Raw genomic sequence first — 57,671 nt, 5'->3', positions numbered from 1 at the left:
CGAAAAGCTTGACAAATTCACTGTAAAAGTTGGATATCCAGACAAATGGAAGGATTATTCAGACATGCAAATAAAAGAAGGCAATACTTATTACGACAATATGCTTGCTGTACAAGCTTGGGGATTAAAAGATAATCTTTCTAAAATTGACGAGCCTGTAGATCGTACCGAATGGGGAATGAGCCCACAAACTGTAAATGCGTATTTCAATCCATTCAACAACGAAATCGTTTTTCCAGCTGCAATCCTTCAGCCACCTTTCTACGATTACAAGGCAGACGAAGCTGTTAATTACGGTGGCATTGGTGCTGTAATTGGACACGAAATTTCACACGCTTTTGACGATAGCGGATCGCGATTTGATGCTAATGGAAACTTAGCAAACTGGTGGACAGAATCAGATCTTAAAAACTTTACCGAGCGCGGCGATAAACTTGCTGAGCAGTACAGTAAAATTGAAGTTCTTGACAGTGTATTCATCAACGGAAAATTTACTTTAGGCGAAAACATTGGAGATCTAGGAGGTGTGTTAGGCGCTTACGACGGATTACAGCGTTTCTTTAAAGAAAATGGACGCCCTGATAATATAGACGGATTTACTCCAGAACAACGTTTCTTTATGAGTTGGGCTACTGTTTGGCGCACCATGTCTCGAGACGAGGCGCTACGCAACCAAGTAAAAACAGATCCACACTCTCCAGGAATGGTAAGAGCTACACAACCCTTATTAAATATCGATGCTTTTTACGAAGCTTTTGATATTAAAGAAGGAGATGGAATGTACCTTGCACCAGAAGATAGAGTGCGTATTTGGTAGTTAATCAACTTTTTCAAAAAGCGCAGTCGAAATATTTTGAATTGAAAAAAGGAGCCGTTTTTGGCTCCTTTTTTTATTATATAGAAGTTTTAAAAGAATACTTTAAAACAGACTCCAAATTATCAGAATCAACCTGTTTAAACTTTTCATCCCCATGGTTTTCGGCAAAAGTAGGCGGCACTAGATTTAGCTCTTTTGCTTTCTGTATATAATACTTAGATTTTTTGGGATGGTATGGATTTACAGCGTTAAAAACAGTTCCAAAAGCATCTTGCTTAATAATCTTTACTAAAATATTAATACAGTCGTCACGATGAATTAAATTAACCGGAGCATCTCCATCATTCAAATCTTTACGACCTGCCAGATATTTTGCGGGCTGTCTACTACCACCTATCAAACCACCAAAACGAACTATAGTAGTTTTTAACCCCTTAGAATTTGCAAATAATTGCTCCACCTGTCTTAATTGCTTGCCCGATATAGTTTCTGGTAGTGGCTCGTCCTTTTCAGTTACTTTTCCTTGGCTATCATCATAAACCGAAGTACTACTCACCAAGATTACTTTTTCAACCTCAGTTTGTTTTATCGCTTCTAGAAAATGCACCATTTTAAGTACATAGTCGGCACCAGTGTTGCGTCTTAACCCAGGAGGAATCATAATTATTAAATAATCGGAATTCTTCAGTAATGCTTTAACCGACCCCTGCACACCTCTATCTGTAATTTCAACAGGATAGGCCTCTACTCCGTTCTTCTGTAACAAAGTAGCTTTTTCCATGGTGGTAACAGAGCCTTTCACCTTATAGCCTAATAAGTTTAAACGATAAGCTAAAGGCTGACCTAACCAACCAAGACCCGCTATGGTAATTGTTTTACTCATTATTTAAAATAATTTCAGGATTTATAGAAAGCGAATCTACAGTTTTCTTTTTTAATGAATCTACATTAAAAGTTCGCTTTACCACAACTGCATCTGTAATCACGAAAGGTTTAGGCATAGCATATTCGGGACGTTTGATTATGTCGAATTCTGGGTTATCCATTAAATCGAATGAATATTCCATTACTTTAAAACTAATAGAGGCATCTTTTTCAACAGAAAATTCAACTTTTAATGAATCCTTTGGAGAAACATAGTAATTGATAAGGGCAGGGTTTTTGGTTCCTCTATAGTCTTTTGATAAACTCGAAATTGGCATTTCTTTTCCATTAAATTTAAGTGAATTAAATGAAGTATTTTTTTCACTATATAAATCTATTTTATTGACATTTCGTTTAGGGACAATTATAAGCGTTACATTTCTAAGATTATTTATTAAAGTGTCATTTTCTATAACAACCTCAAAATCTGGAATATTTTTTTTTGGAGCTTCAGCTGCGTAACTGTAATTAAAACCATATTTACTATAGGGAACCTCAGCTAAATCTAAAGTATTGTTACTAGGGCTTTTACCAAGATATTGTTCAGTCCATTCATCAATTTCTTTGTCGTAAGTAAGCCAGAAAGATTTTTCACTATCTGCATCCTTATAGTAAACAAGACTGGTTGGCTTTCTCCTTTCTTCAGTAAAGTCACTTTTTGAATGAGCAACGATAAAGAAAGAAATGGCAAGTATAAAGCATAGTGCCGATACTATATTCTTCCATTTGTAATACGCAAAAACTGGAAGCATTAATCCGAAGAGTAATACGGTGAACACACAACTAATAACAAGCATTTTTAAGCCTAAACCTACTGGAAAAAATTGTATAAGGGGTGCGAAAATAAAGATTGAAGGCACCGCAAGAAATGTCATTGCTAAAAGATTCGGTCGTTCTTGACGTATCATTACAAAAAATGAAAGAAGTCCGAAAAAAACAGGAATAATAAAAAATGCGGCTCCCTTTAAAATAATAAATACCGCCAAATTAATCAAGAGCCAGAAAAATAACGGAGCCACATAAATGGAAGGTTCATTAAACTTTGTAATGAACTTCTTATAGACTGAAAATACGATTGCCAATGACAGCAATACAAAAAATGCAATATACCAATGCCCGTTATATGTAAATCCTTGTTGAATTTCGGCATATTGCGGATAAAGCGCTAGTATTAATTTCCATCCAAAAAACCCAATCAGGCCACAACTAATTAATGATACTGAAAAGGGAATGAAACCTTTGGCAATTGCTCTTCCTGAAATTCTTCCTTTTTTAACACCATAAAAAATTAAGAATATAAATATAAAAGAAGCTAGAATAAGCATCGGTAATATCCATGAAAATGGATAACTAATCATTTTTAACAAAGGGAAATTTAAATAAACATCATCCGTTTCAGACTTTATGTTTGAAAGATCGGCATTGGCGAAATAATGGATTAACGGCAGCAAATAACTACCTTGATGCATCAAACTATTCCAATCTAGGTGATACATACTATCGTTTGCCGTGTGATAATTAAAGTGGCTGTCTATAAAAGCAAAAAAGAAACTATCAATATCCCCATCTTCCCTAAAAATGGTAGAGTCGGTATCATTTGGCAACATTTTATAAACGCTATACATTAAGGAAGAAGCAACAGGAAACTCTGGATTCGCTTTGATAAATTCTTTCACGAGTTGTGAATTTCCTCCATTTGTTTCCAAAATCATATTACTCGGGCCACTTGTGCCACGCGCTTCAAAGTTCAATATTAAACCTACATTTTTAGCCCAGGGATGTTCGTTTACAAAGAGTTTGGCACCGTCCAATCCAATTTCTTCAGCATCTGTAAAAAGAATAATTATATCGTTTTTTGGTTTTTTTCCAGATGCAAGGTAAGCGCGTACGCTCTCTAAGATAGCAACTACACCCGTACCAGCATCGCTAGCACCAAATGAAGGCACAAGCGCGCTGTCGTAATGCGAAAGCAGTAGAAGTGTCTTTCCGTCTTCAGTACCTTTAATGCGAGCAGCAATATTGGTAGGCTTGTTAAGCGTTTTCGATTGTGGATTTAAACTAAACCCTTCTTGAATATGTGGTTCCAACCCTAACTTTCGCAATTCAGACAATAAAAACTTTCGAACGTCTGCGTGACCTTGTGAACCTAAATAATGAGGGGTTTTAGCAATTTTTTCAAGAGGTATCAGCGCTCTATCTACTGAAAATTCGGTAGCCAGTTTTACTTCATCCTCATCATACTTCGGCATTAATCCATAAAAACTGTAATAAACCAATGCTATGATAAGAAGCAAGGATAGAAAAGCATTGAAGTGTTTCATAAATGTAGTTTTTGGAATTTAATCAGTGATGCCCGATATTACTTGGGAAATGAGGTGCTGAAAATTCTAATTAAATATTAAATTTACTTACCGTAGATAAATTTAATACTAACAAAAATAAGAACTTTAGTGAATTAACAACTTACCTAATAACCAATAAACCACAACCCAACTAAGTAATACCGGCCACCCGCTGACTAAAAGTAACTACTAAACCCCATATACCATGTGGCAGCTCTTTCGGCAGGATTGTTGATAATATCCTTTTGCCACTCATAACGATAGTTTATTCTAAAAACTGTTTTTGGCGTTGGTCTAAAGCTAATTCCTGGAGTTACAGCTAAAAGTTGATCTCCAATATTAGTGTCTGACTCTTTAAATTTACCAACATTCCAATCTACATAATCAAATCTCGCAGCAATATTAAATGTGGCGTCTTCCCACTCAAATATTTTATTCTTATAAACTGGTTGGACTACATCCATAAAAAAACCATGCTGTTTATTGCCATATTGTGGCGTATAAGATTCTGGAGTTTCAACTTTTACGAAAGCTGCTTCTCCAACTATATACGTATTGGTAGCTTGAATTGTCGTATTCCAATCTATCGCAAAAACATTTACCCGAGCTTTGTCTTCTACTGATAAACCATCTTCTTCAAATTTGTTGTATGCTCCGCCCATATACGAGAGACCAAGTTCTCCAATCTTTCTGTTTTTAAAAGCCAGTTTTCCTGAAAACATTGCCTTTCCGCTAAAATTTTCTTCAAATAAATTATCGCCATCTTTATAGGCGGGCAAATAAGTTTTATCTTCCTCATTGGAAATAATTTTACTGTTAAATCCATTAGTGAGGTAAGCTTCGTAACCAAAAATCCAATTTCCAGAATACGTTTTACCATAAACTCCAAATCCTGCGTTAGATTGGGTGGCAGCGAGCATATTTACTGCTACATCAGGGCGTTCAACAAACTCCCATTTAGGACCATCGTGATTTTCATTAAATGCGCCTATTGGGTTCATAACAATTCCACCTCTTAAGTTAAACATTGGGTGAAAGGCTACATCGAGTGCGGCAAATTCAATGGCTATTTCCTTCCCGCCGTTTTCAAATTCTATTTCAGTTAAAAATTTAATTCTTTCTGAAATTGAAGCCGCCATAAAAATTGTCAACCTTCTGGCTTGAAAAGACAGTCCGTCGGTAATTCCTTCTTCAATTCGATGCATTGTATTGGCTTCTAAATATCCTCCTAAAGCTACCGGAACCTTCTCGAAGCTAAGCGATGGCCTACTAAAAACGGCATCCATATTTAATTGGTTTTCCTTTACCGATTGCTCGATATCTGATTGTTCTTCTTGAGCTAATGCAGTTTCCATATAGAAAAAACTTAGTAAGTATAGCCCTATTTTAAAATAGTTCGATGTAAATATTTTCATCATCAATTGTTGTTTTAAATGTTTTTAGATCTTGATCTGCCGGTCCTTCTAATACCTTTCCTTTTGTATCAAATTCACTACCGTGACAAGGGCAGCTATACATACCTCCGCCAACGTTTAATTCGCACCCTCGATGCGTACATTTCATTAATGAGGCGATATAATTACTCCCTTCTGTTCTATATAAACAAATTGGAAAATCTTGTAAAGCAGTGTTCACCATAACGAAATCTCTATAGGTTGTACTTGTTTTTTTTACAATTTCAAATTCAGAAAGAGGTACAACTATTTTGTTTTTTATAGTTTTAAAAGAAGCGTAGTAAATACTCTGACAAGAAGTTAAAATGGCAGAAGCAAAAGGTAAGCCCACCAAAGCGACCCCACAGGTTTTTAAAAATTGTTTTCTATTCATTTTTACAGGGATTCTATAAATTTTATAAGTTGACTTTTTTCTTGTTGACTCAAGTTTTGATATTTATTTTTAGCGTTTTCTGCTTCGCCTCCATGCAGTAAAATCGCATCTTCAATGCTTCTAGCTCTCCCATCGTGCATTAAATAATATTCACCTCCTTGTGAATCTTTGGAAAGTCCAATTCCCCACAGAGGTGCAGTTCTCCATTCGGAAGAAAGTGCATAACCTTCGGTATAACCGTCATCTAGCTCGGGACCCATATCGTGCAAAAGCATATCGGTGTAAGGGTGAAATTCTTGATATGAAATAGCTGTAATTGGCGAATAAGAAGTTCGTAGCGTGGGTTTATGGCAAGCAGTACATTGTGTGTTTTCAAATAGTGCTTTTCCAGCTACCACCTCTGGGTTATCCTGATTCCGAGGAATAGGCGCTTTCAGCGTTTTTAAATAAAACACTACATCGTTAATCGTTTTTCTATCAATCTCGGGTTGAACCTTATCCCCACTATAAGTATCATAGGGTTCGTAATAAGAATTTATTCCTATATCTTGATTATAGGCATCGGCAGTTTGGTGAAGCAAGTCGTAAACATTTGCTTTTTTCCCGAAACGGGTAATATATTTTCCATTTTTAGAGATAGTTCCAGGTCGGTCCTTAACATAATCAGGTCTATCGTTCCAATGAACTCTACCACTTATACCATCGCCATCTAAATCGTCGGGATCTGCCATAGCTAATAAATCTTCATCAGATACAGCATCGAGAAATCCAAGACCTGTAACAATGGGTGCTAATAATTCGGCGTGTGGGGCCCCTGAAGGTAAGGTTTCAGGTTCGTAGCCTGGAATCGCCCTATTTTGCAATTGGGGAGCTCCTTGATCTAAAAAATTTTTTATCCCAGGCAAATCTTGCCCAAAACGAGTAAACGATACAAATGGATGCCCCTTTCCATCCCCGGCATGACAACTTACACAGCTAGTACCAGTAAAAATAGGTCCCAGTCCTGTTTCTTTAGTAAATATTTGATCGTTAAATGCTTTATCTCCCTCTATAAATCGTATAGATTCAGCTTGATTTAAGTTCTCAACTGGACCATCGAGCAGTTCATACTCTTCAGGTTCCTGTGGAGCTAAGGCTTCACACGAAAACAATATAGGAATACAAATTAGAGAAATAACAAAAAGATTTTTAGCCTTCATAATTAATATTTTTAGGCAAAGCTAAAGTTATTTTTAATAAATAAAAATAATTTTATTGTTTTAAACTAAATAATATCCCCGTTTATCCTAAACTTGTCTGTAATATCAACATGAGAACACCCTAAATGACTTTTAGTTGATCTTATTTTGAAACGTGAATTATTTAAAATTCCTTAGATATTTTAAAAAATTGCTTATATTACAAAGTCGCAAAAAACTGATATTATGGGAATTAAAAGCTTTACAGGGAAAAGAGCAAAGCCTCAGAGCTCTTCCGGAAAAATTAAAGTGTCCGATTATATGACACGAAACCTAATAACTTTCAAACCTGAGCAATCGATAGTAGAAGTAGTTGAAGTACTTGTAAAAAAAGGAATTTCAGGTGGTCCTGTTATTAACCACAACAATGAATTGGTAGGAATTATATCTGAAGGTGACTGTTTAAAAGAACTTAGTGATGCTAGGTATCACAACCACCCTATGGAAGACGTGAAAGTAGAACTTCATATGATTAAAAATGTAGAAACTATTGACGGTGAGATGAATGTTTTTGATGCTGCCAATAAATTTTTGGAATCAAAACACCGCAGATTTCCAATTTTAGAAAATGGAAAACTAGCTGGCCAAATAAGTCAAAGCGATATTCTAAGAGCTGCATTGGAACTCAAAGGGCAAACTTGGTAAACTCTTTATAGCAATTTAAATAAGAAAGCCATTCTCGATTGAGAATGGCTTTCTTTTTAACATTAAACAATCGATTTACTGCTTAATTATCTTTTGTGTATTCACTTGTCCTTCAATAGTGGTTTGTAGGATATAAGTTCCAACTTGAAGATTTGAAATATTTAATTCTGCGGATGTATTGTTTACAGTTCTAGACAATAATTTCTGTCCTAATAGATTAAACAAGGTAACAGATTCAATATTCTGAGCAGATTCTAGGTTTAGAATATTGTTAGCAGGGTTTGGATAAACACTAAATTTAGTAAGTTCATTATCATCAACGCCTAATACAGGGCCACAGTCACCATACCAAGTATAAAGTCCATCGTAATCATTGTTCCAGATTCCCCAAACGCCATTATTATTTTGAGCTGCTGGATTGCCAACCGAATTACCTGAAGTTATACCCCAGTAAACATCAGTATTATTCGAACTTTTTGCCGATAATCCAATCCAATACTTTTTAGAGCTATTAACATCACCAATAAAGTCAAATGCATCAACGGTCATATCAACTTTATAGACATTGTGAATAGACACATGAGAAGATCCTACTGCGTTCACATGGTTAAGAGTTACTGCGTTTTCCGAACCAATTACACTTCCCGGCATTCCATTATCGTCTTCATAATAAGTGACATCTACTTCACTAATAGGCCACTCTGAAAACATATATGCAGTTATGTTTTCAAGTGAAAAGCTTTCATTGGGTTGTAAGGTTAAGTCATTGGCAACAGTGAATGAACCTCCTGTGGTTATGGTTAAAGCCTCTTCAAACAACCAATCGTATGGTGGATTTAACTCTGCACAACTTCCTTGAAGATTTATAGTACCATAAATCTGAATTGGCATTCCTTGTGGTTCATTAACTCCGGCATCTATAACCGCTTGCCATCCAGAAGATGTTTTCTGAAGTGCATCTCCTGTAATAGTTTCTCCCAACACGGAAATTGGAGGTGCCCATGGTCCAGAACTACCTGATCCTTCTAAGCTGTATTCAACCCAATATGTTCCGGCTGATAAGTTTAAACCGCTAGTATTAGCGGTTACCTTTTGGATTCTTCTATCAGTATTCGATAGATCATCTTCTAATACTCTATAAATACCAGAATCTTCAACATTTTCTAAAACATTTGTAGTTAAATCTCCCCAAACTACAGAACCTCCACCACTTGGGTCTCCATTCCAAATTTGTACATACATTGCTGTGATAGACGGAGGTAAAGTTCCCGTTTGATATGCATAAACATCAATTTTGGAAATATTAAAAGAATCGTATAACACAAAATTTTCTGCTAAACTTTGGCTATTGTTATAATTAACTCCAAATCCAAATAAGTCCATGCCATTTGTGACATTCTCTAAAACACTTAAATCCGGGGTGTAGTTAATATAAGGACCACTATTATAAATAAGATTTTCACCAAATTCCTCAGTCCCATCTGGTCTAGCGGCTGGACCATAAGAATCAAAATTTTTGATTTTGGTATTTTGTAAGTCAATAGAAATACTAGAATTTTCAACTCCTCTTGGGGATTCACCGATTGGAGAAGTAGAGGTTTCATAATAAGCAGCTGGCAACACTGCAGATTGCTGTGTTTGATTCGTCTCTAAAGTCGAACTTTTTAGATTGGTTTGTGCATTCATCATACCGAAACTGGCAATGAAACACATCGTTAATGGTAAAATAATTTTTCTCATAATTGTTAATTTTGGTTTAATTAATGCCGAAAAGTAGAGGTTAAATCGCTAGCAACCAATGACAAATGAGTATTCTGCTGTTCTCAATGAGAATTCTGCAAATTAACCTTTGCAAAGGTCATGAAGTAGTCTCAAGTAAAAGATTCTAAAATCAAAACCTTAAAATGCTCGATTAGAAAATTTTATTTTTTTGCAAAACAAGAGAATTGTAAACTTTAATGAAATTAGGATTATTCACGTATTTACTTAATTCCAAAGCAGAATTTATTCATTTACAAACGCTTGTAAACAACTATAAACGATAGTAAGTGCGTAAGTACCGATTAGAACTTGGTAGTCGCCCTATGTTTGTACTGTCGAATTAAATGATATTCGATAGTATCAATTGTTTAACTCGCCTGTAATTTACCTCAGGCAAAAAATTTAGAAATCATGAACGCACTTAGAAACAAAGTACAGTTGATTGGAAGATTGGGGCAAGACCCAGAAATTGTAACATTTGCCGATGGCAATAAAATGGCTAAATTTTCAATGGCCACAGATGACAGTTACAAAGACAAAGATGGTAACAAGGTGGAACGTGCTTATTGGCATAACATCGTGGTAAGAGGAGGACTCGTTAACGTAGTTGAGAATTATGTAACAAAAGGCCAAGAAATCGCTATAGAAGGTAAACTCACCAATCGATCTTGGGATGACAAAGAAGGTAACAAACATTATATTACAGAAGTTATGTGTAATGAATTGTTAATGTTGAGTAAGTAATAAGTAAATCCTCGGCTCCGCTCGGACACCAGAATATATTCACTGTGGACGAGCGGAGCCGAGGATTGTTTTAATTTATAATTTCAAATTATTTATACCCATGCCAATTGGATATATGTATATACTCAAATGTAGTGATGATACCTACTACACAGGTAGTACAGTCAATCTGAAGAAAAGAATTTTAGAGCATCAAGCAGGTCTTGGAGCAAATTATACCCTTAAAAGACTACCAATAGAATTATATTATTTTGAAAAGTTTACCAGAATTGATTTGGCATTTCAACGAGAGAAACAAATACAAAATTGGAGTCGTAAAAAGAAAGAAGCTCTATTAATGAAAAATTATGAGAAGCTGCATAGATTAGCTATTTGTCAAAATAATTCTCACCATTCTTTCTACAAAAATCGGTCCCCGAGCGGAGCCGAGGGGAAAGATGGTTAAATTTAGTGTTTTCTTTTCAAAACTAATTTCAAAAAAGAGGTTCCTGAGTGATTTCAATAAAATACTTTTAAGCATTATATTGGGATTGTAACAAAGAGCCGGAATTAACACAAAATTATTATTAGTTTTACCATCATGTATTCCACTACAGATTCCCAACAGACCCACATATTATCTTTACTAAAATCTAATTTTGGATACGATGAATTTCTTCCCAATCAGGAAAAAATCATCAATAGTGTTTTAAACCAAAATGATACTATTGCTATTATGCCTACTGGGGGAGGTAAATCATTATGTTATCAACTTCCAGCATTAGCAATTGAAGGAACTGCAATTGTAATTTCGCCTTTAATCGCTTTAATGAAAGATCAGGTTGATTCTCTAACAGCGAATGGAATTTCAGCTAATGTCTTTAATAGCTCTCAGCCTCAGGAGGAGCAGCAGGAGGTTTTAAAAGATTTAAAAAACGGAGCATTAAAGCTATTATACGTAGCACCAGAAAGTTTACCCTTACTTAACGATATGTTGAGTTCAATAAAAATTAGTCTTTTTGCTGTAGATGAAGCGCATTGTATTTCAAGTTGGGGCCACGATTTCCGACCTGCGTATACCCGACTAAAAACTTTAAAACAACAGTTTCCAGAGGTTCCTCTCATTGCGCTAACGGCAACAGCCGATAGACCTACCCAAGTAGATATTGCAACACAACTCGCTATTCCTAATGCCAAGAAATTTATAGCGTCTTTTGACAGACCTAATCTTTATATTGACGTACGTCCAGGGCAAAACAGAAATAAGCAGATTTTTAATTTTCTTGCCAAAAGAGGAAAGCAGAGTGGTATAATTTATTGTTTAAGTAGAAAAAGTACAGAAAAACTTGCAGCAACGCTTAAAGCAAAGGGTTATAAAGCTGAAGCTTACCATGCAGGACTCACTCCGGAAGAACGCAATAACATTCAAGACAACTTTTTAAATGATCGCTCCCCTATTATTGTTGCCACTATAGCTTTTGGAATGGGAATAGATAAAAGTAATGTACGTTGGGTTATTCACTATAATATGCCTAAAAACATTGAAGGCTATTACCAGGAGATAGGACGAAGTGGTCGCGACGGGTTAGCAGCACATACCCTTCTTTTTTACAGTTTTGCCGATGTTATTATGCTTCGAAAATTTGCTGAAGGCACCGAAACCGAAGCTTATCAATTAGCAAAATTAGAGCGAATGCAGCAATTTGCCGAAGCTTTAAGTTGCAGAAGAAAAGCACTTCTAGGGTATTTTGGAGAGCATATCATTGAAGATTGTGGAAATTGCGATATCTGTAAAACACCACCAAAGTACTTTGACGGAACCTTAATTGCACAAAAAATATGCTCTGCAGTAGCACGTTTAAGAGAACAAGAAGCTATGGGAATGGTTCTAGATGTACTGCGTGGCGCACAAAATGCTCAAGTTTATGATAAAGGGTATCAAAACATCAAAACTTTTGGTGTTGCAAAAGATATCGCTTGGAGAGACTTGCAACAATATACCATACAACTATTAAATCAAGGAATACTACAAATTCACTTTCATGAAAACGGCAGACTGTTGCTAACTCCGCTTGCTAAGCAAGTTCTTTTTGAAGGGAAACAGGTACAATTAGCAAATGTTGTTAAAGAAGTAGAAAAAGTAAAAGCAGAAAAAACAACCAGAATAAGAGCCGATCTTTTTGAGAAACTGAGAACTCTTCGTTCTAAATTGGCACAAGAAGCCAAGATGCCTGCATATATAATTTTTAGCGATGCCAGTTTAGAAGATATGGAGTATAAGAAACCGAGAAATCGAGAAGAATTTGCCGAGGTATCAGGTGTTGGAGAAGCTAAACTTGAGAAATATGCAGATGAATTTCTAAAAGTTATTAATCGACATTTAGATAGTATAGAAAGTAAATTACCAACTCACGAACGTAGCTATAAAATGTTTATAGAAGAGAATCTTTCTCCTTCAGAAATCGCGAGTAGACGTGGACTTTCTGAAGAGTCCGTTTATGGTCACTTTATTAAATCACACGAATCTGGTAGAAACATTGACCTTTTTCAATTCATTTCTTCAGAAGAAATCCAGAAAATTAAAAAAGCAAAAGATGAACTTGAAAACCCTGATGCTTTAAAGTCTTATTTCGAATACTTCGAAGAGAAAATACCGTATTGGAAAATTAAAATGGCCTTGTATTTATAATGTATTCACGTTAGATATAAATTTCTCGTGCTAATCTAAAAGTATTTGCGTGGGCTTCAATTATCGTCCTTATATCAGGTGAATAACCTCCTCCCATACTAACTTGTAAAGGTATTTTTAAATCTTTGCACATCTGTAAAACATACCGATCTCTTTCTTTACAACCTTTCATTGTGCAATTTAACCTTCCTAATTTATCCGATTCTAAAATATCTACACCACTTAAATAAAAGATAAAATCAGGACGTTGTTCATCAATCAATCTAGGTAAAGTATTTTTTAAAATTCTAAGATAAACCTCATCACCACTTCCATCTGCCACGGCGATATCTAAATCACTTTTCTCCTTTTTAAATGGATAATTCCCGGCTCCGTGCATAGAAAAAGTAAATACCGACTCATCATGCTGAAAAATTTCAGCAGTTCCATTGCCCTGATGAACATCCAAATCTACAATCAAGACCTTTTTTGTCAATCCTTTTTTCTGAAGATATCTAGCTGCAATAGCTTGATCGTGCAGTATACAAAAGCCTTCCCCGTGATCGGTATAAGCATGATGGGTTCCTCCAGCAATATTTAAGGAAATTCCGTACTTTAAAGCGTATTCACTGCCATCGATAGTTCCTTGCGCTATTAGTTGCTCTCGTTCGATAAACTCATCAGACAAAGGAAAACCTATTTTTCTCGCAGCCTTTCTGTCGATGGATAGGTTTATCAAGCTATTATAATATTCTTCAGTATGAACGGCAAGTATATCCTCTTTAGAAGGCATTGATGGCTTAAAAAAGTCTTCGGCTTTACATGTTCCTTCATGAAGTAATTGCTTCGGTAGAAGCTCATATTTTTCCATCGGAAATCGATGCCCTTGTGGTAAGGGATAGCTAAATAAGGGATGAAATGCGATTTTTAACATTAAATAATTTTCTAGCTAATTTGGTATTTTAGATAGTTTCTGGGTTTTTTATTTCTTTCCCTATAATAGGAATCTTCTTAGTATAGAATGTTATACGTATTCCGAAAAGAAGAATTATTCCTCCAACAATCATTTGAAAAGTAATTTCTTCATTAATAAATATCCAAGCAAAAAGTGTCGTTAATACAGCCTGACCTAATAAACTTACAGATACTCTTGTTGCACGCATGTGTTTGGTGGCATATCCCAAAAGCAACCACGCTGCTAATTGACAAACTAGACCTTGAACTAAAAGCGATAACCAACCCATTTCGGTAAATCCAATAAAAGGTTCATTCATTATAAAACTTAACACCCCTAAAAACACGGCAGAGCTAAGTGTGCTTATAGAAATAAATGGAACAACTTCTACTTCATAAAGCACAAATTTACTCACCAACATATATACTGCGTAAAAAACACCTGAGAGTATTGCAAATACAAATGCCAGATCAAAGTCTAAATTCACAAAGAAGTGAAACCCTACTAAGGTTATCATCCCCAAAATGGCAATTAAAGTACCTATCCAGAAATTCCGAGTCGGCTTATTTTTTAAAAAGAAGAACGCACCTATCCCTACCCAAACTGGTGAGAGATTTGTAAGCAATGTTGCTTGAGTAGCCGTGGATTCCTGAATAGCAATATTCCAAACAGTTACATCAAGTGCAAATATAAATCCGCAAAGCACGGTTAATAAAAGCATTTTTACCGAAGGAACTTTTAACTTTCCTGAAAATATTGCAAATGGAACTAATACAGATGCCGCAATTGCCATTCTATAAAAAGCAGAGATTATAGGAGGCGACAATTTAAGCTTCACCAAAATTGGGAAAATAGAAATACAAATGATTCCTATGACAAGGGCAATTCTAGGCTTTGTCATAAAAGTAAAGTTGAAGGTATTAATAAAGCCGGCAAAATTAGTCTATATAAACCGATAAAAGTCTGTTTATAAGTTGAAGAATTTAAAATTTAACGTAAAATTAATTACTTGTGAAGTTTAAGCTGAATTCGCTTTCTTTCAACATCTACATCAAGCACTTTTACGATAATTTGTTGATGTAAATGAACATACTCACTAACGTCGGATACAAATTTATCTGCCAAGTTTGAAACGTGAATTAAACCACTTTCCTTAATTCCTATATCTACAAAACAACCAAAATTTGTAATATTATTTACGATTCCCGGCAACAGCTGCCCTTCTTGCAAATCAGTGATGGACTTTATATTTTGATTAAAAGTAAACACTTTCGCTTCTTCGCGAATGTCTAATCCCGGTTTTTCTAATTCTTTAATAATATCTTTTAAAGTAGGAAGACCAACTTTATCGGTGACATATTTTTCTAGTTTTATTTTCTGAAGGAGGGTTTTATTCCCTATCAAATTGGATATATTTATTCCTTCATCCTTAGCCATTTTTGAAACTACCGAGTAACTTTCCGGATGCACAGAAGAATCGTCTAATGGATTGTTACCATTTTTAATTCGAAGAAACCCCGCTGCTTGTTCAAAAGCTTTTCCTCCCAGCCGAGCGACATTCATTATTTCTTTTCGAGATGCAAAAGCACCGTTTTCTTCGCGATAATTCACAACATTCTCAGCCAATTTCTGACCGATTCCCGAAACGTAGCTCAGTAAAGGAACACTAGCAGTATTTATATTGACACCTACCGCATTTACACATAATTCCACAGTTGTATCCAATGATCTTTTCAGTTTCGTTTGATCTACATCGTGCTGATACTGGCCTACTCCGATAGATTTTGCATCAATCTTTACAAGTTCAGCAAGTGGATCTTGCAGGCGTCGCCCGATAGAAACCGCGCCACGAACGGTTACATCGTAATTAGGAAATTCATCACGAGCTATTTTGGAAGCTGAATAAATAGAAGCTCCTGCTTCACTCACTACAAAAACCTGCATTGGATTTTTAAACTGAATGCGCTTAATAAATCGCTCTGTCTCTCGCGAAGCGGTTCCGTTTCCAATCGCAATGGCTTCAACTTTATAGGCATCGGCAAGCGAGCTAATTTTTTTTATTGCTCCTTTGGTGTCGTTTTTTGGTGCGTGCGGATAAATAGTCTCGTTATGTTGAAGACCGCCTTGAGCATCGAGACACACAACTTTACAGCCCGTCCTAAATCCAGGATCAATAGCTAAAACACGTTTTTCACCCAAAGGCGAACCAAGTAATAATTGCTTTAAATTTTTAGCGAAAACATTAATTGCAGTTTCATCAGCTTTTTCTTTTGCAGCAGCTAGTGCTTCCTTAGAAAGCGCTGGAAACAATAGGCGTTTATAACTATCTTCAATCGCCAATTTTATTTGTTTTGAAGCCGCATCATTCGATTTTACTATTCGACTTTCAATTTTTGAAAGCGCAATTTCATCGTCGATTTCAACTCTATTTCTAATAAACCCTTCAGAAGTTGCGCGTAGAATTGCTAGTAATCTATGCGATGGTATCCGATTTAAAGGTTCGTTCCAATCAAAGTAATCACGGAATTTCTGCGCCTTTTCATCATCTTCAAACTTTTTCACAACTTTAGTTGATATCGCCGCGAAGCGCTCCAATTGATTACGAAGTATATTCCGGATATCGGTTCGTTCGTTAACCCATTCGGCTATAATGTGTCGTGCACCTTCTAGTGCATCGTCTTCAGACTTTATTTCGCCTTTTCCATATCTTGCAGCGAGCGAAGAAATTTCAGAGCTTGATATACTCCGAGTTTGCGCCATTATTATTTTTGCCAACGGCTCTAAACCATTTTCGCGAGCTGTGTCTGCTTTGGTTTTTCGCTTCTTTTTGTAAGGCAAATACAAATCTTCTAAAGCAATTAAATCTGTAGCCTCTTCAATTTTTTTCTGAAGTTCAGCCGTAAGAACGTCCTGCTCTTCCAAAGTTTTTAGGATAGCAGATTTTCGTTTTTCAAGGGCCTCAAATTGTTCTTTAAACCTTACAATATCACCAATCTGAACCTCATCAAGATTACCCGTCAATTCTTTTCGGTAACGCGAAATGAAGGGAATAGTACAGTCTTCATTCAAAAGCTTGATGGTGTTCTCTACGCTCTTACGAGGAAGTTGGGTTTGGGAGGTAATTGCGCTTATCAAGTTCACTTAGTTTTGCTTTTCGTATTTTCACCAAAAATAAAGAATCTGCAAGCAATATTAGGCTTCTAACTTTCTAATATTATTTAATACTACAAGTGATTTTCTGAATTTAGATATCACCCCTCCGGGGCTTTAGACCTTTCTGGCTCTTTGTATTGATGGGCTATGCCACATCATTTTGGTATTAAGCCCTTTCAGGGCTGAGTCAATTCCAATTAAATATTCAAAACATAAAAAGGACAAGTTTCCTCATTTTGGAGCGCATTCCGGCTAAGCCCTATAGGGGTTAAAAATATTATCGAGGGGCAGAGTCCCTCGTGAAGTAAACACAGAGCCGTGAGTCAAGCCCTGAAAGGGCGACATATCAAATTACAAGTCCAAATTAGGCTAGCCGTGCTAATCCCAAACATACTTCTCGTCATAATCAACTTTATACTTTTTTAAAAATGCTCGAAATTCAGCCTTAAATGTTCTTTTAGAATGATGTTCATGCTGATTAGAAATGTAGGCAACCACTACTTCTACTTCCGCAGGATTTACCGAAAACGCACCATAACCATCCTGCCAATAAAAGTTTTTATAAGCTACTCCCTTTGTTTTTATCCATTTGGAAGAATTCGATTTTAATAATTCTACCAATTTCATTAAGGCAATTTTTTTAGAGAGTTTGCATAGAATATGTACGTGATCTGTGTAACCACCTACTTTTATTACTTGAGAATCGAGTTTGTTACAGATACCACCGAGATAGCTATGAAGTTCCGCTTCTACTGGAGGGAATATCAGCGGTTGTCGATGCTTGGTGCTGAATACGATATGGACGTAATTTTGAACGAGAGATTGACCCATAATAATTAGGATTTAACGCTTTCAGGCTTCAGTTTCAGCATTCCTTTAATAACGATGGGTAACCCTTCCTTCGTTAAAAAATAACGCCCTCTCAATGCTAGACTATAAATTTAGATCTTAATAAAGAAATAAACAATTCTAGTATTAAAAGGGCATCATTATGAAACAAAAGGTGAACCTTTTACTTCTAGAAAATTCCGATAATAAAGTCCTACAAGAGTAATATCAGATAGCAAAGAAATTTTCTTACTTAGTTTATCGTCGCCCCATTTTCAACTCCACTAGTATCAGGATTCATAAAAACTAATTTTCCATCGGCGTCTTCTGTCATCAAAATCATTCCTTGACTTTCTACGCCGCGAAGTTTTCTTGGTGCTAGATTTACCAAAACAGTAACTTTTTTACCAATAATCTCTTCCGCATTAAAGCTTTGAGCAATACCGGAAACAATAGTGCGGAGGTCAATTCCTGTGTCAACTTTTAAAACCAAAAGTTTATCTGCTTTTGGCATTTTTTCGGCTTCAAGAATGGTTCCTACTCGCATATCGAGTTTTACGAAATCGTCGAATTGAATGGTTTCTTTTTGAGGTGTTATTGCTGCAACTTCTTCTACTGAAGTTTCTTGGTTTGTAGTTGAATTATCCATTTTTGTTTTTTCTAATTTATCTAATTGTGCTCGCACTTGCTCGTCTTCAATTTTGCTAAATAGCAATTCGGCCTTATTTATTTTATGACCAGGTTTTATAAGTTCTGATTTTGAAGACACGTCGTTCCATTTAATAGACCCATCGACAGAGCCTGTCCTGAGCGAAGGCGAAGGGCTCAGGCTAACATTCAACATGTTTTTCAATTTATCTGAAGTAAACGGCAAAAATGGTTCACTTAAAACCGCCAAAGCTGAAGCTATTTGCAACGCAACATACATTACTGTTTTAGTGCGTTCTTCATCGGTTTTGAACGTCTTCCAAGGCTCTTCATCGGCTAAGTATTTATTCCCTAGACGAGCTAAATTCATCATTTCTGCTTGCGCTTCACGGAAACGATAACGCTCCAACGAACTTGCAATTACAGACGGATATGCTTTTAATTCATTTAAGGTCTGTTTATCAATTTCAGAAAAAGTTGATGGCTCCGGAACAACTCCTCCGTAATATTTATCGGTTAAAACCACAACTCGGTTAATGAAGTTTCCGAAAATGGCAACCAGTTCACTGTTGTTACGAGTTTGAAAATCAGCCCAGGTAAAATCGTTATCCTTTGTTTCAGGCGCATTCGCAGTTAAAGTATAACGCAACACATCTTGCTGGTTTGGAAAATCCTCCAAATATTCGTGTAACCAAACTGCCCAATTTTTACTGGTAGAAATTTTATTGCCTTCAAGATTTAAAAATTCGTTTGCAGGCACATTTTCTGGTAAAATATAACTGCCTTCGGCTTTTAACATTGACGGAAAAATGATACAGTGAAATACAATATTATCTTTCCCGATAAAATGAAGCATTTTGGTATTCTCGTTTTTCCAATAATCTTCCCAATTTTTACCTTCGCGGGCGGCCCACTCTTTGGTTGAAGAGATATATCCAATAGGCGCATCAAACCAAACGTAAAGTACTTTTCCGTCTGCTCCTTCTACTGGCACAGGAATTCCCCAATCTAGATCGCGGGTAACTGCACGAGGGCGTAAACCATCGTCTATCCAACTTTTACACTGGCCGTAAACGTTAGTTTTCCAATCTTTTTTATGGTCTACTAGAATCCACTGTTTTAAAAAATCTTCATATTCATTCAATGGCAAAAACCAATGCTTTGTCTCTTTTAAAACAGGCACATTTCCTGAAATAGCACTTTTCGGATTAATTAAATCGGTAGCGTTTAAACTCGAGCCACATTTTTCACATTGGTCGCCGTAAGCTTCTTCATTCCCGCATTTTGGGCAAGTTCCTGTAATATATCTGTCTGCAAGAAACTGATTTGCTTCTTCATCGTATAATTGCTCGGTAACTTCTTCGGTGAATTTACCATCGTCATATAGTTTTTTGAAAAAATCTGAAGCGGTTTTATGGTGAATTTCAGCAGAAGTACGCGAATAGTTATCAAAAGAAATCCCGAATTCCTCAAAACTATTTTTGATGATTCCGTGGTATTTATCCACTACTTGTTGCGGCGTAATTCCTTCTTTTTTCGCTTTTATGGTAATTGGTACTCCGTGTTCATCACTACCACAAATAAATGCGACATCTTTGTTTTGAAGTCTTTGATAGCGCGCGTAAATATCAGCTGGCACATAAACACCTGCTAAATGGCCAATATGAACGGGGCCGTTTGTGTATGGTAAGGCTGCGGTAATTGTATACCTATTTGGGTTTTTTTCCATAATTTTTTTTGAAAGTACAAAAGTACATATAAATGTAGTAATTTGTGGTTTTAAATCGATTCATGATAACACCAAATACACTTCAAAAAGGTGATACAATTGCGATAGTGTCTACCGCTCGAAAACTTAAAAAAAAAGAATTACAACCAGCACTTAAAATTTTAGAAAGCTGGGGATTAAAAGCTGTTTTAGGAAAAACTATTGGAGCCGAAGAAAATCAATTTGCTGGGAATGAAAAATTAAGAGCCGAAGATTTTCAGCAAATGCTCGACAATCCATACATCAAAGCTATTTGGTGTGCCAGAGGTGGTTATGGTACTGTTAAAATGATTGATATGTTAGATTTTTCAGCATTTCAAAAAAATCCAAAATGGATTATTGGCTATAGTGATGTTACCGTATTGCACTCGTACATTCACAATTTAGGAATTGAAACCTTACACGCACAAATGTGCTTAGATATCGAAAATAAAACTGAGGCAGCAAGAGAATCAATTCGGAAGGTTTTATTTGAGCAAGAATATTCAATCGCTTTTAATGTTAATACTTACAATAAAACTTTTCAACAAAAACAGCAGCTAAGTTCGATTCAAGGCAAAATAGTTGGCGGAAATCTTTCTGTGCTTTATTCGCTCTGTGGAAGTAATTCAGCAATAAATACTGATGGCAAAATTCTTTTTATTGAAGACTTAGATGAATACCTATATCACATTGATAGGATGATGATGAATTTAAAAAGAAATGGAATGTTGGCAAACCTTAAGGCACTAATTATTGGTGGAATGACAGATATGCACGATAATGCGATTCCTTTCGGAAAAAATGCTGAAGAGATAATTTTAGAAGCAGTAAAAGATTACAACTTCCCCGTTTACTTCAATTTTCCCGCAGGGCATATTAAAGACAATCAAGCGATGATTTTTGGGAGGGAGGTAAAATTGAACTCTGAAAACGACAAAGTGATTTTGAACTTTTAAAAAATTCAAGTCCGTTGTCAGGTTGAGCGCAGTCGAAACCTCTTTATAGTGAAGAATTTCAAGTTCTCGACTGCCCATGAACGGACATCACTATTTATTGCTCAGAATTTCAATGTTTTCATGTTAAAGGCAAATGAAATACTTGAGTTTGTAACTATTAATTTAAAGACATTTAAACTATGTAAATTGGTATTCAAATTCAATTTTAAATTTTATAATTTGGCCAGATTCTATCTAGTTTACCAAAACAGAATTTTGGACGAAAAAAGATAGAATGGAATATTTTGTAAAAATAGTGAAGAAGAAAGCAAAATACATTTTGCGCATTTAGTAACAACACACTTTATTAATTCAATAATACTGTGAGTGAGACACATTATTATCAGGAAATTGTATCAACATTGAAATCGTTATTTTACCAGACTCTAACTCAAAAGCGTCTTATACTCATTAAACCCCACCAAACTCCATAAACCTTTGAAATTCTGCAATATGGTTTTGTATTTTTAATTGTTTGATTTAAAAATTACTAACCAATATAGGAAACAGTTATGAAAACTAATTTATTATTTCTAAGTACGCTATTGTGTTTACTTGTGGCTACGCCAATTTATTCGCAAATAACCAAGAGAACGAAAACAAAAGATGCTACAAACCAGAGAATTACCACTCCTTCTAATAAAAAATTAGCAGACACCAATCAAATTATAGTAGTTAATCCTGATAACAGAAAAATAGCTCCAAAACGGCAAAGAGTGATACACGGCCGCATCGATCCTATTACTGGAGAACAGATTCCTCCAACTAAAAAAGGAGCACCAAGTAAAGAGTTTGCTATTATCTTTCCTCATATCTCACAACAATATCCACATTCCAACTTTTATGTTTTAGGTGAGAGTGTATCGGGAAATAATGAAGGACATATTCCCAACGTACAACTTCACGGCGAAGGCCCAGCAGGACGTACAGTAGAAGTAAAGATGTTTAGGGTTGATCAAAACAATAGATTGATTCAAGATTGGACTCCGATTCGCGAAAAAATAAATCCAGAGGGATTTTGGGGAGCGAGTATACCTTGGGGTACATATGAGGATGAAGGAAAAAGCGTAAAACTCAAATTATTAGTTAGGAATTCCGCACATAAATCAAATATTATTACATTGTTTGTAGGTAGAGAATAATGATGAGCTAATTTGCAGAATAAATAAAACAGCTGAGGTTAAAAAAACATCCTTTAAATTGCTAAATGAAATTTAAATAGTTGAAGCTTGAATTTTCAATTTTCAATAATTTTAGCGTAGTATGGCCAATCACAATGAACTTGGAAAAATAGGAGAAGAAATAGCCGCTCAATACTTAATAAATAGCGGCTACAAAATTCTGTGTCGGAATTTCTTTTTTGACAAAGCAGAGATAGACATTATTGCTCAAAAAGAAGAAGATACCGTGGTAATTGTTGAGGTTAAAACTAGAAATAGCGACTTTTTTGGCGACCCTCAGAGCTTTGTTACTCCGGGGAAGATTAAAAACCTTGTGAAAGCTGCAAACGAATATATAATTTCAAATGAACTAGACGTTGAAGTTCGTTTCGATATTATTGCCATTCTAAAAAATCAAAAAACCGAAAATTTAGAGCATTTTGAAAATGCTTTTTATCATTTTTAGTGCTTAAAAGACTCACCTACTTTAAGTTGCAAAAACTACAGAACTCATAGATTTTCTTACTGTTTTTTGTAGGCTTCTAAAGTATCAATAATACCAAATAAAGCATTTTGACCTTGAGGGGTTCCGATTATCTTTTTATCCTTATCCAAAACAAAATAAGTAGGGGTTCCTGTCACATTATAATCTAAAGTAATAGCGGCGCGGTCCTCATTCTTTCTCAATACGTGGATAAAATTAGTGAGCTGTTCAGTTGTTTGTTTCCAAGGCTCATCTTCCATTTCTAAACCAACAGCTATTACTTTAATTTTATTACTATTTATAGCATTCATTTTTTCATTTAAAACAGGCATATTTTCCATACAGTAAGGACAGTCTGAGCTCCAGAAGGCCAGGACATAATATTCAGCTACGTCTGTGTTATAAAGCGTGTTTTCATTACCGTTTTTATCTTTCCAAGAAAAATTTGGGACCTTGGCTCCAATAGATAGATTTTTAAATAAATCTAACTTTTTAATCAGAACAGCATCACCCTGTGATGTAGCAAGGTCTGTCAAATAATTGTCGGCTAAATAGTTGGCTGCATTTTTTTTGTTTTTATTTACTAAAGATTGCCAAAACTCCGCTAATAATGTTTTTTGAAATTCAGAATCGCTGTTTTTAACTTCGAAATATATGTCATTTATAAGAGAACGATAAAATGTAGAACCTTGAATTAAGGTGAATTCTTCGTAATATTTTTCAATAATTCTTAAAGGAAAAGAGGAGCTCTGTAGTTGCATATCTCCAAAGTCAAAATTGCTAAAGAAATTTGTTTTCTTCTCTCCGTAGTATAAGCTTCTATTTTTAAAATCATTTGGGATATAGGGCTTATTAGCCTTGACGAATAATGAAACAAAAGTGTTTTTCGATTCATTCTCGGCCTTATTTTGAATATCTATTTGTTTTCTAAGAAGCGTTTTAACGTCTGTGGTATTTGGACTTTCAGAAGTCAATTCCGAATTCAATGCCTTTTCAACAGCCTCCATTTCTTTTAAATACTCATTAAGGATTTTATTTTGAGTATCTGTGAATACTACACCAGTGGGTTCAGAAAATGTAAAGGATACCGCTTCATTTCCATCATATATAAAATCAAAATAGTTGTTTTCTTCTGGTAAATTATAAACCAATCGGTAACTGCCTTTTGAAAGTGAATCGAAATTCATTTTTAACCTTCCATCATTTCCAATTTTGGTGTCCTGAGCATAAACTCTACCTGTTGGCGTTAAGCGGTATAAAATGGCAAAATCAAAGTCTTCCTTTGGAGAAAATTGTCCTGTCATAGAATCTTGACAATAAAGAAAGAAAGGACTTAAAAGAACTAGAAGTAATATTTTTTTGATCATGATAGTTAATTAATTTACAAAGCTATCAATCTTTTGAATGGAAAAATAATCTTTGCAAGTTGGTAGGTGGAGAATACTTTTTTATTATTTCTGTAACTTTAGAAGATTAAACTCACTTTTTAATTTCAACATTAAAAATACAATATGAACGACGATATAATTCAAGCTATAGAAAAGCAAAAGGAAAACCCGAATCTAAAGTATCGATTAAAAGTTCGAACAGAAGTATTTACAGATCTTTTATTCTTAACTCTCTTCGATTCAGAAACATCGGTTTCTAAAAACCTACAAATCTTGGAAGCAATGTTTGAGGAATTGTCTGACATTGCTTGTTGGAAGCCTGAAAAGCCTTGTAGAAAATTGTGGAAAAACTATGTTGAAAAACTTCCCGAAATTTTAAAAAAGTTAAACAAAGATGCTGAAGCATTTTTAAAAAATGATCCCGCAGCCAACTCTATTGAGGAAATTTATTTGTCGTACCCTGGATTTTACGCCATTGTAATACACAGGTTAAGCCACGAGTTTTATAAATTGAAAATGCCATTAATTCCAAGGTTAATGAGCGAATATGCGCATCATATTACAGGAGCAGATATCAACCCAGGGGCTCAAATAGGTGAGTCGTTTTATCTAGATCACGCTACTGGGACTGTTATTGGAGAAACCACCGTGATTAAAAACAACGTAAAAATATATCAAGGTGTAACTTTGGGAGCACTATCAGTAGCAAGAGACTTACGCAACATAAAACGCCACCCTACGGTTGAAGACAACGTAGTAATCTATGCTAACGCAACAATTTTGGGTGGTGAAACTGTAATTGGAGCCAATAGTATAATTGGAGGTAATGCATGGGTAACCAAGTCTATTGCACCAAATTCACTAGTATCAAACATAAGTCAAGTAAGAGTTAAAACAGCAGAAAATGTATAAAAACATCATAGATTTTATAGGAAAAACGCCACTGATAAAAGCAACTCGTTTGGTAAACAATCCAAACGTCACCTTGCTTTTAAAATTAGAAGGACAAAATCCTGGTGGTAGCGTAAAAGACCGTGCAGCTTACAACATGATTAAGTCGGCATTAGATAGAGGTGAAATTGATAAAGACTCCAAACTAATTGAAGCTACTAGCGGTAATACCGGGATTGCTTTAGCGATGATTGCAGGAATATTTAAGTTAAGCATTGAACTTGTCATGCCTGAAAACTCTACCAAAGAACGGGTTGAAACTATGCGTGCCTATGGAGCTAAAGTTACATTAACCTCAGCCGATATCGGAATTGAAGGCGCTAGAGATTATGCTGAAAAGAAGGTAGCAGAAGAAGGGTATTACTCTTTCAACCAATTTGCAAACAATGATAATTGGAAAGCCCATTTTAAAACCACCGGTCCAGAGATTTGGAATGATAGTGACGGTAATATAACGCATTTTGTATCGGCAATGGGAACAACAGGTACAATTATGGGAGTTTCTACATTTCTAAAAGAAAAGAATAAAGACATTCAAATTATAGGTGCACAACCTACCGATGGAGCTAAAATCCCTGGAATTAGAAAGTGGCCAAAAGCTTATCTGCCAAAAATATTTAATCCTAACAAAGTTGATCAAGTTATTGAGGTAAGTGAAGAGGAAGCCACAAAAATGACGAAACGCTTAGCTGAAGAAGAAGGCGTTTTTGCCGGAATGAGTAGCGGCGGAAGTGTTGCAGCTGCTTTAAAACTAATTGAAACTATAGACAGCGGAGTTGTGGTAGCGATAATTTGCGACCGTGGAGATCGATACTTATCGTCTCCACTGTTCGATTAAATCTTATTCTAAACTTTCAATGTTTTCCTTTGCTAGCTCTTCAATTTTATAAAGAAGAATAATTTGCAAAATCACGGTAAATATTAAAAAGAATATACCCAACCAAGCCATAAATACTAGGGTAAATAAAATACCACTTACTACCTGAAAACCTCCGGCTATTCCCGGAATATTACCAGATACATTTTTCAACCGCATGAGTCCCAATCCAAAAATGAAACCACCTATTCCGAAAAAAATAGATTGGATTACAATTACATATTCTATGTAGAATAATTCGTAATACAGCGATATCATGTCGTAACCATAAAACAAAATCGTTACCCCAATTAAAAAGTAGGAACCAATCTTTAAGAGGTAATTGTTAAAAATTTTCCCGCTTAAAATAAAGCCCCACATAAAGTAAATAAAAGTTATCAAAACGATAAATTTCATACTTACATACGCAGCATTTGGAATGATTAATTCATTTTCTTGAAATCGAGCATAGTCCACTGCAAATTCTACAAAACCCGACAGAAAATATACCAATCCACAAATCCAAGCTATTCTAAAATAGATAATTGAAAATCGATAATTTTCCCAATTTCGATTTATAGCCTTAACCTTATCTGCCTTTTTTAAATTTTCTAGATTTTCGCCTAAGGCGTTTAAAATGGTTTTTAAAGTAAAACTGCGCGGGGTAACCTCGCCGGCTTCTATTCTTTGAATGGTGCGTACATTTATATTACATTGCTCCACAAGTTCTTCTTGAGTTAAACCTTTCTTTTTACGTAACTCTAAAATTTTTTGACCGAGTTCAGGCTGTTTCATAATTAAATATTTATGGAAGCAATAGTACGATGACACTAAATATAGTGCAATTTTTTCAAGTGAATTTAACCCGACATTTACCCGACATTACTTGTAATTACCTGATTACAAGTAACTTAAATCAAGGTTTTTAAGTGTTATACTGAAAAAGGCTCCAAAGCTTTTAACGCTTTATCTACTGAAGAAATTCCTTCGAAAGTTAATATTAAACGTAAACCATTTCGGGTTTGCTTTTCTTTCATAGTTACTTTTTGTGGATGGCTTTGAACGTATTGAAGCACTTTGGTAAAAGTTGGACTTTGATAAAAAGCACTTTGTTGGTCTGCGATAAAATACCCAACCATTTTATTGTTCTTAATGACCATTCGTTCTAAGCCCATAGAAATAGCTTGCCATTTCAACCTCACGCTGTTTAACAAGTCTTCAGCCTGTATTGGTAGCTCTCCAAAACGATCGAGCAACTCCTTTTCAAATTTTTGAAGCTCATTCTCGTCTTTAAGCTCGTTTAACTTGGTGTATAGATTTAGTCGTTCGGTAATATTATTTACATAATCATCAGGGAAAAGCAATTCAAAATCCGAATCGATAGTAATTTCCTTCACAAATTTCTTATTACTTAACGGAGCTGAAGAATCTTCGTAGAGATCTTTAAATTCTTTCTCTTTTAATTCTTCAATGGCCTCAGAAAGGATTTTTTGATACGTATCAAAACCAATTTCATTAATAAACCCACTTTGTTCTCCTCCAAGTAAATCCCCTGCACCGCGAATTTCTAAATCCTTCATAGCGATATTAATTCCGCTACCCAATTCAGAAAATTGCTCTAAAGCGGTAATACGTTTTCTGGCATCTTCGGTCATAACCGAATAAGGTGGCGTAATAAAATAACAAAATGCTTTTTTATTACTTCTACCTACTCGCCCACGCATTTGGTGTAAATCTGAAAGACCAAAGTTATTGGCGTTGTTAATGAAAATAGTATTTGCGTTAGGCACATCCAATCCGCTTTCGATGATGGTAGTAGAAACCAAAACATCAAATTCGTTATTCATAAACCGAAGCATTAAATCTTCTAGTTTTTTACCTTCCATCTGCCCATGACCAATCCCAATCTTTGCGTCTGGAACCAACCGCTGAATCATTCCCGCAACTTCTTTAATATTTTCAATTCTATTGTGGACAAAGTAAACTTGCCCGCCACGCGAAATTTCATATTGAACCGCATCGCGAATACTTTCTTCTGTAAAGCGAATAACGTGTGTTTCTACTGGATAACGGTTTGGCGGCGGCGTAGTAATTACCGAAAGATCACGTGCAGCCATTAAACTAAACTGCAACGTACGCGGAATTGGCGTTGCCGTTAATGTAAGTGTATCTACATTTTCCTTTATAGTTTTCAGTTTATCCTTTACGGCTACTCCGAATTTTTGCTCTTCATCTATAATTAGTAGTCCCAAATCTTTAAATTCAACCGATTTATTTACTAATTGGTGTGTTCCAATTACGATATCTAAGCGACCTTCTTTTAATCCTTCCAAAACTGCTTTCCTTTCTTTCGCAGTTCTAAATCGATTTAAGTAATCGACTTTCACTGGCATTTCGGAAAGTCTTTCAGAAAATGTCTTAAAATGTTGAAAAGCCAAAATAGTTGTAGGTACTAAAACAGCAACCTGTTTTCCGTTATCTACCGCTTTAAATGCAGCTCGAATAGCTACTTCTGTTTTTCCAAAACCAACGTCACCACAAACCAATCTGTCCATAGGGCGTTCGTTTTCCATATCCTTTTTCACATCTTCGGTAGCAGTACTTTGATCTGGAGTATCTTCGTAAATAAATGATGATTCCAACTCTGCTTGTAAGTAACTATCAGGATCATAGGCAAACCCTTTTAGAGTCCTTCTTTTTGCGTAAAGCTCAATTAAATTAAACGCAATTTCCTTAACTCGGGTTTTGGTTTTTTGCTTTAACTTTTTCCAAGCATCACTACCCAATTTGTATATTTTGGGCTCCTTACCATCTTTCCCATTATATTTTGAAATCTTGTGCAGACTGTGAATACTCAGGTATAGAATATCGCGTTCGCCATAAAAAAGCTTGATAGCTTCCTGCATTTTACCTTCCACTTCAATTTTTTGCAACCCACCAAATTTGCCAATTCCATGATCGATATGCGTTACATAATCGCCGACTTCAAGATTTGTAATTTCTTTTAGGGTTATCGCTTGTTTCTTGGCGTACCCATTTTTAAGCTGAAACTTATGATAGCGATCAAAAATTTGATGATCGGTGTAGCAAGCTAGTTTTAAATCATCATCAATAAACCCTTGAAACAGAGGAAAAACAATTGTTTCAAATTGATTTACATTTTGTTCGGCATCTTCAAAAATGTCGTGAAAACGTTTTGCTTGCTGTTCACTACTACAAAAAATATAGTTTTTATATCCGTTATCTGTATTTTCATTCAAATTTTCAATCAGCAAATTAAATTGCTTATTAAAAGAAGGCTGTGGCTTAGTTGAAAATATTACCGAAGAAACTTTTTCTAGACGATTGGTATCTTCTTTTAAATTTCTTCTTTCCTTTACATTTAATGTAACAGTTGTAAAATCTCTAAGTTGCCCTTTAAGCAATGTAGAATCGCAAAATAACTCTGAAGGTTTTGCGCGTTTTATTTCAGAATCGATTGCGTTAAAAGCTTCAGTTGCTTTTTTGAAAAGATTGTTTATTGCACTGCTAAAAAGTTCTTCATTTTTCAGAAAAACCACTGTTTTGGAAGCGATATATTTTAGAAAAGACTCTCGGTTTTCATCGATTATCTTGTTTTCAATATTTGGAATTATTGAAACTTTTTTTATTTGTTCTAATGAAAGCTGTGTTTCCACATCGAAGGTTCGAATACTGTCTACGTCATCACCAAAAAACTCAATTCGATAGGGTTGATCATTACTAAAACTGAACACATCTAAAATTCCTCCGCGAACCGAAAACTCACCTGGCTCTGTAACGAAATCAGTGCGTTTAAAACGATATTCAAACAGGACTTCGTTTACAAAATCAATAGAAAGCTGATCGTTTACCGCTATTTTTAAGGTGTTTTGTTCTAATTCCTTTCGAGTAACAACTTTTTCAAAAAGTGCCTCGGGATAAGTGACGATAAATGCGGGTTTTTTTCGAGAATTAATTCGATTTAAAACCTCACTTCTCAATAAAACATTAGCGTTATCCGTCTCTTCTATTTGATATGGCCGGCGATAACTTCCAGGATAAAAAAGTACATTTTTATCACCCAAAAGGTTTTCCAAATCGTTAAGGTGATAAGCGGCTTCCTCTTTATCATTCAAAATAAAAAGAAAAGGCAAATCGGTATTTTTAAAGGCTTGGGCTAAAACCATCGAAATGGAAGAGCCAACAAGGCCTGATACTGAAATTGCTTGTTGCTTTTGGGATATAGCTTCTCCTAGTTTTTGCGTTTGCAAAGACTGAGAATACAGTGAAGTAGCGAATGTTTTGCTCATTGAACGGCAAATTTAATCCAAACCTATCAGGTTTTCAAAAGCTAACAGGTTTTAATTTCAACTTTATCATTTTAATAACACACATCCCTGAATTGAATCTGTATTTTTAGAATTAACTGAAACAACATCTCATAGGTTTAAATCTTTAGGTGTTTAAAAAATTTAAGTAATGGCGTTTAAAGAATACGATGTTTTTGTAATTGGAACTGGTACGGCAGGTAAAACTGTAGCATACGATTGTGCTGCCGAAGGAATGAAAGTTGCAATCGCCGATAATCGTGAATTTGGCGGAACCTGCTCTCAAAGGGGATGCGACCCTAAAAAAGTTTTAGTTGGATTTACCGAAGCCATTCATCTTTCAGAAAATTTGAAAGGCAATGGTATCACATCCATTCCGAAAATTGATTGGAGAGATGTACAAAAATTTAAATCGAAATTTACCGATGCCGTGCCTGCTGCAACTGAAAGAGATTTAAGGAAAGCAGGTATATCTATGTATCACCAATCTCCAAAGTTTTTGGATGATAACACCTTATCGGTAGAAGGGAAAACTGTAAAAGCAAAGAAAATAGTTATCGCAACAGGGCAAAAACCAATGGAACTAAAAATTCCTGGAAGAGATTATCTAAAAATTAGTGACGATTTTTTTGAGCTAGAGAAACTCCCAGAAAATATGGTGTTTGTAGGCGCGGGATATATAGGGATGGAGTTTGCGCACATTGCTGCCCGTTGTGGAGTAAAAGTTACAGTTATTGAATTTTCAGATAGGCCTTTAGGTCCTTTTGAAGCCGATATTGTCCAACACCTCACAAAAGCTTCGGAAGAAATTGGAATTAAATTTATTTTTAATGCAAAGGTTACTGAAGTAGCGAAACTTCAGAAAAACTATAGGGTTTTATATGATAAAAATGGTAAAAAGGATTCGGTCGATACGCGAATGGTCTTTAATACCGCCGGTCGCGTTCCTGCTATAGACGAATTAGATTTAGAAAAAGGAAATGTAGCATTTGAAAAGGGAGGAGTTTCAGTAAATGAATTTCTTCAAAATACAACTAATAAATCTGTTTATGCTTGCGGTGATGTTGCGGCAAGTGGTTCTCTACCGTTAACCCCAACATCTTCTCAGGAAGCTAGAGTTGTTTCTTTAAATATTAGAAATGGGAATAACACTAAAATGGATTTTCCGCCTGTGCCTTCTGTGGTTTTTACCATTCCTCAGCTTGCAGCTATTGGAATGACTGAAGACGAAGCAAAAGAAAAAGGCTATAATTATGAAGTAGAATACAAAAGCGTTCCTCAATGGTTTAATGCAAAACGTGTAAACGATAAAATTTACGCCTATAAAACTATTGTCGATAAGGACCGAGATATTGTTCTTGGCGCACACATAATAGCTTCTGGAGCTGGTGAAATGATTAATCTTTTTGTGCTGGCAATTTGCGGGAAACTTACCACAGAAAGCCTTAAAGCCATGATTTTTGCTTATCCTACTTGGGGGAATGATATAAAAGGGATGGTTTAAGGGGATAGAAATTGAAGGTGAAGATGAAGAAATAATCCATAATTATGAAAACCCTTATATTTAGAGAATATTTACCGCAATTATGCCTAGTCAGAATAAACTCATTTCAAAGAAGAAACCCACTTACCCTATTACCGATAGGTTTTTAAAGTACTTAACCCGTCACGGAAGGACCATTAAAATCCCAATTTATTACGACGATTTATTGCGATTTCAGGGATCTGTTTCGGTTTATGATAAAAATGGAAAAGACACACTTTGGGTGCGAGTTTACTATTCTGAATTTGAAACAGAAGAAATAAATGAGAGCTTAAAAAAAGTATATTCCATTTTACATTCTGATGGTAACGAAACTATTTTACCTTTCTTAAATATTGATAGTGTAGATTACTGCACCTTTGGGAATTCTAAACCATTTCGAATTAAAGTTCGTAATATTCTTAACGATAATTACCTCTATATATACATTAAAAAAGCCGATGCTTCACGTATATACGGCTTAGAACTTGAGGATTTACTTTCACCAAACCACATTAACTTTTTGGTGAGAAAAAACACATTAATAGAAGAGCATATTTCAGGAATACCTGGTGACGAATTTATAAACAACCATTTGGATGAATGTTCTAAAAGAGACAAACTAGAGATAGCCAAAGAATTTGTGAAATTTAACGAACGATGTTTTATACGCCTACTCGGGGATATGCGATCTTATAATTATGTAATGGTACTTACGCACGATTTTGACAGGATTCAATACAGAATTCGCGCCATAGACTTTGACCAACAATCTTATGAGGGAAATGCGAAGGTGTACAAACCTCAATTCCTAAAAGAAAACAATAAGTTAGTTGAAATGACTATGGAGCTTCTTCAACAAACGTCAATAGACCAATATATTAGTGAAGAAAGATCATTGCTAGCAAAACGAGCTACAAATGAAAAAAAGAGGTTAAAAGCCTTATTAAATTGTATGAAGGAAGACTCTATTTCTCCTCCCGAAAAGATTGAAGAGTTAAAAATGGATCTTTTTGAACTTACAGGTGATGTGAACTTTAAAAAAGCAAATAATATGGGTCAAGTATTGGAAAGCGCCTTAGCCTTTGTAATACGCAATTACAAAAATGTAAACCCATATATAATAAGGAGAAAAAGACAACAGCGTACCCAACCTTAACCAATGCCTGTAATTCTTTGTATTTTAATACTTATTCATCCCTTTTAATATTTCGAATTATTGCCAATTCTTTTCTAATATTTTCACATAAAAGTATTGGCTTGTTTATCTTTATAGCCACACATAAACTTATAAAATACAATTCATGAAGATAAAAAAAGTATTGGTGGCTAACCGTGGTGAGATAGCTATTCGAGTATTGCGAGCTTGTTCAGAAATTAATTTGCAAACAGTTTCAGTCTATACTTTTGAGGACCGCTATTCACAACATCGCTATAAGGCCGATGAATCGTATCAAATTGGTGAAAACGACGAGCCGTTAAAACCTTACTTAGACGGAAATGCAATTATCGAACTTGCAATATCTAAAAACGTTGATGCTATTCATCCCGGATATGGATTTTTATCTGAAAACTCTGAATTTGCTCGAAACTGCGCCAAAAACGGAATTATCTTCATAGGTCCAGATCCAAAAGCTATGGACGCTTTAGGAGATAAAATTACTGCCAAAAAAATTGCAGAAAAGTGTGACGTACCTATTATTAAAAGTAATGAAAAGGAATTATCTTCATTAGAAATTGCAATTTCCGAAGCTAAAAAAATAGGTTACCCTATTATGCTAAAAGCTGCCTCTGGTGGTGGTGGCCGTGGTATGAGAATTATTCGTACCGAAGACGATTTAAAAAACAATTTCGATTCTGCAAAAAGCGAATCGCTTAATGCTTTTGGCGACGACACTATGTTTCTCGAGAAATATGTTGAAGATCCCAAGCATTTAGAAGTTCAAATAGTAGCAGATAACCACGGAAATATTCGCCACTTATTCGAGCGAGATTGTTCTGTCCAAAGACGTCATCAAAAAGTTGTTGAAGTTGCTCCTTCTTTTAATGTTTCTCAAAATGTAAAAGATGCACTGTATAAATATGCGGTTAAAATTGCAGAGGAAGTAAATTACAACAACGTAGGTACAGTTGAATTTTTGGTCGATAAGGAAGATAACGTTTTCTTTATTGAAGTGAATCCACGAATTCAAGTAGAGCACACAGTTACCGAAATGGTAACTGGAATAGACCTTATAAAAACTCAGATTTTTATTGCAGGAGGGTATAAATTAAGTGACAAACAAATTAAAATTTACGAACAAGATTCGCTTGCAACTTATGGTTTTGCTATGCAATGCCGTATTACAACCGAAGATCCCGAAAACAATTTTACCCCCGATTACGGAACTATTACCACCTATCGCAGTGCTGGTGGAATGGGAATCCGTTTAGATGCTGGTAGTATCTATCAATCCTATAGCGTAAGTCCTTTTTTCGATTCTATGCTTGTAAAAGTTTCAGCTCATGGACGAACATTGGACGGGGCTGTGCGTAAAATGTCACGCGCACTTAGAGAGTTTAGAATTCGCGGTGTAAAAACCAACATTCATTTTCTTCAAAATGTAATTCACAACGATACTTTTAAGGAAGGTAAGGCTACAGTTAATTTTATAGCCAACACCCCTTCTCTATTCGAAATAAAACTTCCTCAAGATCGTACCTCTAAAATTGTAAATTATTTAGGAGAAGTAATTGTAAACGGAAATCCAGATGTAAAGACCATCGATAAAACCAAAGTTTTTAGAACCCCTAAAGTTCCCATATTTAATAAAAGTCAAGAGTTTCCAAAAGGCACAAAGGACATGCTCATGGAAATGGGACCCGAAAAATTCTGTGCTTGGTTAAAAGATGAAAAACAAATTCATTATACCGATACCACAATTCGCGACGCGCATCAATCCTTACTCGCAACTAGGATGCGTAGTTACGACATGCTGAAAGTAGCTGAAAGTTTTGCGAAGAATCATTCAAATACCTTTAGTATCGAGATGTGGGGAGGTGCAACTTTTGATGTTTGTCTTAGGTTTTTATATGAAAGTCCCTGGACGAGACTACGCGAACTTCGTAAATTGATGCCAAATATACTTTTCCAAATGCTACTTCGAGGCTCCAATGGAGTTGGTTACAAAGCCTATCCCGATAATTTAATTGAGAAGTTTATTGAAACATCTTGGGAAAATGGAATTGATATTTTTAGAATTTTCGACTCCCTAAACTGGGTTAAAGCAATGGAGCCAAGTATTAACTATGTTCGAAACAAAACTGGTGGGATTGCTCAAGCTGCTATTAGCTATACAGGTGATATCCTTGACCCAAATGAAACTAAATACACCCTGAGTTATTATACGCAACTTGCAAAAGACTTAGAAAATGCCGGGGCGCATATGATTGCGATTAAAGACATGGCCGGGCTTTTAAAACCTTATGCCGCTGCAGAACTAGTGGCTGCATTAAAAGACACGGTTAAAATTCCGTTGCACTTGCATACCCACGATACTTCTTCTATACAATCTGCAACTTACCTAAAAGCTATTGAAGCGGGAGTTGATGTTGTTGATGTTGCTTTAGGCGGACTTTCGGGGCTTACCTCTCAGCCAAACTTCAACGCTATTGTTGAGATGATGCGCAATCAACCGCGAGAAAACAAATTTGATATCACCAAACTAAACGAGTTTTCTAATTATTGGGAAGACGTTCGCGAAATGTATTACCCTTTCGAATCTGGATTAAAAGCTGGAACGGCGGAGGTTTACCAACACGAAATTCCAGGAGGACAGTATTCAAATTTACGTCCGCAGTCGGAAGCACTTGGCTTAGGCGATCGTTTTGATGAGGTGAAAAAGATGTACGAGCAGGTAAATGGTATGTTTGGAAATTTAGTAAAAGTAACGCCAAGCTCCAAAGTAGTTGGAGATATGGCTATTTTTATGGTTACAAACAACCTTACTCCAGAAGATGTTATGCAGCGCGGAGAAGACATTTCCTTCCCAGAATCTGTAATCAACTTCTTTAAAGGGGATCTTGGACAGCCAATTGGAGGTTTCCCAAAAGAACTTCAGAAGATAATTTTGAAAAACAACGTGGCTTATACCGACAGACCAAACGCACATTTAGAGCCAATAGATTTTGATGCAGAATTCAAGATTTTCCGTAAGAAATTTCAACAAGGCTTTACAAGACAAATTGAGTTTGAGGATTTCCTTTCTTATAGTTTATATCCACGTGTTTTTGAAGACGCCCACGAAAAGTATAAGCAATATGGCAATGTTGCTATTCTTGCTACCGAAAATTTCTTCTACGGCATGAAACTTCGCGAAGAGGCTATTATTGAATTAGAGCCAGGAAAATCTATAATCGTTAAGCTGCTTTCAGTAGGAATACCTAATGAAGATGGAGTTCGTATAGTTTTCTTTTCGGTAAACGGGGAAAACAGATTTATTCAAATTAGAGATAAATCTATTAAGGTTGAGAAAGAAGTTCACGTAAAAGCCGACACTCAAGATCCAAATCAGTATGGAGCACCTTTACAAGGAAGTTTGTATAAGGTATTGGTAAAAAAGGGGCAGAAAGTGAAGAAAAATGATCACCTCTTTATTATTGAAGCCATGAAAATGGAATCTACGATTACAGCAAAAAAGGATGGTACGGTTAAATCCATTACCCTGAAGCCTGGCACTATGGTAATGAAAGACGATTTAATTTTAACACTTGAATAAAGGGAGAAATTGAAATCGAAATCGAAACTAAAATTCAAGTTGAAGATAAAGTTGAACTGAAAATATGAATAAAGAGCAATGAAATTTTAATTTGCAAGATTTATAGGTTGAAGGCGGATCCTTGTAGGTTTAATTTACAATGTAAAATTACCTAAATAGTTATCACTTTAAATTAAACTTATCTATTTCGAAGAAAAATTAATCGCCACCCCATTGCTTTTCAAATAAATAACACTACATTTGCACCCCTCTTAGACAAAATACGTTTTGTTTTAAGATGAGGAAACAATGAATTATTAACGATTGACAAAAAACTAATGGATACATTAAGTTACAAAACAGTATCTGCTAACAAGAATACCGTTGAAAAAGAATGGTTGCTAGTAGATGCGGACGGGCAAACATTGGGTCGTCTTGCAAGCGAAGTTGCTAAATTACTTCGCGGTAAGCACAAACCAAGTTTCACCCCTCACGTAGATTGCGGTGACAACGTAATTATTATTAACGCTAATAACATCAAACTTACTGGTAACAAATGGGCCGACAAGACCTACATTCGCCACACAGGTTATCCTGGTGGACAACGTAGCTTAACTGCTGCCGAGATGTACAAAAAAGACCCTACAAGGCTTGTTGAAAAAGCTGTAAAAGGAATGCTTCCAAAAAATAAATTGGGCGCAGATTTGTTCAGAAACCTTAAAGTGTATGCAGATGCAAATCACGGACAGGACGCACAAAAACCTCGAACTATTAACTTTAACGACAACAAGTAATGGAGACAATTCACAAAATAGGCAGAAGAAAAACCGCTGTTGCACGTGTGTACCTTAAAGAAGGAAAAGGAAACATTACTATCAACAAGCGTGAGTTGGATAAATACTTTACTACTGGAACGCTTCAGTATAAAGTTAAACAACCTTTAGTACTTACAGACAACGAAAACACTTTCGATATCAACGTAAATGTATTTGGTGGTGGAATTACAGGACAAGCAGAAGCTATTCGTCTTGCTATTTCTCGCGCAATGTGTACGTTAAACGACGAAAACCGTGGAATCTTAAAACCAGAAGGTTTATTAACAAGAGACCCAAGAATGGTAGAGCGTAAGAAATTCGGACAGAAGAAAGCTCGTAAGAAATTCCAATTCTCGAAACGTTAATACTTCAACAAGACTCATACTTAACGTTGCAGAATTACACTTCAACTTTATGTTTGAGCGTTTGTTGAACCTAATAATACTCAACTCAATTGGGTATCTCAAATGGGATACCCAATTAAAGTTGAAATGTTCATAATCATTATTAATTAAAAAAAGCTGTTATCCGCCACGGCGGAGTTAGTTTAGCATCTAAACCAAATTCATATTTAGAAGAGGTTGCTATCCTTTCACAGAACGTAAACTAAAACAAAATGGCAAAAAAAGTAGAAGTAAAAGACTTACTTGAAGCTGGTGTACACTTCGGACACCTTACCCGCAAATGGAACCCAAACATGGCGCCGTATATCTATATGGAGCGCAACGGGATTCACATCATCAACCTTTACAAAACTGCTGCAAAAATTGAAGAAGCTAGTGAAGCTCTTAAAAAAATCGCAGCTAGTGGTCGCAAAATCCTTTTTGTAGCTACTAAAAAACAAGCAAAAGACATCGTTGCTGAAAAAGCAAAAGCGGCAAACATGCCTTACATCACAGAAAGATGGCCAGGTGGTATGCTTACAAACTTTGTAACTATCCGTAAGGCTGTTAAAAAAATGGCTTCTATCGACAGAATGAAGCAAGATGGTACTTTCAACACACTTTCTAAGAAAGAGCGTTTGGCAGTAGATCGTCTTCGTGCTAAATTAGAGAAAAACTTAGGTTCTATTTCTGATATGAGCCGTCTTCCTGCAGCGCTTTTCGTTGTAGATACAACTCGTGAGCACATTGCAGTTGCTGAAGCTTTAAAATTAAACATTCCTATTTTTGCAATGGTGGATACTAATAGTGACCCTCGCGTTATTGATTACGTAATTCCATCTAACGATGATGCTTCAAAATCTATTGAAAGTATTATGAGTTTTGTTTCTGAAGCTATTATTGAAGGACTTTCTGAAAGAAAATCTGGAAAAGAAGATGATGAAAAAGGAATGGCTAAAAAAGCTAAAGCTTCTAAAGATGCTAAACCTGCAAAAAAAGCAAAACTAGAAGTTGAGGTACCTTCAACAGACGAAGAAGACGTAAAAGCTATGAAAGAGGCTAAGCAGCCTGTACGTCAGAAATCGAAAAAGCAAGTTTTAAACGAAGAAGAATAATAACAATATTTTAAAATTTAAAAGTCGTTTGGTTCTTTTCTTTGTTGAAAATTAATTGAACGACTTTTTTAATATTAAACCTAAAAAATTTAAGAAAATGGCAAAAATCACAGCCGCTGAAGTAAATAAGCTAAGACAATCAACTGGAGCTGGAATGATGGACTGTAAAAAGGCATTAGTTGAGGCAGAAGGAAATATGGAAGAGGCAATCTCTATCCTTAGAAAAAAAGGACAAAAAATTGCTGAAAAAAGAGCAGATCGCGATTCAAGCGAAGGTGTTGCAACCGTAAAAGTTAACAGCGACAACACAAAAGGTGTTGCCATTTCATTAAACTGTGAAACCGACTTTGTTGCTAAAAACGATTCATTCGTAGAAATGGCAAACAAAATGGCTGAGGTGGCATTAAATACTTCTTCTAAAGAAGAATTTTTAGCTGCAGAATTCGAGGGAATGACTATTGCTGAAAAATTAACGGAACAAACTGGTGTTATTGGTGAGAAAATAGAAATCGGTGGTTTTGAAATTCTTGAAGCGCCATTCGTAGGTTCTTATGTACACGTAAACAAAATTGCTGCTTTAACAGGTCTTTCAAAAGCTGTTGACAACGCTGAAGAGCTAGCAAAAGATGTTTCTATGCAGGTAGCTTCTATGGGTGCAACTACGCTTTCTTACAAAGATTTTGATCCGGAATTTATCGCATCAGAAACTGAAGCAAGAATAGCAGCAATTGAAAAAGACAATATCGAGTTAGGCCGTTTAGGTAAGCCACAAAAAAATGTGCCTAAATACATTTCTAGAGCACAATTAACGCCAGAAGTTTTAGCACAAGCTGAAGAAGATGCAAAAGCAGACTTAAAAGCTGAAGGGAAACCAGAGCAAATCTGGGACAGAATACTTCCTGGAAAACTAGAGCGTTTTATTAGTGATAATACTTCGTTAGACCATGAAAAAGCATTGCTTGACCAAAACTTTATTAAAGACGAAAAGAAAAGCGTTGCAGATTACGTAAAAACGTATGGCGATGTTGAAGTTGTAGGCTTTAAAAGAGTTTCTTTAGCATAAGCTTTAAAACATATTTTATACAGAAAGAGGCTGAATTAATTTTCAGCCTCTTTTTTTTATGAATACTGTCAAGGGTAACTCAGGCAATAGCTGTCTGAAGACCTATTTATTGTTTTATAAATTTCTTTACAACTACCCATTAGTTGAATTATTTTATAATAACTCACATTTTCCAAATACTTCTTTTACTTTTGAAGAAACAGAAAAATGTCCGTTCGAGCGCAGTCGAGAACTATTTATTGTTTTACAAACTTTTTTACCTCTACTCTCCCACTTTCATCCGCTATCTTTAAAAAGTATATACCGCTGGATAGGTTTGAAACATCAATTGAAGTTTGTTTGTTAAAATCTATATGTTGCGTGTTTAAAAGTTTTCCTTCTAAACTGAGAATGTGAATTTGAAGATTTCCTACTTGTTTTGTTGATGAAATATTTAAGGTTTCAAAAGATGGGTTTGGGTAAATAGAAAACATAGCGTTTTCAAAAGCTTGAACTCCTAAGGGTCCACTGTTATAAATAGCTTGTTTTCCTTCTGGGTTGGTAATAATTAGCGTTTTATGATCCCCAAGAAAAACTATATAATAATCTAATGGGTTCTTCGCAATAAGATTATTATCTACGTAGACAGAATAATGCTTACTTATAAATTCTAAAACATCTGGATCTTCACAGGTTTCAACTAAAGCTATAACTTCACTTAAATTAAACTGATTTGAACCAGTATAAATAACATTTCCAGAAATGCCAGATTCACAATAACTATGACCTAAAGAAATAAAGTCTGCCTGAAAATTCATTTCGCCATCAAAGGTTGAATTTATTGGGTAATTGTTTTCTCCGTCAATAATTACATTTTCTAAATACCAGGTATTTTCAAAAAGATGGGGATCTTGAGCGTGTGTTGAAACATAAACTAGGCTCGTAAAAAGAAAAATTATAATTGTTTTCATAATTTATTGTTTTAAAAGGTTTTTGGAACCTAAACAACTCCATTAGCGCCAATGTCTCACGATAGTTGTAAATTCTAAAATTAAAAATAGCTAAAAAAAATTAAAGCATCTATTTTATCAGATTCTTGGAACATCTTTATTTTACCCTAATACAAGCTAATTTCCAAATACTTCTTTTATTTTTGAAGAAACAGAAAAATGTCCGTTCGAGCGCAGTCGAGAACGATAAGGACATCAACTTCATAAACCTTTCGGCTGCGCTCAGAAAGACTATAAATTATAATGATGCAAGAACCAAAAAAACGCCTTTTCCTTGTTGATGCCTACGCTCTTATTTTTAGAGGGTATTTCGCATTTATAAAAAATCCACAAATTAATAGCAAAGGTCAAAACACTTCGGCTATTATGGGATTTATGAATTCACTAATAGACGTAATAAAAAGAGAACGTCCAGACCATCTTGCGGTTTGCTTTGATAAAGGCGGCAGCGAAGCTCGAAACGAAATGTTTCCTGAATACAAAGCGAATAGAGACGAAACTCCAGATGCAATACGTTTTGCAATTCCATATATCTATAGCATCCTTGAGGCCATGAAAATCCCAGTAATGGTAAAAGAAGGCTTTGAAGCAGATGATGTAATTGGGACCTTGGCTAAAAAAGCTGAAAAAGAGGGTTATACCACCTATATGGTAACTCCAGATAAGGATTTTGCACAATTGGTTTCCGAAAATATATTTATCTACCGCCCTGTTTTTGGTGGAGGTTATGAAACTTGGGGCATTCCAGAAGTTCAGAAAAAGTTTGAAGTAGAAAATCCGCTTCAGGTAATAGACTTCTTGGGAATGATGGGAGACAGTAGCGATAACATTCCGGGACTACCAGGTGTAGGTGAAAAAACAGCGAAGAAATTCCTTAAGGAATTTGGCTCAATGGAAGCCCTACTAGACAATACCGATAAGCTTAAAGGCAAAATGAAGGAGAAGGTAGAAGCTAATCGCGAAATTGGTTTACTCAGTAAGCAACTGGCAACTATTATGCTGGATGTTCCTGTAGAATTTAATGAAGAAGATTTTGAAGTTTGCCCTCCTGATACAGAAAAGGTATTAGAAATATTTGACGAATTAGAGTTCAGAAGACTTAAAGATAATTTCCTAAAATCTTTCTCTGTAGAGGCTATGGCTTCTAATGGCACAAGCCGTGAACCAAATGATGCAGAAAACAACGCTCCTACTACAAAGCAAAAAACATCAAAAGTGGCGGAACGCAGCAAAAGTGCTGGTCAAGGCCAATTTTCACTTTTTGGAGGCGATGGAGAGGCAGCAGCAAATGCAAAAGATTTTAATACACGGGCAACTATTGAAAATACCGAACACTTCTACCAAACCGTTCAACCTGGTATGGGCGCAAAGTTGTTTTTTCAAAATTTAATGAAGCAGAAAAGCGTGTGTTTTGACACAGAAACTACAAGTTTAAATCCGCTCGAAGCAGAACTCGTTGGTATTGCTTTCTCTTGGGAAAAAGGAAAAGGTTTTTACATTCCGTTCCCAGAAAACCGCGAAGAAACCCAACAGATTCTAGAAGGTTTACGTCCTTTCTTTGAAGATGAATCAATTGAGAAAATAGGACAAAACTTAAAATACGATATTAAGGTTTTAGCTAAATACGATATAGCTGTAAAAGGGAAACTATTTGATACTATGCTTGCGCATTATCTTATCAATCCAGATATGCGCCATAATATGGACGTATTGAGCGAAACCTACCTCAACTATACTCCTGTTTCCATAACCGCATTAATCGGTAAAAAAGGTAAGAATCAACGCAGTATGCGCGATGTTGATGTTGTTCAACAAACCGAATACGCAGTAGAAGATGCCGATATTACCTTACAACTTAAAGAACATTTTGAAAAAGAATTAGGCGAGGCAAACACTCAACAACTTTTTGATGAAATTGAGGTGCCTCTATTACGTGTATTAGCCGCGATGGAATTGGAAGGTATTAATCTCGATAAAAACTTTTTAAACAGTTTATCAGCAGCTTTAGATAGCGATATACTTCAATTGGAAAAGAATATTTACGAAGAAGCTGGAGAAACATTCAACATTGCTTCTCCAAAGCAATTGGGAGAGATTCTTTTTGGGAAAATGAAGCTTATCGACAAACCGAAAAAAACCAAGACCGGTCAATATTCTACTTCAGAAGATGTGCTTTCATACTTAGCAAAAGATCATAAAATCATCCGAGATGTGTTAGAATATCGCGGCTTAGCTAAGTTAAAAAGCACCTATGTTGACGCTTTACCAGCACAGATAGAACCAACCACAGGTCGTGTACATACCGATTATATGCAAACGGTTGCAGCAACTGGGCGTTTGAGTAGTAATAATCCAAACCTTCAAAACATTCCTATTAGAACAGAGCGCGGACGCCAAGTGCGAAAAGCATTTGTCCCAAAAAATAAAGACTATGTTTTAATGGCTGCGGATTATTCGCAAATTGAACTTCGCGTTATCGCTGCTTTAAGCGAAGAAGATAACATGATAGATGCTTTTAAAAACGGAGAAGACATTCACGCTTCTACGGCTGCAAAAGTCTTTAATGTGCCTTTAGAAGAAGTTACCCGTGAACAACGAAGCAATGCTAAAACTGTAAACTTTGGGATTATCTACGGAGTTTCGGCATTTGGACTAAGCAACCAAACTGATCTCTCTAGAACTGAAGCCAAAGAACTAATAGACACCTACTACAAAACATATCCAAAACTTAGAAATTACATAAGTTCTCAAATAGACTTCGCACGGGAGCACGGATATGTTCAAACCGTTTTAGGCCGTAGACGTTATTTAAAGGACATTAATGGTAGCAACCAAGTGGTAAGAGGTGCGGCTGAAAGAAACGCTGTAAACGCTCCAATTCAAGGTAGTGCAGCAGATATCATCAAGCTTGCCATGATTAATATTTACAACAAGCTTGAAGAAGAAAATTATGAAAGTAAAATGCTCCTTCAGGTTCATGATGAATTGGTTTTTGATGTTTACAAACCTGAGTTAGAAAAGTTAAAAGCCATGGTAAAACACGAAATGGAAAACGCTTACAAGCTTACCGTTCCTTTAGATGTGGATTTGGGAGTAGGAGAAAATTGGCTAGAAGCGCATTAAACACCTAAAGGCTAAAATGCAAAAAAATCAAATACTGAAGTAAAACAAAGGGTGTTTCTTAAGAAATGCCCTTTGAAATTTCATCAGTTTATGTCAATCTCTTTGCGAAATCATTTCTAAAGTGCCATAATCGTCTGTTGGCATTATGATTTTCAGCGTATTGTCATTTAGCGTATAATCAAAAGTTTCTGTTAATGGCTCTGGACCTTCTATGGTAAACTTAATTTGGCCTCCCACAATTTCATAAGTGCCTTCATTTCTTTCGGTGCCTTGGCATGCAAAAACAATTTCTCCGTTTATTTCCTCTTGTGTTATCACACTAAACGATTGTGAGAAATCATTATTAGCAGAAAAGTTACTCGTTCCCTCTATACATGGAATTTCATCGATTAGATTTCGATTAAAAGATCCGTCGTTGTTTAAATCTACAGGAATAGCCACATTCATTTCAGTTAGCGACCAAGAACCTACTATGGACGTTTCTGCTGAATTACTATCATCATCGGAAGAGCAAGACGTAAATAAAACTATTGTAAATAAGGCTATAAATATTTTTTTCATATCAATTGATTTTCGTTAGAGATTCTCAAAATAAAACAATTATTTTCTTTTTTCGCTTGTCGCTACATCTTTTTAAATTTTTGAATCAAAACTACACAGTCAATTTTAACTTAAATTCTATCTTTGATACTATGGAAAACACCCCATTAATATCGATTAAAGATCTTGTTCTTTCCTTTGGTGACAAGAAAAAGAAAACTGAGGTTTTACATACTATATCTTTTGATGTATTTGAAAACGAAATTTTAGGGATTGTAGGCGAATCTGGTTCAGGTAAATCGGTTACATCTTTAGCACTTATGGGGTTATTGCCAAAAAAGCAAGCCAACTTATCGGGAGAAATCCTTTTCCAAGGAAACGATTTATTGAAGTACGATGAAAAGAAATTTAGAAAAATCCGCGGTAGCGCAGTCGCAATGATTTTTCAAGAGCCTATGAGTGCGCTTAACCCTTCTTTAAAATGCGGTTTTCAAGTTTCTGAAATACTCATGCTTCACTTAAATATAAATGTTTCTGAAGCCAAAAAGGAAACCATTTCGCTATTTGAAAAAGTGAAATTGCCACGTCCCAACGAAATTTACAACAGTTATCCACATCAAATAAGCGGTGGACAAATGCAGCGCGTTATGATTGCTATGGCTATCGCTTGTAAACCTAAATTACTCATAGCAGACGAACCAACAACAGCACTTGATGTTACGGTTCAGAAAGAAATTATTTCGCTTCTAAAATCGATTCAGAAAGAAACTAAAATGGCTATGCTATTTATTTCGCATGATTTAAGCTTGGTTTCAGAAATTGCAGATAGAGTTTTGGTAATGTATAAGGGGAATATCGTTGAGAGTGCCACTACCGAAGAGATTTTTAAAAATCCTCAAAACGAATATACCAGAGCATTATTGGCGTCGCGACCTTCATTAAATGTGCGTTTAGCAGAATTGCCAACCATTACTTCTATTGCTGATAAAAGTTTTAAGCCTAGAGAAATAAAAGCAACCGAACGCGCTAAAAAACATAAGCAGATATACACTCAGTCCCCTATTTTAGAAATCGTCAACCTTGAAAAATACTATTTCAGCAATGTGGGGTTTTTTGCCAAAACAGAAGTTGTAAAAGCAGTAGATAACGTTAGTTTTTCGGTATTTGAAGGAGAAACTTTAGGACTTGTAGGCGAATCGGGTTGCGGGAAATCAACTTTAGGGAAAACTATTCTACAGTTGGAAAAAGCAACGGCTGGAAGTATTAAGTATCGTGGTAAGGAACTTACAACGCTTTCAAAAACTGATATTAGAAATCTGAGAAAAGAAATTCAAATCATTTTTCAGGATCCATTTTCCTCTTTAAACCCTCGTTTGATGATAGGCGAAGCTTTGATGGAGCCCATGGAAGTTCACGGTTTAGGGAAAAATAAAAAAGAAAGAAGAGATCGTGTAATTTCACTTCTCGACAGGGTAGGTTTGGATAAGACATACTTTTATCGATATCCACACGAGCTATCAGGGGGGCAACGACAACGTGTTGGAATTGCTCGAACAGTAATAGTAGAGCCAAAACTTGTTATTTGTGACGAATCGGTTTCTGCTTTAGATATTTCTGTGCAGGCACAAGTTCTTAATCTCTTGAACGAACTGAAAAACGATTATGGCTTCACCTATATTTTTATATCGCACGATTTGGCTGTGGTAAAATACATGGCGGATCAGCTTTTAGTGATGAATAAAGGGAAAATAGAAGAACTAGGAGATGCCGACGAAATTTACGAAAACCCGCAGACCGAATATTCAAAAAAGCTTATTGAAGCAATTCCTAAAGGGATTTAATCTTTCCTGAACAAAAAAGGCTATCCAAAAAGCAAGTCTCACTTTCTGTTCGAACGCAGTCGAGAACTTTAAATTACTGACTTCTAAATAGGTCTCGACTACGCTCGACCTAACAAATCAAATAATTTTTGCTTTTTAAATAACCCCTATTATATAAAAAAAGTAGAATTATTTTAAAATTTCATTTCAGGAATGTCACCTTCAACTACTAAATCACCTTCAGTTGCTTGTTGAATTTCTTCAACAGAAACCCCAGGTGCACGTTCTAATAGGTGAAATTTACCATCTCTAACTTCCATTACTGCAAGATTGCTCACAATCTTTTTTACACAAGCAACTCCAGTAAGCGGTAGAGTACATTCCTTTAGCAATTTAGATTCGCCAGCGCGATTGGTATGCATCATTGCTACAATAATATTTTCGGCTGAAGCTACTAAATCCATTGCGCCTCCCATTCCTTTTACCATTTTACCTGGAATTTTCCAATTGGCAATATCACCGTTTTGAGATACTTCCATTGCTCCCAAAATAGTTAAATCTACGTGTTGGCCACGTATCATACCAAAGCTCATTGCCGAGTCGAAGAAGGAAGCTCCAGGTAGGGCTGTAATAGTTTGTTTACCAGCATTAATTAAATCTGGGTCTTCTTCTCCTTCATAAGGGAAGGGTCCCATTCCTAGAATTCCATTTTCACTTTGGAATTCTACACTAATATCGTCACGCACAAAATTCGCAACTAAAGTTGGAATTCCTATTCCTAAGTTAACGTAGTATCCGTCCTTAACTTCTTTTGCTATTCGTTGTGCTATTTGGTTTTTATCTAACATCTCAATATTGTTAATTTGAAGTAGGTTTCCACCTTGGGTTATCCTGAGCGATGCCGAAGGGCTCAACCTGACATAATTATTTTTCCTCTGCGTTCTCTGATTCTTTGTGGTCTAATATTTCAACTCTGAAAACGCTAAGATTCCAATTATTTATTTTTTACGCACTGTAAGTTGCTCGATGCGTTTTTCATATTTCTCACCTTGAAAAATTCGCTGAACAAATATTCCAGGAATATGAACATGGTTCGGGTCTAATTCGCCAGCGGGAACCAGTTCTTCTACTTCAGCTACTGTAATTTTTCCAGCGCCACACATAGCAGGGTTAAAGTTTCTTGCTGTACCTTTAAAAATAAGATTTCCAGCTTCATCGCCTTTCCAAGCCTTTACAAATGAGAAATCAGCTTCAAAGGCTCTCTCCATTATGTGCATTTTTCCGTTAAATTCACGGGTTTCTTTACCTTCAGCTACTTCGGTTCCGTAACCTGCAGGAGTAAAAAAGGCTGGAATACCAGTGCGAGCAGCTTCACATCTTTGGGCTAGCGTTCCTTGAGGAACAAGCTCTACCTCCATTTCACCACTTAGCATTTGGCGTTCAAATTCGGCATTTTCTCCTACATAAGAAGAAATCATTTTCTTTATTTGGTGCTTTTTAAGCAAAAGACCTAGACCAAAATCATCAACTCCCGCATTATTTGAGATACAAGTAACCCCTTGAACATTTCGCCTAACCAATTCATTAATTATATTCTCAGGAATACCACATAATCCAAAGCCTCCAAGCATAAAAGTCATTCCGTCATCAATACCTTCACAGGCTTCTCGAACGTTTGCTACTGTCTTATTTATCATTTTTAAAATTTTTCTGAAAATTACAAAATTAGTCTGAGTTTTAAGAACAAATCCATCTCGACCTTTTAGACATCCAATGGCTATTTCAAATAGAAAAGCTTTTTTCCGTAAACCTTGAAAGTGTCTAAAAATTTATCTATAAATATTCGCTATCTATCTAAAAATCAAATTCATCTGGAATTTCTTCCTTATCGGCATCCTTATCCTTCCATACTGCACAATTTGTTTCAATGGTAAGGTTACTTGGACGTTTAAAACCATCTGTCGATACATTTAAATCCTTATCGGCGTAACAGCTCTTCATATACATTCCCCAAATTGGTAGTGCCATTGTTGCTCCTTGTCCGTATCTAGTGCTTCTAAAATGGGTAGCTCTATCATCACCACCAACCCAAACTCCTGTAACAAGATTTGGAACCATTCCCATAAACCAACCATCACTGTTGTTTTGTGTAGTTCCCGTTTTACCAGCAATAGGATTTTTAAAATCGTATGGATACCCCGTCATTACTTCTTTGTAAAAAGGGGAGTTAACAGCCCAATTTCCTCTTAATCGAGTACCCGTTCCTGATTGTGTTACTCCTTCCATCAAACTAGTAGTAACATAAGCAGTTTCATCACTTATAACATCTCTTGTTTTTGGAACATTTTGATAGAGAACTGTTCCATTTTTATCTTCAATTCTCTGAATTAATATAGGTTCTATATATACTCCTTCATTTGCGAAGGTGCTATACGCGCCTACCATTTCATAAACCGATAGATCTGCAGTTCCCAAAGCAATGGAAGGTACAGCAGGTATATTCTCTGTATTTGCACCCATTTTTTTCACCAAGTCGATAACTGGTTCAGGCCCTACTCTATCAATAAGTCGTGCGGTAATAGTGTTGATAGAATTTGCAAGTGCATTTTTAAGAGACACCATTCCACCATAACTACCCCCAGAGTTTTTAGGTGCCCATGGTTTTAATAAATTGTGTTTCCCTGCTGGAATCGTGTATAAAGTATTGGGCAGTGTATCGCAAGGCGACATGTGCATTTGGTCTATAGCTGTAGCATATACGAAGGGTTTAAAAGTAGATCCTATTTGGCGCCTTCCTTTTTTCACCATATCGTATTTGTAATGTTTATAGTCTATTCCACCCACCCATGCTTTTACCTCACCAGTTTGAGGAGTCATAGACATCATGGCTGCTTGTAAGAATGATTTGTGATAGCGAATTGAATCTAATGGAGTCATGATAGTATCGATATCTCCTTGCCAAGAAAAAACACGCATAGGAATCGCTTTTTTGAAGCTTTCAATAATTTCTTCCTCTTCTTTCCCTTGTTTTTTCATCTCGCGCCAACGATCACTTTTACGCATGGCCGAATTTATTATCCCTTCAGTCTCCTTTTCTGTTATATCTCTAAAAGGGGCCGTTTTATTCCCTTTATTTTGTTTGTCAAAAACAGCTTGAAGATTCGCCATATGCGTTTTAACAGCATTTTCGGCATGAAGTTGCATTTTACTATCTATGGTTACATAAACTTTGAGTCCGTCCTGATAAATATTGTATTTACTACCATCAGACTTAGGATGTTCTTTTATCCAATTTTCCATAAAATGACGCGCATATTCACGGAAATAAGTCGCACTTCCTTCATCGTGACCTTGCGGTGTAAATTCGATATTCAGTGGAAGAGCTTGTAACGAATCTTTTACTTTTTCTGAAATATAATCGTATTTCTCCATTTGTGCTAACACCACATTTCTTCGATTTTTAACACCTTCTGGATTTCGAATTGGATTATATAGGGAAGCATTTTTGAACATTCCTACAAGAGTCGCAGATTCTATAGTTGATAGCTGCGACGGCGGTTTGTCGAAGTAAATATTAGCTGCAGACTCTATACCAACAGCTTGATTCACAAAGTCGTATTCGTTAAAATACATTGTAATAATCTCCTCTTTTGTATAACGGCGTTCCAAACGAGTTGCAATAATCCATTCTTTAACTTTTTGTAGCCCCCTTTGGAATTTGTTGCGAGATACCTGTTCGGTAAAAAACAATTTTGCTAGCTGTTGACTAATTGTACTTGCTCCACCTTTAGAGCCTAAAAATGCAATTGCTCTTAATGTCCCACGTCCATCAATGCCGGAGTGATCGTAAAAACGAACGTCTTCAGTTGCAATTAATGCATTAATTAAGTGGTCTGGTAAAGAATCGTAAGGTACCGGAGTACGGTTTTCTTTGTAGAATTTTCCAATAGTTTTTCCGTCCGATGAAATAATTTCAGTTGCGAGGTTTTTCTCTGGATTTTCTAGGCTTGTTTCATCTGGAAGGCTTCCAAAAACGCCCCAAGAAGCCATTAAAAACATTAAGACTATTAGAAGTATTAACCCTGCGAAAATCTTCCAAAAGGTTCTAATGTGACGCCCTAAACTGCGTTTTTTATCTTTTGCGGATGCCTTTTTTGTTGCCATATTTTATTTACTATTTGGAAGCTTCTATACTAAACCCAACGTCTGATATACCTTCAAGTTTGCTAACGCCTTCAATAGAACCGTTATTGCGCATTGCATGCCCTATGTTAACCTTGTAAAACCCAGCTTCAACAAACTGTACATTTTCTTTATACCACAATTTATTTTCTTTTAAGTTTCCAATACCGTGACCCATCCATGAACCATCCGGGTTAGCCATACGGTATTCTAAAGTATCGGTAATTGTTTTACCGTGTGGAAACTCCATCGAAACTATTAAAAATAGGTTATTGTATTTATATTCGTTAGTGTTTCTGATGTTTAAAAATAAATTATATTTCTTTAGCGAATCTAATTCAGGCAAGGTAAACGATACAATTTCAGAAGCACCCCAATGCCCGTCCATTGCTTTTGTATCACTAAATACCGTATTAGAATCGCAGGAAACGAAACATACAGCAGCCACAAAAATCATTACTAATTTATTCATTTTTTGACGACTTTCTATTTCTATTTTGATTCGTTGGCTTTTTAGGTGCTTTATTACTTGACTTATTTGTAGGTTTATTAGTATTAGCAGGTTTATTTGCCGGTTTACTACCTGGCTTATTACTAGGCTTTTTTCTAGGTTTAGTATTCGCCTTTTTTGGAGCGTTTTTGTTTGCTCCAACTCCTGGTTTATTAGCCGAATTAGCATTTGCACGAGGCTTAGATTTAGTCTTTTTTCTGCGCTTTTTAGGTTTCTGTTTTGGTTTGTCAAAACGCGTTAAACTGTCTTGACCAACCACATTACTATAAGGTTCTTTTTCGGCTATTGGCGATTCAATGATGAACTCCTCTAATGCAAAAGGTTTTTTACCAGACTTATTTAGCTCGATAATTTCGTTAGCTTTTTCAGCAGTAAGCTCGTGCCAATTCATGTAATCCTTTTCGTAGGCATACCAAAGCAAGCCTTTAAAAATATCAATTTTTTGGCAAGTAGCAGTTCCTTTTTCGGTTTGTAACTTAATATCAGTACTTGGAAAAGACTCTAATGCTTCTAAATAAGTGTCTAATTCGTAATTCAAACAACATTTAAGCTTTCCACACTGTCCTGCAAGTTTTTGAGGGTTTAGAGAAAGTTGCTGATAACGTGCTGCCGAAGTATTTACCGAACGGAAATCTGTAAGCCATGTAGAACAGCAAAGTTCACGACCACAACTACCAATACCGCCTAAGCGCGCAGCCTCTTGGCGAAAACCAATTTGCTTCATCTCAATACGGGTATTGAAAGTTCGTGCAAATTCTTTAATTAATTCACGGAAATCTACTCTTTCTTCAGCAGTATAATAGAATATAACTTTTGATGCATCTCCTTGAAATTCTACATCGCTAATCTTCATTTGAAGTCCTAAACGAATAGCTATTTCTCTAGAACGTTTCTGAACATCTGCCTCCTTGTTGCGGACTTCTTGCCAGATATCTATATCCTTTTGAGTTGCCTTGCGATAAATTTTTGGAAGCGCCTCGATCTTGGTTGGCACTCGTTTCTTTTTCATTTGAACCCTAACAAGCTCGCCTGTTAAAGTTACCATTCCTATATCGTGACCTGGCGAAGCTTCTGTAGCTACAGTATCGCCAATGCTTAGTGTGAGGTTATCTCGGTTTTGGTAGAAATCTTTTCTACCGTTTTTAAAGCGAACTTCTACCGCATTGAAGGGTTCCATATTAGCGGGAAGTTGCATATTTGAAAGCCAATCAAACACCGTTAGTTTGTTGCAGCCATCGGTTCCGCAAGTACCATTGTTCTTGCATCCCTTTGGCTGTCCGTTGGCGCCAGTGGCACAGCTGGTACAGCCCATATTTTTTATATATAAAGCCCTGTTCTAAATGAAGAGGGACGAAAAATTAAACAAAATTGCTAATCGGTAAAGATACCAATAAATAATTATGAATGCTGAATTCAGAATTATGAATTTTACTAATGAAATCAAGTTTCCAAATGAAGGGAAACACCTCAAAAACATATCAGAAGCTGCAACCACCCGTTTTCCTTAATCCAGCACTCAACATGCACTTACTTTTTAAACTTTAACTTTTCAGAACGTCCCTTTTTAAATATTTTATTACTATTCGGGATTCCTTGACGCCTTCTTTTTTGCTCTTCTTCTGGTAAATGTATAATCTCAATACAATCGTCTGAACAACAGTTTTCCATAGCTACAGCACACTTTTCACACTGAATAAACAGTAAGTGACAAGCCTGATTCGCACAGTTGGTATGCGTATCGCAAGGTTCTCCACATTGGTGACAGTGACTTATAATATCATTGGTAATACGCTCGCCACGACGATGATCGAAAACGAAATTTTTGCCTAAGAATTTATTTTCTAGCCCTAAGTTTTCTACTTGTCTAGCGTATTCAATAATACCACCTTCTAATTGAAAAACATTTTTAAAACCTTTGTGCTTGTAATAAGCACTGGCTTTTTCACAACGAATACCTCCTGTACAATACATTACAAGTTTTTTATCTTCCTTGTGGTCTCTTAAATCTTCTTCAATAATATCTAATGAATCACGGAAAGTATCTACATCCGGAGTAATCGCATTCTTGAAATGTCCTATTTCACTTTCGTAATGGTTTCGCATATCGACCAAAACTACATCTGGATCTTCAATAAGTTCATTAAAGGCAACAGCATCTACGTGAACTCCTTTGTTGGTAACATCAAAAGTTTCATCATTTAATCCATCCGCCACAATTTTATCGCGAACTTTTACTTTCAGCTTTAAAAACGATTTTAAATCTTGTTCAATAGCAATATTTAACCGAACATCTTTTAAAAAGTTTATTCCGTCTAAAAACTCTTTAAACTCCTTAAAACGTTTTGCCGGAACCGAAAGTTGCGCATTTATACCTTCGTGAGCTACATAAATTCGACCTAGAACATCTTGTTCATGCCAAGTAACAAAAAGGTGATTCCTGAAAAGATGAGGATTGCCAATTTTGGCATACTTATAAAATGAAAGGGTAAGCCGTTCTTCCCCGGCTTCTTCTAAAAGTGCTTCCCTTTCTTTAGCACTTAATTTATTGTACAGTTGCATGCTATACTAATTTTTAGGTGAAAAGAATTGATTTTTAAAGCCGCAAAGGTAATAGTTTTTGTAAAAATCGGAAGAAAGCTAAGGATTAATACTATCCTCAACTTCATTAAAGATCTAATAGGGTATGAAATTTATTTTAAAGCTGAAAATAGACTTGCAACTATAAAATAGTTCTGAAATTAATTCCGAATAGAATATTTGAAAACTTCAACCACCTCTTTTACACTTTTAAAACGATTACCACATATAAAGCGGTTTTCATAAGAACCTAATTTACAATAGTTTAAAGATTTAAATTGATATAAGGTCAGTTTTTACAAGCCGAACTTATAGCTTTCAAATTTGTTAACAAAAACACCTACCTATTCCATATTATTTTTGCCCTTCGGCTGAAGAAATAGTATCTTAGCTAATTAAAATTCTATCATTAAACACATTGAAAATGAGCACTGAAAAAGACGCAAAATTAAAAGCTTTAAAGCTTACACTTGATAAACTTGACAAAACTTACGGTAAAGGTACCGTAATGAAAATGGGCGATAGTGCCGTAGAAGATGTAGACGTAATCCCAACAGGTTCCCTTGGTTTGGATGTGGCTTTAGGTGTTGGCGGCTACCCACGAGGAAGAGTTATTGAAATATACGGGCCAGAATCTTCTGGTAAAACTACTTTAACGCTTCACGCAATGGCAGAAGCTCAGAAAAAAGGAGGTATTGCGGCATTTATAGATGCAGAGCACGCCTTTGATCGTGTTTATGCCGAAAAACTTGGAGTAGATATTGAAAACCTTATTATTTCTCAACCTGATAACGGGGAACAAGCATTGGAAATTGCCGATAATCTAATTAGAAGTGGGGCTATTGATATTGTTGTTATTGACTCGGTTGCAGCTTTGACGCCAAAAAGTGAAATTGAAGGTGAGATGGGAGACAGTAAAATGGGACTTCACGCACGTTTAATGAGCCAAGCACTACGAAAGCTTACAGGTTCTATCAGCAAGACGAAATGTACGGTTATCTTTATTAACCAATTACGTGAAAAGATTGGTGTAATGTTTGGAAACCCTGAAACCACAACAGGTGGTAACGCATTAAAGTTCTATGCTTCTGTTCGACTAGATATTCGTCGCTCTACACAAATTAAAGATACCGACAGTAATGTTACTGGTAATAAAACCAGAATTAAAGTTGTTAAAAACAAAGTAGCTCCACCATTTAAGCAAGCTGAATTTGACATTATGTATGGTGAAGGAATCTCTAAAGTTGGGGAGATTATCGACCTTGGAGTTGACTTCGAAATTGTTAAAAAAGCAGGTTCTTGGTTTAGCTACGACGACACAAAACTTGGACAAGGCCGTGACGCAGTGAAAAGACTTTTATTAGACAATCCAGAGTTAATGGAAGAATTAGAAGTAAAAATTAAAGACGCCATTGCAGCATTAAATCAATAAATTTTTTAAAAAATTACGCAACCCTTTTGATACTGTGGCATCTACACAACGTAGGAACCTTGAATATTTACGGTTGCCCTCTAAAAATATAGAGGTATTTACAACTTAATGTTAATTCACGGTACTGCAATTGACTTTAGAAGAGCTCATACAACAATGCAAAAAGCAGAATGCAAAGGCACAAGGCGAATTGTACGAAAAGTACAACCGAATCCTATTTGCTATCTGTCTTCGCTATTCGCCTAATTACACAGAGGCGGAAGACAATTTGCAAGATGCATTTATAACCATTTTTAAAAAGGTTGAGCAATATAAAGGCAAAGGTTCTTTTGAAGGTTGGATGAAACGGGTAACCGTGAATACTGTCCTTCAAAAATACCGAAAACAGCGTAATTTTGAAATAATAGACGAAGGCCAGATTGAAGATGAGGCAGAAGTAGAAATTGATAGCGAAGAAATTCCATTAAATTTTTTGCTAAAAATTGTACAAGAATTGCCAGACAGGTATAGATTGGTCTTTAGTATGTATGTTTTAGATGGCTATCAGCATAAAGAGATTGCTGAAATGTTAAGTATTAGCGACGGAACGTCTAAATCTAACCTTGCACGCGCTAGAGTGATATTGAAAAATAAAATTGAAGAGTATAATGCTAAAAATTATAACACTTAATGCATTATTGAATTGTTTAGAGTAATAAATCCCCTGCTTTTACTGGGTAGGGGTTTATTAAGACAACTGACAGTTAAGTTTTAAACTAAACGCCGAAAGTCAGCGAAACTAATGAAAGAAAAGAAAAATATAGACAACATTTTTAAAGAAGGTTTCAATAATCTTGAAGCCACTCCTTCGCCGCGCGTTTGGGAAAACATTCAAGCGGAACTCAACAAGGACAAAAAAGAACGCAAAGTTATTCCGTTGTGGATAAAACTTGGCGGTGTTGCGGCGTTACTTGCTCTACTTTTAACTGTTGGCAATTCACTTTACAATTCACATGATATAATAGATGGTGAGCAAATCACCAATGAAAATATTGAGCAAAACAATAAAAATCTTCAGAAAACTAGATCAGGATCAGAAATCCAAAATGCTAAAGTAGCTACTGAAGTTGTGACAACTCAAAATTCAAATTCTTCAGAAAAAATTGATACGAAGGATAAAAGTGAAACAAGGACTTCAAATAAAACAATTAAGGGAACTTCAAAAAAAGCTACCAATATAGTAGTTGCTTCAAGCGATTCTGAAAAGGAGAAAGCAATTCAAAAGCAACCTAATTCAGAAAGTCAAATCTCTAAGAATATTCCAACAAAGGAGTTGAATGAAGGAATTGCCACTTCAGAAAATCCTTCAGAAAAAACCACATTATACAAAACTGAAAAGAATGCTGCTGACAAGCTCATGGATTCCGAAAAGAATATCATTATTAAAAATAATCAAGGAATCGCTGAAGTTGATAAATCAAAAGATGTAAACTCGAAAGTAATTCCAACGGATAAAGAAAAAAGCTTAGCGAAGGCCGATGCAGAGACTAAACAAGATTCGATAACTAAAAAATCAATATTCGATGCCATTGCTGAAAATGTTGAAGAAAATGAATTAAAAGAGAAAGAGAAACAAGAACCTAAACATCGCTGGAAGATAGCACCGAATGTAGCTCCAGTATATTACAGCAGTTTAGGTAACGGATCCTCTATAGATCCAACATTTACAGACAATCCACAAAAAGGAGATGTTAACATGAGCTATGGCGTACAAGTTAGCTACGCTGTAAGCAACCGCTTAAGTGTTCGAACCGGACTGAACAATGTAGATTTAAGCTATAGCACTTCCGATATTTTGGTAGGCACGGGCCCTGTATCATCTGCACTAAGAACTGTAGACTATGGTGGAAAGCAAATTGTTACGACTGTAGTTTCAAAATCAACTTTTCATAGCTCTGCGCCTTCAGGAGGTTTTGAAAACATCAATCTAAAATCTACTCAAGGAAACGCTCGGGTGATACAAAATATAAATTACTATGAAATTCCTGTTGAACTTAAATACTCACTATTAGACACTCGATTAGGAGTAAACCTGATAGGTGGATTAAGTACTTTAGTTTTAGGGAATAATGAAATTTCTGTAAAAGCAGATAACTTTAGCACTGTATTAGGAGAAGCTAATAATCTTTCAGATGTAAGCTTTTCAACTAATATTGGATTAGGATTAGATTACAAATTATCTAAGAAATTTACTTTTAATATTGAGCCTATGTTTAAATACCAGCTCAATCCATATACCGATTCTTCTGTAAACTTTAAACCATATTATTTAGGAGTATACAGCGGAATAAGCTTCAAGTTTTAAGTTAGTTTTAAGTTGATTGCGTTTGATTAAAAATCAAACATTGAAAAAACCGTTCTTAGCCACAGGATGGTTTTTTTG

At 35.7% G+C, this 57,671-nt stretch carries 44 protein-coding genes (1 of these 44 cut by a window edge); 22 read left to right on the top strand and 22 right to left on the bottom strand.

All coding sequences use genetic code 11. From position 1 onward, the window contains the following. A protein-coding gene (locus K8344_RS03110) for a M13 family metallopeptidase (protein WP_237606828.1) crosses the window boundary here: on the top strand, positions 1 to 817 show its final stretch. It extends 1,250 nt beyond the left edge of the window; the window shows 817 of its 2,067 coding nt (coding positions 1,251–2,067); its start codon lies beyond the left edge, outside the window; its stop codon occupies positions 815 to 817. Between the two features lie 76 nt (positions 818 to 893). Here the strand turns inward: K8344_RS03110 and K8344_RS03105 are convergent, their stop codons facing one another. From K8344_RS03105 to K8344_RS03085, 5 genes are all read right to left on the bottom strand, one after another. Next, positions 894 to 1,700 (bottom strand): NAD(P)H-binding protein, encoded by an 807-nt coding sequence (locus K8344_RS03105; RefSeq protein ID WP_237606827.1) that lies wholly within the window; start codon positions 1,698 to 1,700, stop codon positions 894 to 896. Then, positions 1,693 to 4,062: a M20/M25/M40 family metallo-hydrolase gene (locus K8344_RS03100; protein ID WP_237606826.1), complete on the bottom strand. Its 2,370-nt coding sequence runs from the start codon at positions 4,060 to 4,062 to the stop codon at positions 1,693 to 1,695. The genes K8344_RS03105 and K8344_RS03100 overlap by 8 nt, the downstream gene beginning before the upstream one ends. 197 nt (positions 4,063 to 4,259) lie before the next feature. Beyond that, positions 4,260 to 5,438 (bottom strand): outer membrane beta-barrel protein, encoded by a 1,179-nt coding sequence (locus K8344_RS03095; RefSeq protein WP_237606825.1) that lies wholly within the window; start codon positions 5,436 to 5,438, stop codon positions 4,260 to 4,262. 31 nt (positions 5,439 to 5,469) lie between these two features. Beyond that, positions 5,470 to 5,910: a QcrA and Rieske domain-containing protein gene (locus K8344_RS14230; protein ID WP_237606824.1), complete on the bottom strand. Its 441-nt coding sequence runs from the start codon at positions 5,908 to 5,910 to the stop codon at positions 5,470 to 5,472. A 2-nt stretch (positions 5,911 to 5,912) separates the two neighbouring features. After that, the gene (locus K8344_RS03085; RefSeq protein WP_237606823.1) at positions 5,913 to 7,109 is read right to left on the bottom strand and encodes a di-heme oxidoredictase family protein; all 1,197 of its coding nucleotides are present in this window, start codon (positions 7,107 to 7,109) and stop codon (positions 5,913 to 5,915) included. Between the two features lie 225 nt (positions 7,110 to 7,334). Between K8344_RS03085 and K8344_RS03080 the strand changes: the two genes are divergently transcribed. Further along, the gene (locus tag K8344_RS03080) at positions 7,335 to 7,793 is read left to right on the top strand and encodes a CBS domain-containing protein (protein ID WP_237606822.1); all 459 of its coding nucleotides are present in this window, start codon (positions 7,335 to 7,337) and stop codon (positions 7,791 to 7,793) included. 75 nt (positions 7,794 to 7,868) lie between these two features. Here K8344_RS03080 and K8344_RS03075 read toward each other — a convergent pair whose 3' ends face one another. Then, positions 7,869 to 9,533: a T9SS type A sorting domain-containing protein gene (locus tag K8344_RS03075; RefSeq protein WP_237606821.1), complete on the bottom strand. Its 1,665-nt coding sequence runs from the start codon at positions 9,531 to 9,533 to the stop codon at positions 7,869 to 7,871. Positions 9,534 to 9,965: 432 nt separating this feature from the next. On the opposite strand from K8344_RS03075, the gene K8344_RS03070 reads away from it, so the two are divergent. The 3 genes from K8344_RS03070 to recQ all read left to right on the top strand — a co-directional run bounded on the left by K8344_RS03070 (position 9,966) and on the right by recQ (position 12,966). Continuing rightward, complete coding sequence (locus K8344_RS03070; protein ID WP_237606820.1) at positions 9,966 to 10,298, top strand: single-stranded DNA-binding protein; 333 nt, start codon at positions 9,966 to 9,968, stop codon at positions 10,296 to 10,298. A gap of 115 nt (positions 10,299 to 10,413) precedes the next feature. Continuing rightward, the gene (locus tag K8344_RS03065) at positions 10,414 to 10,743 is read left to right on the top strand and encodes a GIY-YIG nuclease family protein (RefSeq protein ID WP_338144580.1); all 330 of its coding nucleotides are present in this window, start codon (positions 10,414 to 10,416) and stop codon (positions 10,741 to 10,743) included. Between the two features lie 135 nt (positions 10,744 to 10,878). Continuing rightward, positions 10,879 to 12,966 (top strand): DNA helicase RecQ, encoded by a 2,088-nt coding sequence (gene recQ / locus K8344_RS03060; protein WP_237606818.1) that lies wholly within the window; start codon positions 10,879 to 10,881, stop codon positions 12,964 to 12,966. Between the two features lie 10 nt (positions 12,967 to 12,976). Here recQ and K8344_RS03055 read toward each other — a convergent pair whose 3' ends face one another. The 5 genes from K8344_RS03055 to metG form a co-directional block, all read right to left on the bottom strand. Continuing rightward, positions 12,977 to 13,879: a histone deacetylase family protein gene (locus tag K8344_RS03055; protein ID WP_237606817.1), complete on the bottom strand. Its 903-nt coding sequence runs from the start codon at positions 13,877 to 13,879 to the stop codon at positions 12,977 to 12,979. Positions 13,880 to 13,907: 28 nt separating this feature from the next. Continuing rightward, positions 13,908 to 14,801, bottom strand: a complete 894-nt coding sequence (locus K8344_RS03050) for a DMT family transporter (protein WP_237606816.1) — start codon at positions 14,799 to 14,801, stop codon at positions 13,908 to 13,910. A gap of 104 nt (positions 14,802 to 14,905) precedes the next feature. Next, on the bottom strand, positions 14,906 to 17,035 hold the full coding sequence (locus tag K8344_RS03045; RefSeq protein WP_237606862.1) for a Tex family protein: 2,130 nt from the start codon (positions 17,033 to 17,035) through the stop codon (positions 14,906 to 14,908). A gap of 396 nt (positions 17,036 to 17,431) precedes the next feature. After that, positions 17,432 to 17,884, bottom strand: coding sequence for an IS200/IS605 family transposase (tnpA, locus tag K8344_RS03040; RefSeq protein WP_237606815.1), 453 nt, complete (start codon positions 17,882 to 17,884; stop codon positions 17,432 to 17,434). Between the two features lie 250 nt (positions 17,885 to 18,134). After that, on the bottom strand, positions 18,135 to 20,258 hold the full coding sequence (gene metG, locus K8344_RS03035; protein WP_237606814.1) for a methionine--tRNA ligase: 2,124 nt from the start codon (positions 20,256 to 20,258) through the stop codon (positions 18,135 to 18,137). 62 nt (positions 20,259 to 20,320) lie between these two features. On the opposite strand from metG, the gene K8344_RS03030 reads away from it, so the two are divergent. The 3 genes from K8344_RS03030 (at position 20,321) to K8344_RS03020 (ending at position 22,900) form a co-directional block, all read left to right on the top strand. Next, positions 20,321 to 21,235 carry a S66 peptidase family protein gene (locus K8344_RS03030; RefSeq protein WP_237606813.1) on the top strand — a complete coding sequence of 305 codons (915 nt, stop codon included), beginning with the start codon at positions 20,321 to 20,323 and terminating at the stop codon, positions 21,233 to 21,235. Between the two features lie 551 nt (positions 21,236 to 21,786). Further along, entirely contained in the window at positions 21,787 to 22,416 is a 630-nt protein-coding gene (locus tag K8344_RS03025) for a hypothetical protein (protein ID WP_237606812.1), read from the top strand. A gap of 121 nt (positions 22,417 to 22,537) precedes the next feature. After that, complete coding sequence (locus tag K8344_RS03020) at positions 22,538 to 22,900, top strand: YraN family protein (protein WP_237606811.1); 363 nt, start codon at positions 22,538 to 22,540, stop codon at positions 22,898 to 22,900. 56 nt (positions 22,901 to 22,956) lie between these two features. On the opposite strand, the gene K8344_RS03015 is transcribed toward K8344_RS03020, so the two are convergent. After that, the gene (locus K8344_RS03015) at positions 22,957 to 24,285 is read right to left on the bottom strand and encodes a TlpA family protein disulfide reductase (protein ID WP_237606810.1); all 1,329 of its coding nucleotides are present in this window, start codon (positions 24,283 to 24,285) and stop codon (positions 22,957 to 22,959) included. Between the two features lie 144 nt (positions 24,286 to 24,429). On the opposite strand from K8344_RS03015, the gene epsC reads away from it, so the two are divergent. Together epsC and cysM are read left to right on the top strand one after the other, a co-directional pair. Further along, complete coding sequence (gene epsC, locus K8344_RS03010) at positions 24,430 to 25,218, top strand: serine O-acetyltransferase EpsC (RefSeq protein WP_237606809.1); 789 nt, start codon at positions 24,430 to 24,432, stop codon at positions 25,216 to 25,218. After that, positions 25,211 to 26,095, top strand: coding sequence for a cysteine synthase CysM (cysM, locus tag K8344_RS03005; RefSeq protein WP_237606808.1), 885 nt, complete (start codon positions 25,211 to 25,213; stop codon positions 26,093 to 26,095). The genes epsC and cysM overlap by 8 nt, the downstream gene beginning before the upstream one ends. 3 nt (positions 26,096 to 26,098) lie before the next feature. Here cysM and K8344_RS03000 read toward each other — a convergent pair whose 3' ends face one another. Together K8344_RS03000 and mfd are read right to left on the bottom strand one after the other, a co-directional pair. Next, positions 26,099 to 26,908 carry a helix-turn-helix domain-containing protein gene (locus K8344_RS03000; RefSeq protein ID WP_237606807.1) on the bottom strand — a complete coding sequence of 270 codons (810 nt, stop codon included), beginning with the start codon at positions 26,906 to 26,908 and terminating at the stop codon, positions 26,099 to 26,101. Between the two features lie 137 nt (positions 26,909 to 27,045). Then, positions 27,046 to 30,423: a transcription-repair coupling factor gene (gene mfd, locus K8344_RS02995; RefSeq protein WP_237606806.1), complete on the bottom strand. Its 3,378-nt coding sequence runs from the start codon at positions 30,421 to 30,423 to the stop codon at positions 27,046 to 27,048. 169 nt (positions 30,424 to 30,592) lie between these two features. Between mfd and K8344_RS02990 the strand changes: the two genes are divergently transcribed. The 7 genes from K8344_RS02990 (at position 30,593) to tsf (ending at position 40,075) form a co-directional block, all read left to right on the top strand. Next, positions 30,593 to 31,945, top strand: a complete 1,353-nt coding sequence (locus tag K8344_RS02990; RefSeq protein ID WP_237606805.1) for a dihydrolipoyl dehydrogenase family protein — start codon at positions 30,593 to 30,595, stop codon at positions 31,943 to 31,945. A gap of 82 nt (positions 31,946 to 32,027) precedes the next feature. Further along, entirely contained in the window at positions 32,028 to 33,122 is a 1,095-nt protein-coding gene (locus K8344_RS02985; RefSeq protein ID WP_237606804.1) for a hypothetical protein, read from the top strand. A 145-nt stretch (positions 33,123 to 33,267) separates the two neighbouring features. Beyond that, complete coding sequence (locus K8344_RS02980; protein ID WP_237606803.1) at positions 33,268 to 36,720, top strand: pyruvate carboxylase; 3,453 nt, start codon at positions 33,268 to 33,270, stop codon at positions 36,718 to 36,720. A gap of 317 nt (positions 36,721 to 37,037) precedes the next feature. Continuing rightward, positions 37,038 to 37,493: a 50S ribosomal protein L13 gene (gene rplM, locus K8344_RS02975; RefSeq protein ID WP_237606802.1), complete on the top strand. Its 456-nt coding sequence runs from the start codon at positions 37,038 to 37,040 to the stop codon at positions 37,491 to 37,493. After that, a complete protein-coding gene (gene rpsI / locus K8344_RS02970; RefSeq protein WP_139854294.1) occupies positions 37,493 to 37,879 on the top strand; it encodes a 30S ribosomal protein S9 in 387 nt (128 codons plus the stop codon). Before rplM ends, rpsI begins: the two co-directional genes overlap by 1 nt. Before the next feature lie 251 nt (positions 37,880 to 38,130). Beyond that, positions 38,131 to 39,012 carry a 30S ribosomal protein S2 gene (rpsB, locus tag K8344_RS02965; RefSeq protein WP_237606801.1) on the top strand — a complete coding sequence of 294 codons (882 nt, stop codon included), beginning with the start codon at positions 38,131 to 38,133 and terminating at the stop codon, positions 39,010 to 39,012. Positions 39,013 to 39,109: 97 nt separating this feature from the next. Beyond that, complete coding sequence (gene tsf, locus K8344_RS02960) at positions 39,110 to 40,075, top strand: translation elongation factor Ts (RefSeq protein WP_237606800.1); 966 nt, start codon at positions 39,110 to 39,112, stop codon at positions 40,073 to 40,075. A gap of 236 nt (positions 40,076 to 40,311) precedes the next feature. On the opposite strand, the gene K8344_RS02955 is transcribed toward tsf, so the two are convergent. Beyond that, complete coding sequence (locus K8344_RS02955) at positions 40,312 to 41,025, bottom strand: T9SS type A sorting domain-containing protein (RefSeq protein ID WP_237606799.1); 714 nt, start codon at positions 41,023 to 41,025, stop codon at positions 40,312 to 40,314. 282 nt (positions 41,026 to 41,307) lie between these two features. Here K8344_RS02955 and polA point away from each other — a divergent pair, with 282 nt between their 5' ends. Continuing rightward, complete coding sequence (polA, locus tag K8344_RS02950; protein WP_237606798.1) at positions 41,308 to 44,187, top strand: DNA polymerase I; 2,880 nt, start codon at positions 41,308 to 41,310, stop codon at positions 44,185 to 44,187. 93 nt (positions 44,188 to 44,280) lie between these two features. Here the strand turns inward: polA and K8344_RS02945 are convergent, their stop codons facing one another. Further along, complete coding sequence (locus tag K8344_RS02945; RefSeq protein WP_237606797.1) at positions 44,281 to 44,748, bottom strand: lipocalin-like domain-containing protein; 468 nt, start codon at positions 44,746 to 44,748, stop codon at positions 44,281 to 44,283. Between the two features lie 131 nt (positions 44,749 to 44,879). Here K8344_RS02945 and K8344_RS02940 point away from each other — a divergent pair, with 131 nt between their 5' ends. Continuing rightward, entirely contained in the window at positions 44,880 to 46,568 is a 1,689-nt protein-coding gene (locus K8344_RS02940; protein ID WP_237606796.1) for an ABC transporter ATP-binding protein, read from the top strand. 173 nt (positions 46,569 to 46,741) lie between these two features. On the opposite strand, the gene K8344_RS02935 is transcribed toward K8344_RS02940, so the two are convergent. From K8344_RS02935 to trhO, 6 genes are all read right to left on the bottom strand, one after another. Continuing rightward, the gene (locus K8344_RS02935; protein WP_139854436.1) at positions 46,742 to 47,395 is read right to left on the bottom strand and encodes a CoA transferase subunit B; all 654 of its coding nucleotides are present in this window, start codon (positions 47,393 to 47,395) and stop codon (positions 46,742 to 46,744) included. Between the two features lie 150 nt (positions 47,396 to 47,545). Further along, positions 47,546 to 48,244, bottom strand: a complete 699-nt coding sequence (locus K8344_RS02930) for a CoA transferase subunit A (RefSeq protein WP_237606795.1) — start codon at positions 48,242 to 48,244, stop codon at positions 47,546 to 47,548. A 157-nt stretch (positions 48,245 to 48,401) separates the two neighbouring features. Beyond that, positions 48,402 to 50,711: a penicillin-binding protein 1A gene (locus K8344_RS02925; protein ID WP_237606794.1), complete on the bottom strand. Its 2,310-nt coding sequence runs from the start codon at positions 50,709 to 50,711 to the stop codon at positions 48,402 to 48,404. Between the two features lie 10 nt (positions 50,712 to 50,721). Further along, positions 50,722 to 51,201 carry a gliding motility lipoprotein GldH gene (locus K8344_RS02920; RefSeq protein WP_237606793.1) on the bottom strand — a complete coding sequence of 160 codons (480 nt, stop codon included), beginning with the start codon at positions 51,199 to 51,201 and terminating at the stop codon, positions 50,722 to 50,724. Further along, entirely contained in the window at positions 51,194 to 52,552 is a 1,359-nt protein-coding gene (locus K8344_RS02915; RefSeq protein WP_237606792.1) for a regulatory iron-sulfur-containing complex subunit RicT, read from the bottom strand. Before K8344_RS02915 ends, K8344_RS02920 begins: the two co-directional genes overlap by 8 nt. Positions 52,553 to 52,767: 215 nt before the next feature. Continuing rightward, positions 52,768 to 53,799, bottom strand: a complete 1,032-nt coding sequence (trhO, locus tag K8344_RS02910) for an oxygen-dependent tRNA uridine(34) hydroxylase TrhO (RefSeq protein ID WP_237606791.1) — start codon at positions 53,797 to 53,799, stop codon at positions 52,768 to 52,770. 442 nt (positions 53,800 to 54,241) lie between these two features. Here trhO and recA point away from each other — a divergent pair, with 442 nt between their 5' ends. From recA to K8344_RS02895, 3 genes are all read left to right on the top strand, one after another. Next, positions 54,242 to 55,249: a recombinase RecA gene (gene recA, locus K8344_RS02905; RefSeq protein WP_237606790.1), complete on the top strand. Its 1,008-nt coding sequence runs from the start codon at positions 54,242 to 54,244 to the stop codon at positions 55,247 to 55,249. A 130-nt stretch (positions 55,250 to 55,379) separates the two neighbouring features. Then, positions 55,380 to 55,919: an RNA polymerase sigma factor gene (locus tag K8344_RS02900; protein WP_237606789.1), complete on the top strand. Its 540-nt coding sequence runs from the start codon at positions 55,380 to 55,382 to the stop codon at positions 55,917 to 55,919. Between the two features lie 111 nt (positions 55,920 to 56,030). Then, the gene (locus K8344_RS02895) at positions 56,031 to 57,593 is read left to right on the top strand and encodes a porin family protein (protein ID WP_237606788.1); all 1,563 of its coding nucleotides are present in this window, start codon (positions 56,031 to 56,033) and stop codon (positions 57,591 to 57,593) included. The last annotated feature ends 78 nt before the right edge of the window (positions 57,594 to 57,671 follow it).

Origin of the sequence: Aequorivita xiaoshiensis (assembly GCF_022008395.1) — a bacterium.
Classification (GTDB): domain Bacteria; phylum Bacteroidota; class Bacteroidia; order Flavobacteriales; family Flavobacteriaceae; genus Aequorivita; species Aequorivita xiaoshiensis.
This window is presented reverse-complemented; position numbering and strand designations above follow the sequence as displayed.

Excerpts from the sequence above, each read along its gene's own strand:
- K8344_RS03105 (WP_237606827.1), bottom strand. The coding sequence starts at position 1,700 with ATGAGTAAAACAATTACCATAGCGGGTCTTGGTTGGTTAGGTCAGCCT.
- K8344_RS03100 (WP_237606826.1), bottom strand. The coding sequence starts at position 4,062 with ATGAAACACTTCAATGCTTTTCTATCCTTGCTTCTTATCATAGCATTG.
- K8344_RS03095 (WP_237606825.1), bottom strand. The coding sequence starts at position 5,438 with ATGGAAACTGCATTAGCTCAAGAAGAACAATCAGATATCGAGCAATCG.
- K8344_RS14230 (WP_237606824.1), bottom strand. The coding sequence starts at position 5,910 with ATGAATAGAAAACAATTTTTAAAAACCTGTGGGGTCGCTTTGGTGGGC.
- K8344_RS03085 (WP_237606823.1), bottom strand. The coding sequence starts at position 7,109 with ATGAAGGCTAAAAATCTTTTTGTTATTTCTCTAATTTGTATTCCTATA.
- K8344_RS03080 (WP_237606822.1), top strand. The coding sequence starts at position 7,335 with ATGGGAATTAAAAGCTTTACAGGGAAAAGAGCAAAGCCTCAGAGCTCT.
- K8344_RS03075 (WP_237606821.1), bottom strand. The coding sequence starts at position 9,533 with ATGAGAAAAATTATTTTACCATTAACGATGTGTTTCATTGCCAGTTTC.
- K8344_RS03070 (WP_237606820.1), top strand. The coding sequence starts at position 9,966 with ATGAACGCACTTAGAAACAAAGTACAGTTGATTGGAAGATTGGGGCAA.
- K8344_RS03065 (WP_338144580.1), top strand. The coding sequence starts at position 10,414 with ATGTATATACTCAAATGTAGTGATGATACCTACTACACAGGTAGTACA.
- recQ (WP_237606818.1), top strand. The coding sequence starts at position 10,879 with ATGTATTCCACTACAGATTCCCAACAGACCCACATATTATCTTTACTA.
- K8344_RS03055 (WP_237606817.1), bottom strand. The coding sequence starts at position 13,879 with ATGTTAAAAATCGCATTTCATCCCTTATTTAGCTATCCCTTACCACAA.
- K8344_RS03050 (WP_237606816.1), bottom strand. The coding sequence starts at position 14,801 with ATGACAAAGCCTAGAATTGCCCTTGTCATAGGAATCATTTGTATTTCT.
- tnpA (WP_237606815.1), bottom strand. The coding sequence starts at position 17,884 with ATGGGTCAATCTCTCGTTCAAAATTACGTCCATATCGTATTCAGCACC.
- metG (WP_237606814.1), bottom strand. The coding sequence starts at position 20,258 with ATGGAAAAAAACCCAAATAGGTATACAATTACCGCAGCCTTACCATAC.
- K8344_RS03030 (WP_237606813.1), top strand. The coding sequence starts at position 20,321 with ATGATAACACCAAATACACTTCAAAAAGGTGATACAATTGCGATAGTG.
- K8344_RS03025 (WP_237606812.1), top strand. The coding sequence starts at position 21,787 with ATGAAAACTAATTTATTATTTCTAAGTACGCTATTGTGTTTACTTGTG.
- K8344_RS03020 (WP_237606811.1), top strand. The coding sequence starts at position 22,538 with ATGGCCAATCACAATGAACTTGGAAAAATAGGAGAAGAAATAGCCGCT.
- K8344_RS03015 (WP_237606810.1), bottom strand. The coding sequence starts at position 24,285 with ATGATCAAAAAAATATTACTTCTAGTTCTTTTAAGTCCTTTCTTTCTT.
- epsC (WP_237606809.1), top strand. The coding sequence starts at position 24,430 with ATGAACGACGATATAATTCAAGCTATAGAAAAGCAAAAGGAAAACCCG.
- cysM (WP_237606808.1), top strand. The coding sequence starts at position 25,211 with ATGTATAAAAACATCATAGATTTTATAGGAAAAACGCCACTGATAAAA.
- K8344_RS03000 (WP_237606807.1), bottom strand. The coding sequence starts at position 26,908 with ATGAAACAGCCTGAACTCGGTCAAAAAATTTTAGAGTTACGTAAAAAG.
- mfd (WP_237606806.1), bottom strand. The coding sequence starts at position 30,423 with ATGAGCAAAACATTCGCTACTTCACTGTATTCTCAGTCTTTGCAAACG.
- K8344_RS02990 (WP_237606805.1), top strand. The coding sequence starts at position 30,593 with ATGGCGTTTAAAGAATACGATGTTTTTGTAATTGGAACTGGTACGGCA.
- K8344_RS02985 (WP_237606804.1), top strand. The coding sequence starts at position 32,028 with ATGCCTAGTCAGAATAAACTCATTTCAAAGAAGAAACCCACTTACCCT.
- K8344_RS02980 (WP_237606803.1), top strand. The coding sequence starts at position 33,268 with ATGAAGATAAAAAAAGTATTGGTGGCTAACCGTGGTGAGATAGCTATT.
- rplM (WP_237606802.1), top strand. The coding sequence starts at position 37,038 with ATGGATACATTAAGTTACAAAACAGTATCTGCTAACAAGAATACCGTT.
- rpsI (WP_139854294.1), top strand. The coding sequence starts at position 37,493 with ATGGAGACAATTCACAAAATAGGCAGAAGAAAAACCGCTGTTGCACGT.
- rpsB (WP_237606801.1), top strand. The coding sequence starts at position 38,131 with ATGGCAAAAAAAGTAGAAGTAAAAGACTTACTTGAAGCTGGTGTACAC.
- tsf (WP_237606800.1), top strand. The coding sequence starts at position 39,110 with ATGGCAAAAATCACAGCCGCTGAAGTAAATAAGCTAAGACAATCAACT.
- K8344_RS02955 (WP_237606799.1), bottom strand. The coding sequence starts at position 41,025 with ATGAAAACAATTATAATTTTTCTTTTTACGAGCCTAGTTTATGTTTCA.
- polA (WP_237606798.1), top strand. The coding sequence starts at position 41,308 with ATGATGCAAGAACCAAAAAAACGCCTTTTCCTTGTTGATGCCTACGCT.
- K8344_RS02945 (WP_237606797.1), bottom strand. The coding sequence starts at position 44,748 with ATGAAAAAAATATTTATAGCCTTATTTACAATAGTTTTATTTACGTCT.
- K8344_RS02940 (WP_237606796.1), top strand. The coding sequence starts at position 44,880 with ATGGAAAACACCCCATTAATATCGATTAAAGATCTTGTTCTTTCCTTT.
- K8344_RS02935 (WP_139854436.1), bottom strand. The coding sequence starts at position 47,395 with ATGTTAGATAAAAACCAAATAGCACAACGAATAGCAAAAGAAGTTAAG.
- K8344_RS02930 (WP_237606795.1), bottom strand. The coding sequence starts at position 48,244 with ATGATAAATAAGACAGTAGCAAACGTTCGAGAAGCCTGTGAAGGTATT.
- K8344_RS02925 (WP_237606794.1), bottom strand. The coding sequence starts at position 50,711 with ATGGCAACAAAAAAGGCATCCGCAAAAGATAAAAAACGCAGTTTAGGG.
- K8344_RS02920 (WP_237606793.1), bottom strand. The coding sequence starts at position 51,201 with ATGAATAAATTAGTAATGATTTTTGTGGCTGCTGTATGTTTCGTTTCC.
- K8344_RS02915 (WP_237606792.1), bottom strand. The coding sequence starts at position 52,552 with ATGGGCTGTACCAGCTGTGCCACTGGCGCCAACGGACAGCCAAAGGGA.
- trhO (WP_237606791.1), bottom strand. The coding sequence starts at position 53,799 with ATGCAACTGTACAATAAATTAAGTGCTAAAGAAAGGGAAGCACTTTTA.
- recA (WP_237606790.1), top strand. The coding sequence starts at position 54,242 with ATGAGCACTGAAAAAGACGCAAAATTAAAAGCTTTAAAGCTTACACTT.
- K8344_RS02895 (WP_237606788.1), top strand. The coding sequence starts at position 56,031 with ATGAAAGAAAAGAAAAATATAGACAACATTTTTAAAGAAGGTTTCAAT.